Genomic DNA, 50,067 nt, shown 5'->3' on the forward strand with positions numbered 1-50,067 from the left:
TGCAGTACGGCTCCGGCCAGGGCGAGCCGGTGCTCCGCGAGCAGATCCTCGACGTCATGGCGCTCGAGGGCATCACCGCGCACGCCGACGACGTGGTCATCACCGCCGGCTCACAACAGGGCCTTGACCTCGTCACGCGCATCTTCTGCGATCCAGGCGACGTGGTGCTGGCGGAGTCGCCGTCGTACGTGGGCGCGCTAGGCACCTTCCTCAGCTACCAGACCGAGGTGGTGCACGTTTCCTCAGATGACGACGGACTGGACCCGGCGGCGCTCCGGGAGACGGCGGCTCGGCTGAAGAAGGCGGGGAAGCGGATCAAGTTCCTCTACACCATCCCCAACTTCAACAACCCGTCGGGCAAGACCCAGCCCTGGCAGCGGCGCCTCGAGATCCTGTCCGTGTGCGCGGAGGCGGGCATCCTCGTCGTCGAGGACAACCCCTACGGGCTGCTCAACCTGGACGCCGAGCCGCTGCCCGCGATGCGCTCGGTGGACGCCGACGTGATCTATCTGGGCTCGTTCTCCAAGACGTTCGCCCCCGGGTTCCGTGTCGGATGGGTGCTGGCGCCGCACGCCGTCCGCGAGAAGTTGGTGCTGGCCCAGGAGTCGGCCACGCTCTGCCCGCCCGTGTTCAGCCAGTTCGCCATCTCCACCTACCTGTCCACCCAGGACTGGAAGGGGCAGGTGGGGATCTACCGCAATATGTACCGCGAGCGCCGCGACGCCATGCTCCACAGCCTCGCCGAGGAGATGCCCGACGGCGCCACCTGGACGCGCCCGGCCGGCGGGTTCTTCGTGTGGGTCACTCTCCCCGAAGGCCTGGACTCGCAGGCCATGCTGCCCCGCGGGGTCAACGCGCGCGTCGCGTTCGTGCCCGGCAGCGCGTTCTACGCCGACGGCCAGGGCGCGCGCAACGTGCGGTTGTCGTTCTGCTTCCCGCCGCCGGACCGGATCAAGACCGGTGTGCAGCGCTTCGCCGACGTCGTGCGGCGCGAGCTCGAAGTGATGACCACCTTCGGGATCGAGGCCTCCCCCATTGACCGGCGCCGCCCTTCCGGGCCCGGCCCAGACCTCAGCTGACAAGGAGTTATCCATGACGATCATCGTGATTGCCGGTGGGTTGAGCCACGAGCGCGACGTGTCGCTGCGGTCCGGCCGACGGGTCGCCCAGGCCCTGCGCGACGTGGGCCGCGAGGTGATCGAGGCCGACGTCAACGCAGACCTCATCCCGCTGGTGCGCCGCACCCCGGACGCCGTCGTCGTCCCGATGCTGCACGGCGGCCTCGGCGAGGACGGGGCGCTGCGCGAGGTGTTCGAAGTGCTGAACGTTCCCTTCGTCGGACCGGCCGGCGCGTCGTCGAGGCTCACGTTCGACAAGTCCATCGCCACCTCCGTGGTGCGCGGCGCGGGGCTGGCCGCCCCGAAGCAGATCGCACTCCCCCACGACATCTTCCGCGAGCTCGGCGCCCCCGCGCTCATGGAGGGCATCGGGGCGCAGCTCGGCTACCCGCTGATGGTCAAGCCGTCGAGGAGCGGATCCGCGCTCGGCGTGACGAAGGTCGACGATGCGTCGGATCTCCCGGCCGCCCTGGTCGCGGCCTACGCCTACGGTGCGGTGGCCGTCATCGAGTCGTTCCTGACGGGCACCGAGATCGCCGTGACCGTGCTCGACGAGGGTGACGGCCCCGTCGCCATGCCTGCCGTCGAGATCAGGCCCCAGTCCGGGGTCTACGATTACGAATCCCGCTACACCGCCGGCGCCACCCGCTTCGTCACCCCCGCCGAACTGGACGACGACGTGCTCGCGGCGGCCGGTGAGCTCGCGGTCTCCGTCCATCGGGCACTCGGGCTCAGGCACCTGTCGCGGGTGGACATGATCGTCGAGCGGTCCGGGAAGCCCGTCTTCTTCGAGGGCAACGTCGCGCCAGGCATGACGGAGACGTCGCTGGCACCCCTGGCGTTCGAGGCCGCCGGCCGGGAATTGGGCGAGGTGTTCGCCACACTGGTGGACCTCGCCCGCGGCTGAGTGGCGGTAGACGTGAGGGTGCGCGCGAAGCAGGCCGTCGCGGTGACGGCGGGGCTCGTCGTCGCTGCCGTGATGCTGACGCTCGGGCTGTGGCAGATGGCTTCCTACGAGGAGTCCACGCGCGACGTGTCGGCCGAACGTGCGGCTCTGGAGCCGGTTGCGCTGGCTGAGAGTGTCGCGGAGAGCGGGGAGATCGACGACGTGTACGGCCGACAGGTCACCCTCACCGGGGCCTACACCACCGATGAGGTGCTGGTCGGAGAGCAGTGGCCGCTGCGTGTGGTCACTGCGTTCGAGATGGACGACGGCCGGCACGTCGCGGTGGTGCGCGGGATCGTCGAACAGGGAGCCGTGGCCCCCGCCGCACCGAGCGGTGAACAGGACGTGGCCGGGGTGTTCCTGTCGTCAGACCTGCCGGCTGAGAGTGTCGCGGTGGGGGCGGATATTGGGTCGCTGAGGGTGCAGGCGCTGGCTCAGGGGTGGCCGTCGCCCTTGATCGGGGGCTACGTGACGCTCCCCGCGGAGGCGTCGACGGCGCAGGGGCTGAGCGCGGCGCCGCTGGTGCTCCCCGAGGCGGAGGGGTCGGCGACGCATCGCGGGTATGCGCTGCAGTGGTGGGTGTTCGCGGCTGGTGCGGTGGCGTTCGGGATCTACGTCGCCCGCGGCTTCGGGAGGGACGCCGCTGACGCCAAACGACTTGCCTCAGCTGATGAGGTGCAGCAACCGCTCCCTGAGGAGGGCCGCCCCCTAGCCGCTCCCTGAGGAGGGCCGCCCGCGAAGCGGCGTGGCCTGTCTCGAAGGGTCGTGACTACCACCTTCACGCAGATCTCGTTGTCGGTGCGATGAGCCGTGAGTCGAGGCCCGGGCGGCCGCTATCCATGGCTTTGCTGACCGTCGCTGGTCACACTGTGGCCGAGTGGTGGAGGCCGCCCGGGCCTCGTCTCCCGTCTCCCCGCACTCGGTCCTCCTGTGGCGTTGCCTGGTCCCGGGTGCGGGCCGGCAGGGCGGCGTGGGGGTCAGGTCAGCTCGAGCGGGATGCCAGTTGGTGATCCTCGGGTTGGGCACCGCTGCGCAGTGCCGCCCTGCCGTCCCCCACCCTCGCTGTCAGGTCCGAGTTCTCGACCCTTCGAGACTCCCACGGTCGCTTCGCGACGCGGAACCATCAGGGACCGAAGTAGGACCCCGCGAAACGGCGTGGCCCAGATGCCTATCTCACTCGGTCTCGCTGGCCGCGATCGTCGCCCGGACGTTCTTTGTGGCGAAGTGCTCGGCGACGAACGACAGGACCGGCACCGTCCCCGCGGCCATGATGACCAGGAACCACTTGATGGACCACTTCACCCGGCGACCGAGGTCGTAGGCCGTGATGAGGAGCACCATGTACAGCCAGCCGTGCGGCATCCCTGTCCACACCACCACCCGGCCGTCTCCCCAGATGTACTTCAGGGGCAGGCCCACGCACACCAGCACGACGAGGAGCACGCCGACGACATAGGCCATGATGCGGTAGCGCAGCAGGGCGGACCTGATGGCGGGGATGTCGCTTGGGGCGACGGTCGCGGCGGGGGTCGCGGTGGTCATGTCAGTTCCTCGTTAACTCTATCTATAGTTTTGTCGCTATATTGCTTTACTGCTAGAGATGCTTAGCGTTAGAGCGTCCTGCCGTCCAGCACTGCGACGATGCGGTCCAGGTCGTCACCGCTGGCGAACTCAATGGTGATGCGGCCCTTGTTCCGTCCGATGTTCACCTTGACCCGAGTGTCGAAATGGTCACTCAGATGAGTGGCCAGTTCCCGCTCCCGCTCGGAGGGGATCCTCGGGGTCCGCGCGACGCTGGAGCGGTGGGCACTCCCCCGCCCCAGCGCGACGATCTCCTCGGTGGACCGGACCGACAGCCCCTCGGCGATGATCCTCTCACTCAGTTCCTCCTGGGCGTTCGCGTCGGGAAGGCCGAGCAGGGCGCGCGCATGGCCGGCGGACAGGACGCCCGCCGCGACCTTCGTCTGCACCCGCGTTGGCAGGTTGAGCAGACGCAACGTGTTGGAAACCTGTGGGCGGGACCGGTGGATCCGCTGGGCGAGGTCCTCCTTCGTGCACTCAAAGTCACGGAGCAGCTGGGAGTACGCGTTCGCCTCCTCGATGGGGTTCAGGTTGGCCCGGTGAAGGTTCTCCAGGAGGGCGTCGCGCAGGAGGGCGGTGTCGTCGGTCCCTCGGATGATGGCGGGGATGGTCTCGCGGCCGGCGAGCTGACTGGCACGGAGACGTCGCTCCCCCATCACCAACTCGTAGGCGTCATCGCCGCTCCGACGCACAACAACCGGTTGCAGGACACCGAACTCGGCGATCGAGTCAGCCAGCTCGTTGAGGTCGTCCTCGTCGAAGACCGTGCGCGGCTGATGGGGATTCGGGGAGATCTGCTGGAGTGGCAGGTCGGCGAACGTGGAGCCGTCGCTGAGTTGTTCGGCCTTGTCGTCGTCGGTTCGGGCGAACAGGTCCCCAAGGCCTTGGCCGAGGCCGCTCTTCTTCAGTACAGCCATCATTCCTCCACCTTCTGGGCGCGCTCAGCCATCTCGCGTGCGGCGGCCGTATACGCGAGTGCGCCCGGAGATTTGGGCTGGTAGTTCAGGACGGTCTGCTGGTAGCTGGGGGCTTCAGCGATGCGCACGGAGCGCGGGATCTCCTGGGTCAGCGTCTGGTCCGGGAAGTGCTTGCGAACCTCGTCGGCCACTTCCCGCGACAGATTCGTCCGTGCGTCATACATGGTGAGGAGGATGGTGCTCAGCTCTAGATCGTCGTTGAGGTTGCCCTTGACCCGTGCGATGGTGCGCATCAACTGGGTGACGCCCTCGAGTGCGTAGTACTCGGTCTGGATGGGCACGAGGATCTCGTTGGCAGCCACGAGGGCGTTCAATGTGAGCAGTCCCAGCGACGGCGGGCAATCGAAGAAGATGTAGTCCACGCCAGACTCGTCCACGTACTGCTTGATGGCATCACGCATCCGGTGCTCACGGCCGCGGAGATTCACAAGTTCGAGTTCCGCCGCCGCGAGATCGATGGCGGCAGGAAGTACATGCAGATTTGGCGAGTGCGGAGACGGCTGGGCGTGTTCGATGATGCCGACGCCTTCGAGGAGAACCTCGTAGGTACCCTTCGTACCGGGGCTGTGCTTGATGCCAAGGGCGGTGGAGGCGTTGCCCTGGGGGTCGTTGTCGACGACGAGCACATTGAGACCGCCCAAGGCCATCGCATGAGCGATGTTCACCGTCGTGGTGGTTTTCCCCACGCCACCCTTTTGATTGGCGACCACGACGATGCGTGGGCTCGCAGGCCGGGGGAGAGTCGCGGCGGGGGAGTCGAAGTCGACCATCTCATCGCCGTACTCGGATTCGACGCTGGCCTCGGCATCGCGCGCAGCTCGCCGGGGGTGCAACCCCGTTTCACGTGAAACGTTGCTGTGTTGCTTCCACAGCTCGTCATCATTCGCTTGCTGCGCCTTGCGCTTGCGGAAAAACAACGCCATCCGGGGCCTCCTTGGTGTCCGCGATGACTCTACCCAACTCGGGTGGCGGACCGCGAAGTGTGAGCGCCGCGTTTCACGTGAAACGCTCCTTCGCCATTCCGGCGCGTCCCGCACAGCCCGACGGGCCACCGTTGGTTGAGCCAGCCGCGGCGCGAAGCGAACGCAGCTGCGTCGAAACCCACGGCACCCGCAGAGTCCCGCAGCTAGTTATCCCTGAAGACCGGTCGGTTTCGACGCGGGCTGCGCCGCTTCGCGGCTGGGCTCCGCTCAACCAGCGGGGCACGGGTGGGCCCCTCCGCCAGCCTGACTCTTCGCGGACACAATGTACTCACCCAAGGAGGCGGTGCGACTCGGCGCGGCTCGGCACAAGTCAACGCGGGCCGCGCCGCGCCTTGCTATGCCCGGTCCGGTTGCCCGCCACCGCGGTGAGCCAGCCGCGGCGCGAAGCGCCCGCTGCTGCGTCGAAACCCAGGGGACCCGGTGCAGAGTCCCGCAGGTGGTTCTCCCTGAAGACCGACGTCGGTTTCGACGCGGGCTGCGCCGCTTCGCGGCTCGGCCCGGCTCAACCAGCGGGGGGTGTAGCTTCGTCCGGCGCGCAGGCGCTGCCGCTAAAGTCCTGTGGGGTCGCGACCGCACGGACGAGGGTCTGGCTCGCCATTACCTCTGGCTCGCCGTTACCGCTGGTTGGGCCAGCCGCGGCGCGAAGCGCCCGCTGCTGCGTCGAAACCCTTGGCACCCGGTGCAGAGTCCCGCAGGTAGTTCTACCTGAAGACCGACGTCGGTTTCGACGCGGGCTGCGCCGCTTCGCGGCTAGGGCCGGCTCAACCAGCGGGGGAACGAGGCCCGGCTCAACCAGCGGAAAGCGGCTTCGTCCGGCGGGACCGTTGCGGCCGCAAGTCCAGTGGGATCGGGAGAAGCACCGGCCTGCCCGCTCTGCTACATCTACGCCAACGCCCCTCTCACCGGCCAGGGACACAGCCCCTGGCAGAAGGGAGTCGCTCGTCGTGGCGGTTCTGCGTCGTGATGCCCAACCCGAGGATCACTCAGCCGGCATCCCGCTCAGGGAGTCCCAACCCCGGCGCCGCCATGACGATCGGCTCCCGGACCCAGGCAAGGCCACGCCGGGAGCCGGCTGTGAGGCGTGACCCGCTCTCCGGGCGGCCCTCAAAAGCGCCGCAGGCCCCGACCCATGCTCGACCGGGGCGAATGACAGGACAGGCCCACGAGGGGCCGCCCGGAGAGCGGGTCACGCCTCACAGCCCTGAGAACCCAGCTCGAGTTGGAGACGCGGGTGTCAGCTAACGCGGATCGCCCTCGCGCCTTCGACGCCCGGGGCCACACTCAACTCCAGCACCTCTGCTTTGAGTCCCGCTCGCACCAAGGTGGGCCTGGCATCACGGATCTCCTGCTCGGCCGACTCTCCCTTGAGGGCCAGCAGTTGGCCACCGTCGGCGAACAGGGGAGTGGTCCACCCGAGTAGCTTCGTCAGCGGCGCAACGGCGCGACAGACGACGACGTCATAGCGGCGCTTCGTGTCCTCGGCCCGCGCCCGCAGAACCTCCACCCGGTCCTCCAGCCCCAGCTCCTCAACTGCCAGCGTCAGGAAGTTGGCCCGGCGCAACAGCGGCTCAATGAGCGTGACCGTGAGGTCGGGCCGGGTGATGGCGACTGGGATCCCGGGAAGGCCGGCCCCGCTGCCCACGTCCGCCACCTCCACTCCCTGCGGGATGGCGTCGTCGAGGGCCACCGAGTTGGCGATGTGGCGCTGCCACAGCTTGTCGCCCTCCCGGGGCCCGAGCAGTCCCCATTCGATCCCGCGCGAAGCCAATATATCGACATATCGGCTTAACTCTTCAGCGCTTCGGCGATGAAACTCTAAGAGTGCCGCTCGAGCCGTCAGCTCCGGGGACTGCTCGTCGGTCACTTCGCGCTGACCACAACCCGGCGGTTCGGGGGCTCGCCCTCCGACTCGCTGAGCAGCCCGGCGGTGGCGACCTCGTCGTGGACGATCTTGCGCTCATAGGCATTGAGCGCGGCCATCCGCACCGGATCACCAGACTCCTGCACCTCGGCAATGGCGTCCTTCGCCATGGCAACCAGTTCGGCCCGACGCCGCGCGCGGTACCCCGCCACGTCAACCATCAGCCTGGAGCGGTGCCCGGTCTCCGTCATCACGACGAGACGAGCCAGCTCCTGCAGGGCATCCAGGACCTCGCCGTCCTTACCCACGAGCCGATCCGATTCGGTGTCGATCACCACGAACGCTCGACCGTCCTGGACGGAGTTCTCGATGTCGCCGTCGAGATCGGCGATGTCCAGGAGCTCTTCGAAGTAGTCGGCAACCAGGTCGCCCTCCGCCAACAGGGCGGCTTCGGTTTCATTGTTCGACACGGAAAGTGTCCTCTCCTCATGCCCGGTGGGGGCGGTGTGTGGTTGGGTGTCGGGGCCCTGCTCGGAGGGCTGGCTCACTTCTTCTTCCGAGCGGAGCGCGGCGCCTGCTTCGGCTGCTGCCGGACGACGACGGGCTTGCCGTCCTCGGACGTGCGGACGGTCTGGCGCGTCACCTGCTGACGGGTCACCTTCGTCGACTGCTCCGCGACCTCAGCCCCCTCCGTGACCCCAGCGCCATCGCCAACCTCGGCGTCCGGGGCCTGGGCAACCGGGCGCGAGACGGGGCGTGAGCCGGCAGCGCCGTTGCCGGTCTTGCCGCGGCGCTTCTCCGCCCGGGCAATCATGATGCCCTGCGGATCCTTGCCCTTGGCCAGCATCCGCTCCTCCCATTCGATGAACGCAGGAGTGTTGGGCGCGGGATTGTTGCGGATGAGGAGACCCTGCTGGCCCATGGTCCACAGGTTCGAGGTGAGCCAGTAGATGAGCACGCCGATGGGGATGACCACAGACGAGGCGGCGTAGATGACGGGGAAGAGGTACAGCATCATCTTCTGCTGCTGGGCCATCGGGCCGGTGAGGGACTCCGGGGGCAGGTTCTTGCGCATCAACTGGAGCTGCGTGACGAAGAACACCGCGACCATCGCCACCACCAGCACGATGCCCACGGCCTGGGTGGGGCCGAACGAGGTCATCGGGAAGATGCGGTCCGCCAGGCGGGCGCCGAAGATCTCGGCGTTCTGCAGCGACGACACCAGGTCCGGGTTGATCTTGAAGAAGTGGCCGCGGACATTGCCGGAGGACACTCCCTCGAGCACGCGGAACAGCGCGAGGAAGATGGGCATCTGGAGGAGCAGCGGCAGGCAGGAGGCGGTGGGGCTGACCCCCTCCTCCTTGTACATCTTCATGGTCTCCTGGCCGAGTCGCTCCCGGTCATGGCCATGCTTCTTCTGCAGCTCCGCCATCTTCGGCTGAAGCATCTGCATGCTGCGCGCGGAGTTGATCTGCTTCACGAACAGCGGAATGAGGAGGGTTCGGATCACCACCGTGAGGCTGATGATGGCCAAAGTCCAGTTCCAGCCCGATTCGGCGCCGAACAGCGGCGTGTACAGCCAGTGGAAGAACACCACGAGGCCGGACACCGCCCAGTACAGCGGCTGCATCATCGCCGACAGCACCCCGTAGAAGCTGTCCCAGATGTTCAGCGTCACCAGTAGATCGACCACTTAAGCCACCTCAGTCTTCGGTTGGGACTTGGTGTCCCGTGATTCGTTGGAATTCTCTTCTGCCCAGGCCGCCGCTTCCGGCGTGCCGGGCACATAGTCGACGCCGCCCGCCGCCCAAGGATGGCAGCGCACGAGCCGTCGGCCGGTGAGCCAGACGCCCTTGACGGCGCCATGGGTTTCGAGTGCCGTCAGCCCGTAGCTGGAGCACGACGGATGGTACTTGCACACGTCCCCGTAGGAGGGGGAGATGACAGCGCGCCAGGCTTTGACGAACCAGATCAGCGGGTACTTCAGCACTTCGCCGCCTTCCGGAACGCGCGCCGCCAGGCGTCTGCGAGGTCCTCGCCCAGCCGATCCGTCGCGACGGCGGCATCGGGCAGGGCCCGCACCACGACATCTGCCACGACCGGGGCCTCCAGGCCGACGACGAGGTGCCGCAGCCGCCGCTTGACGCGGTTGCGGGTCACGGCGTTGCCCACCTTCTTGGAGACGACAAAACCCACCCGGCTGACGTCGGGTGGATTCTGGGTGGTGGGGCGCAACACGTGCACCACGACTGTCGGGCTGGCTGCCCTGGAGCCGTGCCGGACGGTGACACCGAAGTCACTGGGCTTCGTGAGCCGACGAGGACCTGGCAGCACCGACGTCCGGACCTAGGCCGACAGCTCGGTCCGGCCCTTGCCACGACGGGCCGACAGGATGGCGCGACCCGCGCGGGTGCGCATGCGGGCGCGGAAGCCATGGGTGCGGCTGCGACGGCGGTTGCTCGGTTGGAACGTGCGCTTAGTCATGGGAATACTCGCTCAGTGTCGTTGGTGTACAACTGCCCTGGTGGGCAGGGGGAAGTGACCGCCTCAATGGCGACTGGTCAACGATACGTGGCAACAGGCCCTGGGACCAAACCGCGCCCACGAAGCCGCACAACTAAGCAAATGACAGCCGTGTAGTCCAGCGTGTCACCGGCGTGTCGCGGAAATCGCCTTGCGTGTGGGGCCCGACGGGACTAACTTCGTTGTCCTGCCTTCCAGCTTATCCACAGGTGAGCCCCGGTCGGCTGTACCGCTAGGGTGAGTTATCCCCCTTGTGGACAACCTTGTGGACGAATGAGAAGGCGGAGCGAACCGCCGGGAAGTGGGTGAGGTGAGCGAATCACCGACGCCGGACCTGGCAGCCCTGTGGAACGAGGTCATCGCCTCCGCCGATGCCCCCACGAAGGCGTGGCTGCGCCGCACCAAGCCCCTGGACATGCACGGAAGCACGCTGATGCTCGCGGTCGGCGACGAAACCACGCGCGAACGCCTCGAGACCCGCCTCCGGCCCCAGATCGAGGAGCGCTTGAGCGACATCTGTGGTCAGAGCACCCACCTCGCGGTGATGATCAATCCACAGATGGTGCAGGAGGCCGACGCGTGGAGCTCGACGGCGCCGGACGTCCATGAGGACGAGGAGCCACGGCGTGCGGCGCCACGTTCGCGCCCCCAGGACGTCCGGCTCAACCCGCGCTACACCTTCGAGTCGTTCGTCGCCGGCTCGTCCAACCGCTTCGCGCACGCCGCGGCGGCCGCCGTCGCCGAGACTCCCGGCAAGTCGTACAACCCGCTCATGATCTACGGCCCCTCCGGGCTCGGCAAGACCCACCTGCTGCACGCCATCGGCCACTACGTGACCAACTACTACGAGCAGCTGCGCGTGAAGTACGTCTCCACCGAGGAGCTCACCAACGACTTCATCAACGCCATCTCCTCGAACCGCACGGCCGAGTTCCGCAGCTCCTACCGCGACGTCGACGTGCTGCTGGTCGACGACATCCAGTTCCTGGAGTCCAAGATCCAGACCCAGGAGGAGTTTTTCCACACCTTCAACACGCTCCACAACGCGCAGAAGCAGATCGTGATGACCTCCGATCGCCCGCCGAAGCTGCTCGAGGCGTTGGAGCCCAGGCTGCGGTCGCGGTTCGAGTGGGGCCTGATGACCGACATCCAGCCGCCTGACCTCGAGACCCGCATCGCCATCCTGCGGAAGAAGGTGGCCCAGCAGCGGCTGACCGCGGGCACCCAGGTGCTGGAGCTCATCGCCTCGCGGATCCCCACCAACATCCGCGAGTTGGAGGGGGCCCTGACGAGGGTCGCGGCGCTGGCCAGCCTCAACCAGCAGGAGATCACGCTCCCGCTCGCCGAGCAGGTGCTCAACGACCTGATGCCCGACGACGCCGCCCCCGTCGATGCGCAGACCATCATGGACGCGGCCGCCAGGTACTTCTCCATCTCACTGGAGGACCTCACCGGCAGCAGCCGGGTGGCGACCATCGCGGGGGCACGCCAGATCGCGATGTACCTCTGCCGCGAACTCACCGACATGTCGCTGCCGAAGATCGGGCACCGGTTCGGCGGCCGCGACCACTCGACGGTCCTGCATGCCGTGCGCAAGATCAACGAGAAGATCGGCAAGGACCGCGTGCTGTTCAACCAGGTGACCGAGCTCACCAACCAGATCAAGCAGTCCTGAACGCCTCGCCCGCCGCCCTCACCCCGTCGTCGGGGCCGCGTCAGCGTGCCACTGGTTGTGTGGATCAGCTCGCCGCGTGACAATGGAACCTCGGCGGGGTAACCCGTGCTGTTCGAGTGCTATCACTTCCTATACCCATGGGGGTATATACTCGGACCATGATTGAAGAGGTTGATCCCATGCAGCTGGACCCAGAGCAGATGGTGTCGGTGGTCAAGCGGCTCAAGCGTGCCCAAGGGCAGCTGGGCGGGATCATCAAGATGATCGAGGACGGCCGCAACTGCGACGAGATCGTCACGCAGCTCGCCGCCGTCTCCAAGGCCGTGGACCGAGCCGGCTTCTCCACCATCTCGATCGGCCTGCGCCAGTGCATGGAGCAGCCGGATCCGGACCCGCTGGACCAGGCCAAGATGGAGAAGCTGTTCCTGAGCCTCGCCTGAGGCCGAGCGCCTGAGGACAGCCCCGAGCACGACGAAGGGGCCCTCGCCACCGCGGTGGTGAGGGCCCCTTCGTCGTTTCCTTGTGCACGACACGCCGCCCGAGACGCCCACCGTTGCCCCATCGGGGCTAGGGGAGGCACTCAGGCGGCGTGTCGTGCACGGGGAGAGCGGGGGGTGGGGGTCAGTGGAGCGTGATCCCCGAGCCCGCCTTCCACGTCGTGTAGCCGCCGTCGAGGTTGAGCAGCGTCCGGCCGGAGGACCTCAGCGCCGCCAGCGCCGCGTGGCTGCGGATGCCGACCCCACAGTGGAGGACCAGTGGGGCGTCGCCGTCGGGGATCTCGTCCAGCCGGTCCCGCAGCTCGTCGACGGGGATGTTGATCGCGCCCGGGATGGCGCCGGCCGCGAACTCCCCGGGGGTCCGCACATCGACGACGACGGCGCCGGCGTTCTGCGCCTCCGCCACCTCGTGCCACTGGATGCTCTCCTCCCAGCCGCTGAGCCGGTTCTCGGCGATGAAGCCGAGCATGTTGATGGCGTCCTTGCCGGAGCCGAACTGCGGCGCATAGGCGAGCTCCAGTTCCGCCAGGTCGTCGGCCCGGAGGCCGCCGGCCATCGCGGTGGCGATCACATCCATCCGCTTGTCCACGCCCTCCTTGCCGACACCCTGGGCGCCCAGAATCTGGCCGGTTTCCGGGTCCACGAGTAGCTTCAGAGCCATCGTCGTGGCGCCGGGGTAGTAGGTGGCGTGCGAAGCGGGGTGGGTGTGGATGGCCAGGTAGTGGCGCCCCGCGTCCCGGAGCCGCTTCTCGTTCCACCCGGTGGCAGCCACCTGGAGGCCGAGGAGTCCGACGATGGCCGTGCCGCGCACGGGACGGGCGGCCCGCCCGCGACCCGCGATGTCGTCCCCGACCCGCCGGCCCTGCAGGTTGGCCGTGTTGGCCAGGGGCACCAGCACCGATTCGTCGCTGAGCGCGTCCACCTTCTCGACGGCGTCGCCCACGGCATAGATGGAGGGGTCGTTGGTGAGCTGGCGATCGTCGACCAGCAGGCCGCCACGGGGACCGATCCGCAGGCCCGCGGCCTTGGCCAGCTCGGTGTCCGGGCGCACCCCGATGGCCGCGACCACCACATCGGCCGGCAGCACCGACCCATCGGCCAGCGTCACGTCCTTCTCACCGATGGCGATGACGCCGGAGCCGAGCCTGAGATCGATGCCGGCGTCGCGCATCACCGCGTGCACAGGGACGACCATCTCGGGATCCAGCGGGGCCATCACCTGGGGGAGCGCCTCGACGACGGCGACCTGCATCCCGCGGTGCAGCAGGTTCTCGGCCACCTCGAGCCCGACGAAGCCGCCGCCCACGACGACCGCCGTACGCGCCCCGTCGACGGCCGCGATCATCCGGTCCGTGTCCTCCACGTTGCGCAAGGGCAGCGCGCGGCCGATGCCGGGGATGGGGGGCATGAGGGGCCTGGCGCCGGGGGAGAGGACCAGCTTGTCGTAGGTGAGGGTCTCCTCGCGGCCCGTGGCCACGTCGCGCACCACGACCTCCTTGGCCTGACGGTTGATCTGCACCGCCTCGGTGCCCACGCGCACGTCCAGCCGGAACCTGTTGTACAGGGACTCCGGGGTCTGCAGCAGCAGCGCCGAACGGTCCTCGATCACTCCGCCCACGTGATAGGGAAGGCCGCAGTTGGCGAAGGACACATAGCCGCTCCGCTCCACCACGATGATCTCCGCGGACTCGTCGAGGCGACGCAGACGCGCCGCCGCACTCATCCCACCAGCAACTCCACCAATGACTACAACTCTCATGTTTGGAAATCCTATACCCCTGGGGGTATGGTTGGCGAACCGGGGTGACCCGAGACAGCAATCCAAAAGGAGATCAACATGTGCAGTCCAGTCAAGTGCCGTCAGTGCGGCAAGACCACCTGGGCCGGATGCGGCAACCACGTGGAGGCCGTCAAGCGTTCCGTGCCGGCCGGCCAGTGGTGCGGCGGTCACCAGAACACCCAGACCCCCTCGTCGGGCGGCGGCATCTTCGGCCGTCTCATGGGCCGCTGACCCTGCGGACAACCGTGTGAGAGCGGCCGGGTCCTGGCTGTGGATAACTTTCCGGCCCGGCCGCTCCCCACAAATCCTTCACGTGTAGTTTCGATTCATCCACAGTCGCTCAACAGCCGCAATGCTGCGCTGACAAGCCGCGACACCAGTTATCCACCGCCTCCACAGGGGCTATGAGTACAACGAGGATGTAATTACTCAAAGCCACTCAAAGTCACAGCTGTGGGGAACCCCGCTCAGGGCGCAATTTCGCCCCTGGCAGCGCTGGAGGCCGCTGCTACCTTTGTGGGCGTGAGCATCGCAGCGCGGGCCAGGGGCCTCACCAAGATCTACGGATCCGGATCGGCGGTGGTGACCGCCCTGGACGACGTGGATTTCGAGATCGCAGACGGCGAGTTCACCGCCATCATGGGCCCCTCCGGCTCCGGGAAGTCCACCCTCATGCACCTCATGGCCGCGCTGGACACCCCCACGTCGGGAGAGGTGTACCTCGGCGAGACGGCCGTCTCCACGCTCGCGGACACCCCGCTGACCGAGCTCCGCCGCGACCGCATCGGCTTCATTTTCCAGGCCTTCAACCTGGTGCCAACCCTCACGGCCCGGGAGAACATCGTCCTCCCGCTGCGGATCGCAGGCAAGAAGGTCGACGAGGAGTGGTTCGAGCGCATCGTCGACGTGCTGGCGCTGGGGGACCGCCTCACGCACAAGCCGTCCGAGCTCTCCGGCGGTCAGCAGCAGCGCGTCGCCTGCGCCAGGGCCTTGATGAATCGCCCGCACATCGTTTTCGGAGACGAGCCCACCGGCAACCTGGACTCCACCTCGGCCGCGGAGGTGCTCGGATTCCTGCGCCGCAGCGTCGACGAGTTCGGCCAGACGGTGGTCATGGTCACCCACGATGCGCATGCCGCCAGCTACGCGGATCGGGCGGTCTTCCTCTCGGACGGTCGCATCGTGCATGAGATGCGAGGCGCCACCCAGGAGGACCTGCTGGGAGCGATGTCGCACATCTACCCCCGCCACACCCCCACGCACCGGGCGCCGGAGACCGTGGAGGACGAGCCCGCCGGGGAGGGTGCGGAGGGCACGGCCGTCTACCGCGACGGCGGCGCGGCCCCCACGAGCGGCCCCGTCGACGACGGTGGCGAGTCCACCGTCGAACGTTCCATGGCGCGCCGCGCACTCCTGGACCAGTAGATGCTGCACGCCACCTGGAAGTCGCTGTGGGCGCGCAAAGTCCGGCTCCTGCTCAGCGCGCTGTCGATCGTGTTGGGTGTGGCCTTCGTGGCCGGTTCGTTGCTGTTCACGAATCTGCTGTCCTCCAGCTTCGACCAGCTCGTCAAGGGCGCGCTGGCGGACGTCAACGTCTCACCTGAGTCCAGCGGCATCCAGGGGTTCGATCCCACGGCGGGTGCCCAGCAGATCCTGCTCACCAGCGACGAGGTGACGGCCATCGGCGAGGTGGACGGCGTCCAGGCGGCCGCCGGCATCGTCTCCAGCAGCCAGATCTTCCCCCTGGACCAGGACAACCGCCTGATCATGTTCCCCGGTGCCCCGGGCATCGCGATGAACTGGGTGGACCTCCCCGCAGCGGGCGGCCAGGTGGGGGCACGCCTCGTCGAGGGCCGCGTGCCCGAGGCGTCGGACGAGGTGATGTTGGACCCGGCCACCGCCACGCGCGGCGGCTTCGTCGTCGGCGACACCCTCAGCGTGTCCACGCCCGTCGACGGGATCCAGAGCTACACCATCGTTGGTCTCGGCACCTACGGCGCGGGGGCCACGGCCGGCGCCAGCTACCTGTTCTTCACCCTCGACGAGGCCCAGCGCCTGGTGCAGGGCGGCAAGGAGGGGTTCTACGCGGCCTGGGTGCAGACCGCACCGGAGGCCGACCCCGACGCCGTGGCCGAGGCCGTCCAGGAGATCCTCCCCGAAGGTTTCGTCGCCGAGACCGGAGATTCGCTGGCTGAAACCATCCAGGATCAGCTCGACGTGGGCCTCGGATTCATCAACACGTTCCTCCTGGTCTTCGCCGGGATCGCGCTCCTGGTGGCGACCCTGCTGATCCTCAACACGTTCTCGATCCTCGTGGCCCAACGCTCCCGGGAGCTGGCCCTGCTCCGCGCCATCGGCGCCACCCGCGGGCAGGTGCGGCTCTCGGTACTCACGGAGGCCGCGGTCATCGGCGTGATCGGCGCCACCGTCGGCCTGCTGGTGGGCTACGGGTTGGCCTGGGGAATCCTCGCCGCGTTCCGCCTCTTCGGCATCGACCTCGGCACCGCCGTGCCCACCTTCACGTGGCAGGCGGTGGCCGCGTCCTACACCATCGGCATCGTCATCACGCTCGTGGCGGCCACGCTGCCCGCGCGGAAGGCATCCCGGACCCGCCCCGTCGAGGCCATGGCGATGGCGCAGCAGTCCGGGCCGGAGCGGCTCGGCGGGCTGCCGCTGATCGGCGTCGGGATGATCGAGATCGGCATCGCGGCCATCGCGTGCGCACTCTGGCTGGACGTCCCGCAGCCCCTGATCTGGGCCGGCGTCGGCGCGGTCCTGCTCCTGGTGGGCATGGTGCTGGCCGCCGTCCTGGTGGGCAAGCCACTGATCTGGCTGTTCGGTCTGGCCTACCGTGCGCTCTTCGGCGAGGTGGGCAAGCTGGCCCGGCTCAACGCGGTCCGGCAGCCCCGTCGCACCGCGGCCACCGCCGCCACGCTCATGATCGGCCTGGCGCTGGTGGCCACGGTGGCCATCCTGGCCGCCAGCACCACCACCTCCATCCGGGAGCGGCTCACCTCTGATCAGCGCGGTGACTTCACCATTAGCCCCGTGGCCTATCAGCCGTTCGACGCGACTGTCGCGGAGGAGGCCCGGCAGATTGACGGCGTCGAGGCCGTCTTCGAGTTCTACCGCGGCGCCACCATCCTCGACGGCGAGCCCGTGCAGCTCACCGGCGCCACCGACGAGGGCCTGGAGCGGGCCACCAGCCTGGAGGTCGTGGCGGGCTCGCTCAGCGACGAGGGCGGCACCGCCCCGGCCGTGATCTCCTCGGACTTCGCCGAGGATCAGGGGCTCAGCCTCGGCGAGCTGCTCGAGCTGGCCACTCCGACGGGGGGCACCGTCGAGCTTCTCGTCACCGGCCTGCACGACGGCGGCGGTGGCCCGCCCCCGCTGGGCGACATCATCGTGGACCCGGACACGTTCGCCGAACTCGGCGACGGCAGCCTGGTACAGCAGGTGGTGGTGTTCACCGAGCCGGGCGCTGACCTGACGGCAGTGCGTGAGGGCCTCGACGAGGCCACCTCCGAGTTGCCCACCGTCGTGGTGGCGGACGTGGCGGAGTTCGTGGAGGCCCGGGTCGGGCAGTTCCAGCAGATCTTCTCCATCCTCTACGCGCTGCTGGCGCTCGCCGTCGTGATCTCGGTGCTCGGCATCGTCAACACGCTCGGCCTGTCCGTGATGGAGCGGACCCGAGAGGTGGGGCTGCTGCGCGCGGTGGGGATGACCCGTCCGCAGCTGAGGCTCATGGTGACCCTCGAATCGGTGATGGTGGCCACGCTGGGCGCCACGCTCGGCGTGCTCCTGGGCGGCGTCTTCGGCTCCGTCCTGGTCAACCTTCTACGGGACGACGGAATCGACATTCTGGTCGTCCCCTGGGTCCAGCTGGGGGTGTTCGTCGTGGTGGCGGCCCTGTTCGGTGTGTTGGCGGCGGTCGGGCCGGCGCGTCGCGCGTCGCGGCTCAACGTGCTCGAATCCATCGCCAGCGAGTAGGTCAGCGGCTGGCATGGGCGCTGAGCGGCCCGGCTATGATGCAGGCGATGGTCTGTCCCGAGCGCACCCACGTGGCTGCGCTCACCGACTGTTCACGTAGCGAGATCGAAGGGGAACCCTGTGAAGATTCGAGTTGAGCGCGAGGCGCTGGCTGATGCCGTGGCCTGGGTGGCACGCAGCCTCCCCACGCGCCCCACCGCACCGATCCTCGCGGGCATGCTGTTGGAGGCCGACGCCAACGGGCTGACGCTCAGCAGCTTCGACTCGACGACCTCGGCCAAGGTCACCCTGCCGGCCACCGTCAACGACGAGGGCACCGTCCTTGTCTCGGGTCGCCTGCTCGCGGAGATCGCGCGCTCGCTGCCCAACAAGCCGGTGGACCTCGTCGCGGACCACTCGAAGGTCGAGCTCACCTGCGGCCAGGCCCGATTCACGCTCCAGACGCTGCCGGTGGAGGAGTACCCCACGCTCCCGGACATGCCCAGCCAGACCGGCACGGTGGACGCGGCCACGTTTGAGAAGGCCGTCGGTCAGGTCTTCGTCGCCGCCGGCCGCGATGAGCTGCTCAACGTGTTCACCGGTGTGAAGCTGGAGATCAACGGCGAGGAGCTGTCGCTGCTCGCCACGGACCGTTACCGGATGGCGCTCAAGGAGCTCACCTGGCGCCCGTCCTCCCCGTCGGTGGAGGGCGCGGTGCTCGTGCCGGGCAAGGTGCTGGCGGACACCGCTAAGTCCATGACCTCTGGCGAGACGGTCACCATCTCGCTGTCCACCACCGAGGCTGAGGGTGAAGGGCTTGCGGGCTTCGTCGGGCAGAGCTCCCGGAGCACCCGAGAGGCCACCACGAGGCTGCTCAGCCAGGCGTTCCCCAAGGTCCGCCACCTGATGAACGTGGATCCCACCGTCAGCGTCCGGGTCAACACGGCAGACCTGCTGGCGGCCGTGAAGCGCGTGTCGCTGGTGGCCGAGCGCAACACGCCGCTGCGGATGCGCATCAACGAGGACCACATCGCGCTCGAGGCCGCCACCGGTGACCAGGCGCAGGCCTCGGAGGCCATCGAGGCCGAGGTGGAGGTGGTGGGCGATTCCCAGTCCATCACGGACGCCGGCTTCAACCCCCACTACCTGCTGGACGCGCTCACCGCGCTCGACGCGCCGTTCGCCCACTTCTCGTTCACGCTCCCGGGGAAGCCCTGCCTGATCATGGGCCTCCCCAACATCGACGGCGACCCACTGACGGACTACAGGCACGTCATCATGCTGATGCGCCTGCCCGGCTGACCCCACCATCCAGGCATCGAAGGAGCCACACATGCGCATCGGACTGATCGGCCTCGGGAAGATGGGCGGCAACATGCGCGAGCGGCTCCGCCGCGGCGGCGTGGAGGTCGTCGGTCTGGACCACAACCCGGACATTTCCGACGCCAAGGACGAGGCCGACCTCGTCGCTCAGCTCGGAGCAGGCCCGCGCGTGGTGTGGCTGATGGTCCCCATCCACGCCGTGGATTCCCTCATCGAGACGTTGAAGCCCCTGCTATCTGCGGGAGACGTGGTCATCGACGGCGGCAACTCCAAGTGGACCCACGACGCCAAGCACGCCGCATACCTCTCTGACAAGGGCATCCACTTCGTCGACGTCGGCACCTCGGGTGGCGTGTGGGGCCTCGAGAACGGCTACGCGCTCATGGCCGGCGGGCCGAAGGAGGCCATCGAGATCGCCATGCCCGCGTTCCAGGCTCTGAAGCCGGAGGGCGAGTTCGGGTTCGTCCACGCGGGCGAGAGCGGCGCGGGACACTTCGCCAAGATGGTGCACAACGGCATCGAGTACGGCCTCATGCAGGCCTACGCGGAGGGCTGGGAGCTGCTCGAGGCCTCGGACGTGGTGACCAACGTGCCGCAGGTGTTCGAGTCCTGGCGCGAGGGCACCGTCATCCGCTCCTGGCTGCTGGACCTCATGACCTACGCGCTGGGGGAGGACCCGCACCTCGAGGCCATCGAGGGCTACGCGGAGGACTCCGGCGAGGGCCGCTGGACCGTCAACGCCGCCGTCGACCTGGCGGTCCCGGTGCCGACGATCGCGGCCAGCCTGTTCGCGCGGTTCGTGTCGCGGCAGGACGACTCGCCGGCCATGAAGATGGTCGCGGCGATGCGCAACCAGTTCGGCGGCCACGCCGTCGCGCCGTCGAAGGACTGATCCGGTAGGTGTTCGTCACCGAACTGTCGTTGGTCGACTTCCGCAACTACACGGAGGCGTCGCTGGCGCTGTCGTCGGGGGTCACGGTGTTCGTCGGCTCCAACGGACAGGGAAAGACCAACCTGGTGGAGGCCATCGAATACCTGTCCACCATGTCCTCGCACCGGGTGGCGGCCACGGCGCCGCTGATCCGGGCCGGCGCGGAGACTGCGGTGGTGAGGGCCAAGGTGCAGGCCGGCCGCGAGGATCCGCGGGTGATCTCGCTGGAGCTGGAGATCGCCAACGGCCGCTCCAACGTAGCGCGCCTGAACCGGGCGCCGTTGGGACGCCCGCGGGAGCTGATCGGCGCGCTGCGCACCGTCGTGTTCTCGCCCCTGGACCTGGCGATCGTGCGCGACGACCCGTCGGATCGGCGTGCGTGGCTGGACTCGCTCGTCGTGACGCGCTGGCCGCGGATGGCGGGGGTGCGGCAGGACTTCGACAAGGTGCTCAAACAGCGCAACGCGCTGCTCAAGGCGATGGCGGGCCGGTCGTTCGTGCCCAGCGGCGGCGACGAGGCCGTCACCCTGGAGGTCTGGAACGGCCAGTTCGCCACCCTGGGGGCCGAGCTGCTGCACGCCCGGCTGGACACCCTGGCGGACGTGGTTCCCCACGCTCAGCGCGCGTACGAGACCATCGCGCCGCTCAACAATCAGATCTCGGCGTCGTACAAGACCGTGCTGGACCTCGACGGGGTGGCCGGGGGGGCGGACGTCAGGGCGGCGCTGCGCGGCCGGCTGCTGGAGGCGCTGGAGCGGGTGCGCAGGGACGAGGTGTCGCGGGGGGTGACGCTGGTGGGCCCCCAGCGCGACGATGTCGAGCTGGCCATCGGACCCCTGCCGGCGAAAGGGTACGCGTCGCACGGGGAGTCATGGTCGTTGGCGTTGGCGCTGCGGCTGGGCGGGTTCACGTTGGTGCGCGACGACGGTGTGGAGCCGGTGCTGGTGTTGGACGACGTGTTCGCGGAGCTGGACGTGTCGCGGCGGGAGCGGTTGGCGGCGGCGATCGCGGACGCCGAGCAGGTGCTGATCACCGCGGCCGTGGGGGCGGATGTGCCGGACTTCCCGGCGGAGCGTCGCTTCCGCGTGGACGCCGGAACGGTCACCGCCCTAGCTCCCTGACGACCGACGGCCGTCCCCGTCGCGTCGGTACCTGACCGTGGTTGTGGTGGTCGGGTTTGGCGGTGGGTGGTGGGGGCCGGGCCGCCCATGATGCCGGCGGCGGCGCTTCGCGCTGCCACGCCGTCATCAACGCCCACCCAACCTGCCCCGGCCCCCACCACCCACCGCCCTTCTGTCTCGTCGCGTCCTCCTGAGTCTTCGACCAACGGCATGGTTGGCTGGGTGTCACTTCTGGTGTCGACTACGGCACCAGAAGTGACGGTGAGGCAAGCGGCGGGAGTCGCGGCACGCGAGTTGGGCGCGAGGGTGGGGGACGGTAGGGCGGCTCTGCGTCGGGGTGCCCAGCCTGAGGGTCACGAGACTGGCGTCCCGCCCGGGCAGGCTCTCGCCAGGGCCGCCCGTGCCTCGACTCCCGACTCCCCGCACCGACGGCGGGGGCGGGTAATGTCGGCGGCATGAGCGAGGAGGCGCACGACCCGACGGGGCTCGACCTCGCCTCCGAGATCGCCCGCGCCGCCGTCGAGTCCGCCGCCTACGGCGTGGTGCTCCCGGAACCGTCGCCTCCGAAGACCCCGCGACGCCGGCAGCGCCCGATGGAGCAGCAGCGCTCCGGCGCCCACCCAGACGACCGCGACCCCCAACGCGTCGGCGACGTCCTCAACACCGTCATCCAGGCGCGCGGCTGGCAACGCCGGATCAGCCTCTCGATGGTGCTGCGGCGGTGGCCCGAGCTGGTGGGGGAGTCCAACGCCCAACACTCCACGCCCGTCAACTACGCCGACGGGGTGCTGATCGTGGACTGCGACTCCACGGCGTGGGCCGCCGCCATGAAGTACGCGGCGTCGCAGATCGTGGCGCGCCTCAATCGCGCGCTGGGCGAGCAGACCGTGCTGCGGGTGGAGTTCCGCGGGCCGAGGCCACCGAGCTGGAAGAAGGGCCTCCGCTCGGTCCAGGGCCGCGGCCCCCGCGACACCTACGGCTGAGACCTAGGGAAGTGCTGATGAATGGCGCTACTGGGCTGGAGATCGGCTGAGTCTGGTCTGTGAGGCTTCGGTCGCCCCGGAGTGGTTCCTTCTGGCCTTCGGCCCCTAGTGCTTGGGGGCTTCGGGCCGGTTCCGGGCAGGCTTCCGCCAGGGCTACCCGGTCGCGACCGCGGTCTTGAGTCTGGTCTCGATCGTGGTCGCGCGGGCCAGCATCAGCAGGTTCGCCGAGGCCATCGCTACCTGGAGCTGGTTCAGGTTCTTCGCCAGACCGCGGTAGCGGGTCTTGACCAGCCCGAAGTCCCGCTTCACGATCAGGAACACATGCTCTACTTTCGCGCGTACCGACGCCTTCCTGGACTCCAGTAGCTGCTCGTGAGGGTGCATCGCCTTCAACACGCCTTTGCGGGCAGCGATCCTCCACTCGACGCCTGCCAGGTGCTCGTCGCCGACGATCTCGGGGCGTTTCGCGGCCCCCTGGTAGCCGGCGTCTGCGTAGACGACCTGGTCATCGGCCCGAACCAGGTGGGTGATCTCGTCCAGATCATGCACGTTGGCTCCTGTCACGCTCACCGAGTGGACCAGGCCCGTGCCGGCATCCACCCCGGCGTGGGCCTTCATCCCGAAGTACCACTGGTTGCCCTTCCTGGTCTGACGCATCTCCGGATCCCGGGTGCCGGTGGTGTTCTTCGTCGAGGAAGGTGCGGCGATGATCGTGGCGTCCACGATGCTGCCGCCACGCATGACCAGACCGTCGGCGTCCAGCCGGGCGTTCAGTGCGGTGAACATCGCCTCACCCAGCTGGTGCTCCTCCAGCAGGTGCCGAAAATGCAGCAGGGTCGTGGCGTCGGGGACCTGCCGGGTAGCGAAGTCCACACCCATGAACTTCCGCATCGCGTACGAGTCGTTGATCTGGTCCTCCACGCCTTCGTCGGAGAGGTGGAACCACACCTGCAGGTACATCCGCAGCATCGTCTCAAGGGGTATCGGCCGCCTGCCGCGGGTCTTGTTGTAGTAGTACGGCTCGATCAGCTGGACCCAGTCCGCCCACGGCACCACCGCGTCCATCTTCCGGAGGAACTCCTCCCGCTTCGGGACCCGGCGACGCTGGCCGTACTCGACTTCTGAAAGACTCGGCTGCAACTCATCCACAACCAGCATTCTACCTAGCCAACACGTCATTGACCCGGCTCAACACCCACTGATCAACCATCCACCCCGACAGACCAGGCCGGCCCATCAAATCCCAGGCTCGCCGATTAATCAGCGTTTCCCTAAGCTGGGGCGCATGCGCATCACAGTCACCGGCACCAGCCGGATCACGCTCCCGGCGGAGTGCGTCGCGGTCAACGTGACAGTCGGCTTCACCGGCCCGGACCGCGACTCCGTCGTCGCGGACACGGCCGGCCTGACGGATCGCGTCCGGGCACAACTCGAGCAGCCCCTCGCCTCAGGGGTGGTTCGCGACGTCAAGCTCACCAGCCTCCGCACGTGGACCTCGACTCCGCTCAACACCCGCGGGCAGCCCCAGGCGCCCCAGCACACCGCGGAGGTCCGCGGCTCCTTCATCGTCGACGATCTCGCCGCCCTCGGTGACATCCTCGGCACCCTCGCCGCGACACCCGGGGTGCAGGTGGGCTGGCTGGACTGGCGACTCCGTGACTCCACGCTCGCCGAGGTGCAGCCCAGGGCCCTTGCCGATGCGTTCGACGATGCCCACCGTCGTGCCGAATGGATCTCGACGGCGGCGCGCCGGGGAGGCGTCGAAGCGGTGGCGGTGCAGGACCAGGGTGGCGGGATCGTGCCGTTGGCGTCGGCGAGGAAGGCGTCGCGGGCGATGATGGACTCAGCGCCGTCGATCGATCTGGACCCTCAGGATGTCGAGATCTCCGTGAGCCTGACCGTCGAGTTCACCGCGGCTTAGGCTCGACGACGGCACCCGCGACACGCCCGGCGCGAATTCCCTTTCAGACCCAGTGCTCCAACTCCTTCCCATCCGGCCCTGGGCGTGATTCGATGGGCGGGTATGAGCTAACCGGTATCGGGGGACTGGATGAAGCTTCGAGGGCTGTCGTCGGTGGTCGCTGCTGCGATCTCGGCGGCCCTGGTTGGAGGAGCCGTCACGTATGGGCAGGAACCGCTGACGGCCATTGAGGCCGTCCCCGTCCCGCCGGTGATGCTGGTGGCGCCCGGCCCGGTCACCTATCCCACGTCGACGGCCTCGCCGTCGAGTCCGCTGGGCTACCGCCTCGAAGGCTGGTCGTTCGACGAGGCCCCCGGCAGCTTCGACCCGTTCAGCGCCCCTACTCCGCAGATCGTCCCGCTGGACGGACCCAGGCCCGCCGAGGCTCCGCCACCGCCAGAGCCGGAGACCATCCCGGAGGAGACGGCCATCGGGTCCGTGGGCGAGAAGGCAGGCGGCGACCTCCTCTCGATGCCCGTCAACGGGCGCCGGACGTCGGTGTTCGGGATGCGCTACCACCCCATCCTTCGCGTCTGGAAGCTGCACACCGGCCTGGACTTCGCAGCCCCGTGCGGCACCCCCGTCGGCGCGGCCGCGGCCGGGCGCGTTGTCTCAGCAGGCTGGGCCGGCGGGAACGGCGTCCAGGTCAAGATCGACCACGGCATGCTCGCCGGCTACCGCGTGGTCACCACCTACAACCATCTCTCCGCCATCGGTGTGAGGGTGGGGCAGCAGGTCGACGCCCTCGACGGCGTGGGCCGCGTGGGCAACACCGGCTACTCCACCGGTTGTCACCTGCATTTCGAGGTGATCGTCAACGGCCGGTTCACGGACCCGGAGCCGTGGCTGAACGGCCAGCCCACACGGGTGGACCTGAGGGACATCGCCTTCCTCGACGTGGACGGCTCCTCCACCACGCCCAGCCTCGTCCTGGGCCTGTCGCCCAGCGCCGAGGCCAGCGAGGTTCCCACCCAGAGCGTGTGGGACAGCCTCATCGCGAGCCTGACCGGGGAGCCGAGCCCGTCCCCGAGCGTGAGCCCGTCGACGAGCCTCAGCCCGTGGGCGTCGGCGAGCCCCAGCCCGTCGATCAGCCCCAGCGATTCGCCTAGTGCGAGCGATTCTCCGAGTGCGAGCGAGTCGTCCACCCCCAGCACAAGCGAACCATCGCCCAGCGACACCTCGCCCCTCCCCTCGGCCACCGAGTCGGAGAGCACGCCGCCTCCGTCGTCCACGGCGCCGGATCCCTCGTCCGAGGCCCCAGCTCCCGAGCCCACCACCCAGGCTCCAGAGCCGGACCCCACGACGGAGTCACCGCCGCCACCGCCGCCGGCGCCTGAGCCCGAACCAGAACCGGAGCCTGAACCGGAGCCACCTCCGCCGCCCCCGGCAGATCCTGAACCCACCACGGATGCACCGCCCCCGCCCAGCGAGGACGCCTCAGCTACGCCGTGACGCCCGGTCAGATGATCAGCAGCGCTCCGGCCGCGATGATCGAGGTGAGCAGCGTCACCACGTCGAACGTCCTCTGTGGCACGCGGTGGATCAGCGCCACCCCGATCACCGTGCCGATGAGGACCACCGGAATGCCCCACGCGACGGTGAGCATCACCTGTGGCGTGAACAATCCGAGCGAGGCGGTCAGGGGCGTCTTCGCTACGTTGACGATGAAGTAGAACCACGCTGAGGTGCCGAGGAAGCGCATCTTCTCCACCTTCGCCAGCTGGAGGTAGACCGCCATCACCGGTCCAGCGGCGTTGGCGGCCATCGTCGTGAACCCCGCCGCGACACCCGCGCCCATCGTCAGCGCCCGATGCGGAGGCCCGTCGTCGACGGTGGGGTCCGGGGCGCGCCGTCGGGCCAGGGTCGACAAGACGAGTTGGAGCAGCACCGAGACGAGCAGGATGGCGCCGATCGATCGGCGCAGCACCAGGTCGTCGACGAACTGGATGAACAGGGCGCCGAGCAGGATTCCGGGCACGACCGAGGGCAGGAGTGCCTTGAGCAGCGACCAGTCGGCGGAGCGGCGGTAGCGCAGCACGCCGATGATATCGCCGGTGATGAGGAGCAGCAGCGCGGCGGCGGTGGACTCCTTGGTGGGCAGCGCCAGAGCGAGCAGCGCGACGGCGAGGGAGCCGAGGCCGCCGAAGCTGGTTTTGGCGATGCCGATGATGAGGGCAGCCGCTGCCGCCGCGATCCACGTCCACTCCATGCTGGGACTCCCTCTGTCGCGGGAAGGCTACTCCACCGCCCCGCCGTCGTCCCAATGCATCGACCCTCCGACCACCCGCCCCATTCCCGGCGATTTGCCGCGCTACCGGCTCCGGATGGATAGGGGACCTTGCGTCTGCCCCCATGATCGGCGCCAATCGTGCCCTGGGCCCGTTTCAGGCGGCATTGACCCCCCGTCGATGTCCGGTTTTGTGCCCGGACACGGTAGAATTGGCACGATCAACGGCGCCGGCCAGCCCGGCGCCCGTTTGTGTGGACAGGAGCTTTTGTGACGGACGACGTGCAGGTGGACGAGGACTTCAATCTGAGTGAGCGCATGGAGGGCTTGCAGGACTCAGCGGACAACACGGTCACCGGGCTCTACGACGCGGATCAGATCTCGGTCCTGGAGGGCCTCGAGGCGGTCCGCAAGCGCCCGGGCATGTACATCGGCTCCACCGGCGAGCGCGGGCTGCACCACCTTGTCTACGAGATTGTGGACAACTCTGTGGACGAGGCCCTCGCGGGCTACTGCGATTCCATCGATGTCGAGCTCCTGGACGACGGCGGGGTCCGGGTCAAGGACAACGGCCGCGGTATTCCGGTCAAGGAGCACCCGATCGAGAAGATCCCCACCGTCACGCTGGTGCTGACGGTGCTGCACGCCGGCGGCAAGTTCGGCGAGGGGGGCTACAAGGTCTCCGGTGGCCTCCACGGCGTGGGCTCCTCCGTCGTCAACGCGCTCTCGGACAAGCTGATCGTCGAGGTCACCCGAGACGGCTACCGGTGGCAGCAGACCTTCCACCTCGGCGTCCCGGTGACCGAGTTGGAGCGCCTGGAGGAGTCGGCCGGGACCGGCACCACCATCACGTTCTACGCCTCGAACGAGATCTTCGAGACCACCCGCTACAACTACGACACGCTCGCCACCCGCTTCCGCGAGATGGCCTTCCTCAACAAGGGACTGCGCATCTCGCTGATCGACCTGCGCGCGGACCGGCAGGTGGCCACAGGCGACGAGGGGGAGACCGACACCCCCTATGACGAGTTCCAGTACGCCGACGGCCTCACCGACTACGTCAAGTACCTGTCCTCCGGCAAGGACTCGATCCACCCGACGGTGATCGCCGTCGAGGCGCACGCGCCGGATCAGGGGATGGGCGTGGAGATCGCGATGCAGTGGAACACGTCCTACACCAGCAGCGTCTACACGTTCGCCAACACCATCAACACGCACGAGGGTGGCACCCACGAGGAGGGCTTCCGTGCGGCGCTGACCAACACGGTCAACCGGTGGGGCGAATCGTGGGGGCTGATCAAGAAGCGCGAGGACCGCGTGGCCGGCGACGACATCCGCGAGGGCCTCACCGCCATCGTCTCCATCAAGGTGTCCGAGCCGCAGTTCGAGGGTCAGACCAAGACCAAGCTGGGCAACACCGAGGCCAAGTCGTTCGTGCAGCGCGTCCTCAACGACCGTCTGGGTGACTGGTTCGAGCGCAACCCGGCCGAGGGCAAGGACATCGTCCGCAAGTCGCAGTCGGCGGCCGCGGCCCGGATCGCCGCCCGCAAGGCCCGTGACATGGCCCGCTCCCGCAAGGGGCTGCTCGGCGGCTCGGGGCTTCCCGGCAAGCTGGTGGACTGCCAGTCCACGGACCCCAGCGAGTGCGAGCTGTTCATCGTCGAGGGCGACTCGGCCGGCGGTTCGGCCCGAGGCGGCCGCGACCCCCGCACCCAGGCCATCCTCCCCATCCGCGGCAAGATCCTCAACGTGGAGAAGGCCCGCATCGACCGGATCCTTGCCAACAAGGAGGTCGAGGCCATCATCAACGCCCTCGGCGCCGGCATGCAGGAGGACTTCAACCTGGACAAGCTGCGCTACCACAAGCTCGTCCTGATGGCGGACGCGGACGTCGACGGCGCCCACATCCGCACCCTGCTGCTCACGCTGCTGTTCCGGTTCATGCGCCCCCTCATCGAGGCCGGCCACGTGTACCTGGCCCAGCCGCCGCTGTTCCGGCTGCGGTGGACCAATGCCGCGCACGAGCTGGCGTACGGCGACACCGAGCGCGACGGGCTGCGCGACAAGGGCCTGGCCGAGGGCAAGAAGCTGCCCCAGGTCAATCCCATCCAGCGCTACAAGGGCCTGGGTGAGATGAACGCAGACGACCTGTGGGACACCACGATGGATCCGGAGAAGCGGATCCTGCTGCAGGTGACCATCGAGGACGCGGCCATGGCGGATCAGATGTTCTCGATCCTGATGGGCGAGGACGTCGAGCAGCGCCGCACGTTCATTCAGCGCAACGCGCGCGACGTGCGCTTCCTCGATATCTGAGCAGCGCCACCCCCCCAGAGTTTGTGGATTTTCGGAAGGTTTGAGAACTGATGGCTGACGACGGCACCCTGACCCCCCCGGCATTCGGTCGGGTGGATCCCATCGACCTGCAGGTGGAGATCCAGCGCTCCTACCTGGACTACGCGATGAGCGTCATCGTCGGGCGCGCCCTGCCGGATGTGCGCGACGGGCTGAAGCCGGTCCACCGGCGCGTCCTGTACGCGATGTGGGACGGCGGCTACCGCCCGGATCGCGGCTGGAACAAGTGTTCCCGCGTGGTCGGCGAGGTGATGGGCCTGTATCACCCCCACGGTGACACGGCCATCTACGACACCCTGGTGCGCCTCGCGCAGCCGTGGGCGATGCGCCTGCCGCTGGTCACCGGTCAGGGCAACTTCGGTTCCCAGGGCAACGACAAGGCCGCGGCCATGCGGTACACCGAGTGCAAGCTGGCCAACCCGGCGGCCGAGATGGTGCGCGAGATCGAGCAGAACACCGTCGATTTCCGCCCCAACTACGACAACCGCGAGCAGGAGCCGGTGGTCCTGCCGGCCCGGTTCCCCAACCTGCTGGTCAACGGGTCCACCGGCATCGCCGTCGGCATGGCCACCAACATCCCCAGCCACAACCTGCGCGAGGTCAACGACGCCGTGCAGTGGGCGCTGTCGCACCCGCAGGCCACCCGCGAGGAACTCCTCGACGCGGCCATGCACCGCATTCAGGGCCCCGACTTCCCCGGCGGCGCCCTCATCGTCGGCCGCAGCGGGATCGAGGAGGCGTACCGCACCGGTCGCGGGTCCGTGACCATGCGCGCGGTGATCAACATGGAGGAGGACCCGAAGGGTCGCCAGCTGCTGGTCGTCAACGAGCTGCCCTACATGTGCAACCCGGACGCGCTCGCCCAGCGGATCGCGGACCTGGTCAACGCCGGCAAGCTCACCGGCATCGCGGACATCCGCGACGACACCTCCGCCCGCACCGGCCAGCGCCTCGTCATCGTGCTCAAGCGCGACGCCCAGCCGCGCGTCGTGATGAACAACCTGTACAAGCACACGTCGCTGCAGGACACGTTCGGCTGCAACATGCTGGCCATCGTCGACGAGGTCCCCCGCACCCTGCGCCTGGACCAGTTCATCTCGCTGTGGATCAAGCACCAGCTCGAGGTGATCCGCCGCCGCACGCAGTACCAGCTCGACGACGCCGAGAAGCAGGCCCACATCTACCGCGGCCTGGTCAAGGCACTCGACGCCCTCGACGAGGTGATCGCGCTCATCCGTCGCTCCCCGAACACCGAGGAGGCCCGCGAGGGCCTGATGGACCTGCTGGACATCGACCAGCTGCAGGCCACCGCCATCCTGGACATGCAGCTGCGCCGCCTGGCCGCGCTCGAGCGGCAGAAGATCATCGACCACCTGCTGGTGCTGGAGGCGAAGATCCAGGACCTCAAGGACATCCTCGCCAACGAGGAGCGTCAGCGCGCCATCATCGCCACCGAGCTGCAGGAGATCGTGGACAAGTACGGCGACGATCGCCGGACCCGGATCGTCGCGGCGGACGGTGACTTCTCCGACGAGGACTTCATCCCCGACGAGGACGTGGTGGTCACCATCACCCACGGCGGCTACGCCAAGCGCACCCGCGCGGACCAGTACCGGGTGCAGAAGCGCGGCGGCAAGGGCGTGCGCGGGGCCACCCTCCGGGCCGACGACGAGGTGCAGCACCTCTTCATGACCACCAACCACCAGTGGTTGCTGTTCTTCACCAACTTCGGGCGCGTCTACCGCGCCAAGGCGTGGCAGCTGCCAGAGGCGGGCCGAGACGCGAAGGGCGGGCACGTGGCCGGCCTGCTCAGCTTCCTGCCCGAGGAGAAGATCGCGCAGGTGCTGGCCATCCGGGGCTACGAGGACGCCGAGTACCTGCTGCTGGCCACCAAGCACGGGCTGGTGAAGAAGACCGACCTCAAGACCTATGACTCGCCGCGGCAGGCCGGCGTGATCGCCATCAACTTCCGTGAGGAGACCGACGAGCTGATCGGCGCCTCCCTGGTGAGCGCCAGCGACGACGTGCTGCTGATCTCGCGCAAGGGTCAGGCGATCCGCTTCCAGGCCGACGATTCGCAGCTGCGGCCGATGGGCCGGGCCACCTCCGGCGTGACGGGCATGAAGTTCCGCTCCGGCGACGAGCTGCTGTCCATGGCGGTGCTCCGGGCAGATGACGACCTTGAGGGCCAGTTCGTGTTCACGGTGACCGACGGCGGGTTCGCGAAGCGCACCCCGGTGGACTCGTACCGGCAGCAGGGTCGCGGCGGGCTGGGCATCAAGGCGATGCGTCTCAACGAGGATCGCGGCTCGCTCGTGGGCGGCCTCATCGTGGGCGAGGCCGACGAGGTGCTGGCGATCAAGGTCTCCGGCCAGGTGACCCGCTCGGCGGTGGCCGATGTCCCTGTCAAGGGCAGAGACACCATGGGTGTGAAGTTCGTCGGCGTCAAGGGCGACGACTCGGTGGGGGCCATCGCGCTCTACCCCGAGTCCGAGGTTGAGCTGGAGGACGCCCCGGCAGACCAGGACGCGGAGTTGGACGAGGGTGCCGAGGACGCTGCAGAGAGTACGGTAGATGTCAGCACCGCCAGCCAGGCGGAGCAGGAGCCGAACAGCGAGGAGGGCGCCGATGAGTGAGAACTCGCCGCGCTGGCCATCCGCCTCCGGGGCCTCCGGCCTCGACTTCTCTCCGCACCGCGCGCCGTCGGACGCCCCGGCGCCCGTCAGTCCGGCGGAGCCGGTGGTCAACGGTGACGGCCCGACGAAAGCCTCCAGCCCCCCGTCGTCGGCCACGCCGTCGTCCGGGCCGTCGTTCTCGCCCGCACCTGTGAACGCTCCGCCGGAGCCGGCCCCGGCCGGCCCGCCGACCGAGGCCGCGGACCAGACCCGCACCCTTCCGGCGGTGGCCGGGCGTGCTGCTCGGGTCGCTCAGGAGTGGGCGGCGAAGGCGAAGGAGGCGGTGACACCCAAGCCCTCAGCCGCTCCGAACGACGTGCCCGGTGCGGCCGGTGAGTCGCCTGAGGCGGTGACCACGCCGTCGCGCGCCGCCACGTTCGTGCCTGTGGCGAGCACTCTCCCGGCCGAGGCCGAGGCCAGGACCGCGCACCCGACCCGTCGGACCCGGAAGGCGCGGCTGCGGCTGTCGCGGATCGACCCGTGGTCCGTGATGAAGACCACGTTCCTGTTCTCGATCGCCTTCGGTGTGATGATGGTGGTCGCCGCCTTCGTGCTGTGGACGGTGCTCGCTGGGTCCGGGGCGCTGGAGTCCGCCAACACGTTCATCAACACCCTCATCGGGGATCAGGACACGGCGTTCAACATCGGAGACTTCCTCAGCGCCTCGCGCGTGCTGGGGTTCGCGACGGTGGTGGCGGCGGTCGACGTCGTGATCATCACGGCCGTGGCCACGCTGTTCGCGTTCCTGTACAACCTGGCCGCCACTGTCATGGGTGGCCTGGAGATCACGCTCGCCGAGGACTGAACCCGTCCTGGGCCCCCGGGTGCGTGACGGTCAGGGGGCCGGGATCCGGGCGATCAGCCGCTCGTAGACGGCGGTGCGGTCGAACTGCAGCGCGTGCCGGAGGGCACGGTCGGCCAGGTGGGCGCGCTCGGCGTCGGTCATCACCAGGACCGCGTGGTCGAGGGCCGCCGCGATGCCGTCGGGGTCATCCACGCCGATGATGAGCGCGCAGTCGCCCACCGCCTCGCCGATCCCACCGGTGGTGGTGGTGAGGACGGGCCCGCCTCCGGCGAGCATGCTCTCCACCAGCGCGATCCCGAACGTCTCGACGAACTCGGGGATGGGCTTGCTGGGCAGCACGAACGCCGCGCTCCCGGCCATCAGGTGGGACCGCTCGTCGTCGTCGACGTCGTTCAGGAACAGGATCCGGCCGGCCACCGGCGACCGGTCGGCCAGCTCGCGGAGCCGTGGCGCCTCCGGGCCGTTGCCGGCGATGACGAGACTGACCCGTTCGCTGGCGGCGCTGCGCCCGAAGCCCTCGATGAGATCGTCGACGCCCTTCGCCAGGCTGAGCCGCGAGAGGAACAGGACGTACCCCCCACGCGACAGGCCGCGGGCCACGAGCGCGTCGTCCGTGCCGTGCGGGTCCAGGTCTGTGAACTGGGCCGCGTTGATGGCCGGGTACGAGATCGCGACCTTGCGGCGACACTGCTCGGCAAAGTCGGTGCCGTGGTCGGCGTCCAGCAGGGCCGCCTCGCTGACGATCAGGTCGCGGGTGTACTCCGAGACCGCCACGCACAGGTCGTTGGCGAGATAGGTCGTGAGCAGGTGAGCGGCCGCGCCGTAGCGCCCGGACTCGATGCAGTTGCGGACCACGTTGGTGATGTCCGACCCGACGGCCTCGGCGATCGTGACCACCCTGACGGGGAGCCCCGAGCGATGCGCCGCGCGCAGGGCATCGTCGACCGCCACGGCGTGGGGGGTGAGGTACAGCGACATGCAGACGGTGGGGACGCCGTCGGTGAAGAGCTCGAAGAGCCGGCCGGTCAACCCCGCCAGGTAGCGGCCGTCCAGGATCTTGTAGTTGCCGACAGGCTCGGGGCGCTCGACCGTGATCCCCTCCCGGTAGGGGGAGATCGAGTCCAGCGGCTTCAGCGGCAGCTCGGACTCGATCAGCCGGTCAAGCGGCCAGCTGACGATGCGCACATCGTCGAAGCCGTGGTCGAGCGCCGCCTCGGCGAGGTTGCGTGCCTCGCCGGCGTGACCACAGATCACGGGGTCGGCTCGCACAACAAGGACGAGCCTCCGGTGTGGTCGGGTCACTGGGTTCCTCCTGGGTTCCGCGGCGTGCGGCGTGCGGCACGACGGTACCTGACGGGAGCGCGCGACGGCGATCCGGGCCGCGCTGGCGGACGGTGCCGTCGCGCCGCAGGAATCCCGACGGGTCGGGACGGTTGTCCCGTGACGCCCGGGACATCCCCGCCGAAGAATGGGATCTCCGGAGCACCGTCAGACAAGGAGCAGTCGATGTCCAGCACACCCGCACCTGCCACCGGGCAGGATGACCGGCTCGGCACCGAGCCGAAGGTCACTGTCGTGTTCGTGGCGCCTGAGCCCAACCAGAGCGACGCGGCACGGCTCGTGGCGCTTGGCGTGGTGATGCTGACGTCCGGGGCGTTCCTCATCATCATGTTCGTCTCGCTCGCCCGTGGCGGCAGCGCGGCGCCCTGGGGACCGATCAACGACCTCCTGAGCGCGGCGGGCAACGTGCTGCTGGCCGTGCTGGTGCCACGGCTCAGCCGGCGCGCCGCCAGGACCCGCGGCCAGCGCGGCTTCGTGACACTGATCACGGGCGCCTGCCTGGTGGCGGCGGCCTCCGGCGTGCTCCTGGTCGCCCGGGTGCTGCCCTTCGAGCCGTCCACCGCCATCTCCATTGGGGCCATCGCTCTGCAGATGGCCTGGATGGCCTGGCTGAACACGTCCTGGTCGCGCGATCCCGGGATGCCGCGCTCCGTCTGGCGGGTCCGGGATCGTGGCGGGACTGCTGGCGTTGGCGTTCTGGAACGCGTCCGCCTGCGGGGAGAGCCACGCGCACTCCGCGGGGATCACCAGCCGGAAGCCGATGAACACCACGGCGGCGAGGCACGCCAGGAGTGCGCCTGCTAGGGCGTCCCACTGCGGACCTTGGGCTGGCGGCGACACCGGAGTCTCCTCCCGTTCAGGTCATCGTCCCAGAACACCCTTCCTGTGACCAGAGGCTGACGAGCACGGCTCTCCCGTCGGTCACGGCCCCGACACCGAAGGAGGTTGCTGCGCATCTGTGCAGGTACGCAGGGCTGGCCCCGCACCAACGCGTCGCCACCGACGTACTACGTGATGTAGGGGCTTACCGTGAAGCACACCGCAGGCGGAAGCACCGAAGCTCGACCCGTTCCTTCGAGGAGTCATCGTGGACCAAACTGCCCGTTACGCCGATCTCAGCCTTCGCGAGGAAGACCTCATCGCCGGAGGCCAGCACATCCTGTGCGCCTACACCATGAAGCCGAAGTCCGGCTCCTACCTCGAGGCCGCCGCGCACTTCGCCGCCGAGTCCTCGACGGGCACCAACGTCGAGGTGTCCACCACCGACGACTTCACCAAGAGCTTCGACGCCATCGTCTACCACGTGGACGAGGCCGGCGAGGAGATGCGGATCGCCTATCCGCTGGACCTCTTCGACCGCAACATCATCGACGGCCGGATGATGATGGTCTCGTTCCTCACCCTGACCATCGGCAACAACCAGGGCATGGGCGACATCGAGTACGCGAAGATGTACGACTTCTACGTGCCGCGCGCAGCGATCAACCTGTTCGACGGGCCGGCCATGGGCATCTCGGACCTCTGGCGGATCCTGGGCCGCCCTGTCCACGACGGCGGGTACATCGCCGGCACCATCATCAAGCCGAAGCTGGGGCTGCGCCCCGAGCCCTTCGCGCAGGCCGCCTACGAGTTCTGGCTGGGCGGGGACTTCATCAAGAACGACGAGCCGCAGGGCAACCAGGTGTTCTCTCCGATGCGCAAGACCATCCCGCTGGTCTATGACGCGATGAAGCGTGCGATGGACGAGACCGGCGAGGCGAAGCTGTTCAGCGCCAACATCACCGCCGACGACCACTCCGAGATGATCGCGCGCGGAGAGTTCATCCTCGAGGCCTTCGGCCCGGATGCCGACAAGGTGGCCTTCCTCGTCGACGGCTACGTCGGCGGCCCAGCCGCTGTGACAACCGCCCGCCGCTACTTCTCCAGGCAGTACCTCCACTACCACCGCGCGGGCCACGGCGCGGTCACCTCGCCCAGCTCCAAGCGCGGCTACACCGCCTACGTGCTGGCCAAGATGGCCAGGCTGCAGGGCGCCTCGGGCATCCACGTCGGCACCATGGGCTACGGGAAGATGGAGGGCGCCCGCGACGACCGCGCCATCGCCTACATCTGCGAACGCGACGAGTACCAGGGCCCCGCGTACTTCCAGGAGTGGCACGGGATGCGCCCCACCACCCCGATCGTCTCCGGGGGCATGAACGCGCTGCGGCTTCCGGGCTTCTTCGCCAACCTCGGCCACGCCAACGTCATCAACACCGCGGGCGGCGGCGCGTACGGACACCTCGACGGCGCCGCCGCGGGCGGAAGGTCGCTCCGGCAGGCGCACGAGTGCTGGGCGGCCGGCGCCGACCCCGTCGAGTGGGCCGTCGAGCATCGCGAGTTCGCTCGGGCTTTCGAGTCGTTCCCGACCGACGCGGACCTCCTCTACCCCGGATGGCGCCAGGCTCTGGGCGTCGCCGGTGAATCCGCCCCCTCCGTCGCCACCCCCTGAGGAAGACGGTCATGGCGCCGCGGACCTTGACCCAGTACCTCCTGGACCTCCACGACGAGCGCGACGATTCCCCGGCCCACGACTACGCCCACATCCTGAGCGCAGTCGCGGTGGCGGTGAAGCTCACCGCAGCGATGGTGAGCCGTGGCCGGTTGTGGCTCGGCGCGGTCGCTCACGAGGGCCAAGCGGATCACGCCCAGCTCCACCGGGGGCTGCGCCGGCTCGCCACCCGGATCCTGCTCGAGCAGACCGCCGGAATCGAGCAGCTGGCCGCCGTGTCGGTGGCCGGGGACCCGAGCATCCACCCGAACTCCCGCTCACCCCGCGCCCGGTACCTCCTGGTCTTCGAGGCGCTGCACGGGTCGGTCAACCTGTGCGAGAACCAGACGGCGGGGCTGGCGTTCTCCATCCTGGAGCGCGCAGAGGTCGATGCGCCCTGCACCGAGGCCGACTTCCTGCAGCCGGGCACCACGCAGGTGGCAGCCGGGCTCGGGCTGTATGGCCCCAGCACGCTGCTGGTGCTCACGACGGGGCGCGGGGTGGACGGCTTCACCCTGGACCGCGACGTCGGCAACTTCGTGCTGACCGATCGCGGGATGACCATCCCGAGCCGGTCGGACAGCTTCGCCATCAACCCGTCGGAGGCCATGCACTGGCCGGCCCACACGAAGCGGTACGTCGACGAATGCCTCCGGGGGGCCGACGGTCCACGCGGGCGTGACTTCAAGATGCGCTGGAACGCGTCCGCCGTGATCGGGGCGTTCCGCATCCTCGTCCACGGCGGGATGTTCATGGCGCCCGACACCGGCCGTCGCGGCGCTCTCTGGGGGGTGCCGCTGATGCACAACGCGGCCCCGCTGGCGCTCCTGGCGGAGCAGGCGGGCGGCGCGGCCACCACCGGCGCCCAGCGGGTCCTCGACGTGGTCCCGACCTCCCTCACCCAGCGCCTGCCCGTCTACTTCGGCGCCGCCGACGAGGTGGCGCGCGTCGAGCGGTACTACCGCGAACACGAGCAGGGACTCGACGAAGGCTCGTCGTATCCGCTGTTCCACAGCCGCACCCTGTTCATCGAGCCTTAGGAGACGGAAGCCATGTCCGATCAGCATCCAATCGTCGCCATCACCGGCTCCTCGGGGGCGGGCACCACCACCGTCACCGACACGTTCGCGCAGATTTTCGCCCGGGAGTCCATCACGTCGTCGGTGATCCACGGCGACTCGTTCCACCGCTACGACCGGGGGGAGATGAAGGCGGTCTACGCCGCTGCCCTCGAAACCGGCGAGATCGCGCCCAGCCACTTCGGGCCGGAGGCGAACCTCTTCGTCGAGCTCGAGCAGTTGTTCGCCGAGTACGGCCGGACCGGCAGGGGACGGGTGCGCCAGTACGTCCACGACGACGAGGAGGCCCGGCTCTACGGGCGGCCGCCAGGCACCTTCACCCCCTGGGAGGACCTCCCCGGCGGCACCGACCTCCTCTACTACGAGGGCCTGCACGGCGCGGTGCGCACCGACACCGTCGACGTCGCCCGGCACGTCGACCTGCGGATCGGGGTGGTGCCGATCATCAACCTCGAGTGGATCCAGAAGCTGCACCGCGACCGGAACACCCGCGGCTACTCCACGGAGGCGGTCACCGACACCATTCTCAACCGGATGCCTGACTACGTGCACTACATCTGCCCGCAGTTCTCCAACACCCACATCAACTTCCAGCGGGTGCCAGTGGTAGACACGTCCAACCCGTTCATCGCCGGCTGGATCCCCACGCTGGACGAGTCGATGGTGGTGATCCGCTTCGCGGACCCGCGCGGCATCGACTTCCCCTACCTGCTGTCGATGATCGACGGCTCGTTCATGTCGCGGGCCAACAGCATCGTCGTGCCCGGCGGGAAGATGCACCTGGCCATGCAGCTGATCTTCACGCCGCTGATCTGGCGGCTGGTCGAGGCGAGCAGGAAGGCGAGGGCCCGCGCCGTCGGCTGAGCCGGGGGTCTGTTTGCTGCCCCGGCGAGCGGTGCGCTAGAGTTACGCGTCGGTGAACGGGCCTATAGCTCAGACGGTTAGAGCGCTGCCCTGATAAGGCAGAGGTCACTGGTTCAAGTCCAGTTAGGCCCACCAACGGAGAAGCGTTCACCACGCTGGTCCCGAGGACGCGGCACCCGCTAGCGTGTGCGCATAAGTCCCCACGCGGGCAGCACCCTGGAAATCCTCGACGCAGTACGTCACGCTCCCACGCTGCTCGCAGCGCTGGACCTCATGGATGACCTCATTGAAGCCGCCCGTCGCGACGGGTCGGCGGCCGCCGAGTCTCTCCAGGCCGCCATCGAGGCCGCCGGTGACGACCTCACCGCCATCGCCGCTGTGCACGCCGCCGCCGAAACCGGGGCGGCCACGGCCTCCAGCCTGCTGGTGCCGCTCCTCTCCTCCCAGACTCCGCACCTGCGTGAGCACTCCGCCTGGGCGTTGTCGCGAGCGCCGCGGATAGCCGAGGCCGTGCCCGCGCTCGAGGCCATGGTCGCGGCCGGCGGGTTCACCGGCACCCTCGCCGAGCTGACCCTCGAGGCGTGGGGCCTGAGCCCCGATGACCCCGAGGATGTCGACGAACTGAGGCCCGTCGATGAGCGGCCCGGCCTCACCGTCGCTCAGCTCTACCTTCACGCCGACATCGACGGCACCCTCCTCCACGCCGGGCAGGGCGACACGGGCGGCATCGCCACGCTGCTGGTCCACCTCGGCGATGCGTTGCTCACCGAGGGAGCCGTCGAGCGGGTGCTGACGTTGTCGCGGGGGAACTCCGGTCGGGTGCAGATCCCCGCCGAGTTCGACCAGCTGAAGGCCAAGGCCCTCGCCTGACAGCCCGCTCAGGAAAGCTCGCCGTCGATCGCGACGGCGAGCGCTGAGATCACCGGCCAGGCCCCCTCGGAGCTGTTGCCCAGCACGGTCACCGTCGTCCGGCTGGCGGGGATGTGGGTCGAGCGGAACGAGGCGCCCGCGTCGTAGCCCTCCATCACCAGCGCCGGACCTGTCCGGTGCAGCCAGAACCCCATGCCGTAGCGCATGCCCTCGTCCGGCACGTCGTGGCGGGGCCGGATCATCTGCTCGACGGTGTCGCGCGAGACGATGCGACCCTCCAGCAGGGCCAGCCAGAAGCGGTGCAGGTCGTCGGCGGTGGTGAACGCTCCGCCGTCGCCGTTGCCGAGGATGGGCAGGTGGAGCGTGTTGACGAGGTCTCCGTCGTTGGCGAGGTAGCCGAGCGCGGCGTCGGCGGGGAGTGCGTTGAGGGGGAGAGACCCGGTGGCTTGCAGACCGGCCGGCTCGTAGACCAGCCGGCTCACCACGGCGTGGTACACCTCTCCCGTGACTCGTTCCAGCAGGATCGCGAGCACCATGTAGCCGCCGTTGCAGTAGGCGAACCGCTCTCCGGGAGCAAACTTCGTCGGGTGGCCCTCAAGCATCGGCAGGAACGCCTCGGCTGTGGTGAGCGTGTGGACAGGGATGGTGAGGATGAAATCGTCGACCTCCCACTCTCCGTCCTCGTCCAGGTAGTCACCGATCCCCGATGTGTGGGTGAGGAGGTGCTCGACCGTAACGGCGTCGTCGATGAGCGGAAGGTCCTCCCCGAGTAGATCCCGGACCGGCTGGTCGAGCCGGAGCGCGCCGTCCTCGACGAGGCGCATCACCGCCAGCGCGGTGAACGCCTTGCTGCCGCTGGCTACGGCGATTCTGGCCTGGGGCACCATCGGCACCCCGAAGGCGCGGTGCATGAACCCTTCGCAGCGCTCGAGGACGCGCCGGCCTGCCACGTCTATGGTGATGACCCCAGTGAACGCATTCTTGGCGACGGCGTCGTCGAGGGCGTGTGGATCGACCTGCATGTCTGCCCCCTGGGGAGTGCGGTGTGAGTATCGATTGTCCGCCAGGTAACGCGCCGCCGGGGGTGATCGAGCCGATCGCCCGCGAGGAGACACGAACGTCACGGTGCCGGCGCCGAGCCCTGCCCCGCGGTGGTGGGGCCGGGCGCCGGCGGCATCCTTGACCGGGTCATGGGCAACTGTGCTGACCACTAGTGCGGGGAGATGGTCAGCAGTATTGCGGCATTTCCGGCGTAGACGACGAGCATCAGCGCCGCGTCGCCCGCCAGCAGGAACCGCTTGCCGCGTGCCGACGGGTAGGTCAGCCCGATGATTGCGATCGCCGACATCGCGATGGTGGTCAACACCGTGAAGAGGTGGCTCGGTGAAGCGTCGGCGAGTAGGAGCCCGTCGGTGTAGGCCACGTCGTCGATCGCCAGGATGAGGATGTTGAACAGGTTCGAGCCGAGGATGTTGCCGACCGCCAGGTCGATTGCGCCCATCCGAATCGCTGCCAGGGAGACGGCCAGCTCTGGCAGCGACGTCGACAGCGCCACGAAGACGGTTCCGACGAAGGACTCCTCCAATCCCGACATCCGGGCGATCGCTTCGGCCGCGGGCGGCAGCAGGATGGCTGCCACGACGACGATCCCGGCATGGAGTGAGTAGCGGGCGGCGACCTGACGTAGTCCGAGCCCTGCCGTGACGGCGTCGCCGGGGGAGAGGTTCTCGTCGAGCGGTGGCTGAACGCTGGGGTCCGGGGGGAGGCCTCGCCCGTTGCGGAAGATGAGCCGCACCGAACCCAGGTACAGGAAGAGGAACACCAGCGATGAGAGCCCGATCCAGGGAGTGAGCGGCAGCGAGTCGTCGACCAGCAGTCCGACGCCGACGGTGGCGAGGAGCACGATCCCGAGAGCGGCGGCCATGACATGCGACGGGGAGGCGAGGGCGAAGAGCCTCCGGCGGGCCGGCACGAAGGCGTCCAGGCTGGCCAGGATGAGAAGGTTGATGGCGCAGCTGCCGAGAACGTCGCCTACGGCCAGGTCGGCCGACCCGACCAGGGCCGACGAGCTGACGCCGACGACGAGCTCGGGCAGGGACGTGACCGATGCCATGAGGATCAGGCCCACCCACGCGCTGCCCCAGCCGCTCAGCTGGGCGATGCGCTCGCCGTAGCGCGACAGCCGTCCGCCGGCGAAGAAGATCGCGGCGGCACAGGCCACGAAGGCCAGAACGGCGACAAGGTCGGACACGGTGCACCCACGTCTCTGTGTGGGGTTGACGCTACTCCCAGAGCGCCGCAGCGTCCGGAAGAATGAGCCCTCTTGTGTCCTAATCCTATTAGGGATACCTTTTGGCATAAGGAGGATTCATGGATACGAGCACGGAGCGTCGGCAACGGCGGCACGGCGAGACCCGCGACGAGATCGTCGCGATCGCCGTCCGGCTGATGGGCGAACATGGGGTCGGGGGGCTGTCGCTGGGGGAAGTGGCCCGACGACTCGGCGTGCGCACCCCGTCGCTCTACACCTACTTCGACTCCAAAAACGCCCTCTACGACGAGCTCTTCCGCCGGGGATGGCAGGCGTGCCACGACACCGTCGCCAGCCACCGCGACAGGCTCGGGCCCGCGACCACCGAGACCGACCCGGTCAGCCGCGCCATCGAGTTGGAGGGGACCTTCGTCCGCTGGGCCCTGGAGAACGCCGAGCTCAGCCACCTCATGATGACCCGCCCCGTCCCCGCCTGGGAGCCGAGCCCCGAGGCGTATGCGCCGTCGGTGGCCCTGTTCACGATGCTCGGCGACGACCTGCGCGGCTTCCGCGACCTCGGCCTGCTCAACCCCACCGTCGACCTCGACGAGCTGTCCCAGAACCTGGCCAACGCCGCCACGGGGGTGATCGTCCGCCAGCTGTCCAACGAGCCCGGCGTCGCCTACGAGGACGGCACCGCCTCCCGGCACTTCCCAGCGCTCGTGCGGGCGCTGATCACCGCCCATCTCCCCGATAGGACCTGCCATGCGAGCCACCACTAGCACCACCGCCTCCGGCCACCCCTCGACGAAGGATCAGACCATGCGTGCCATCGACATCCCGCTCCCCGGCCCCGGCGACGGCCTTCGCGTGGGCCGGGCCCAGCATCTGCGCCTGATCGACGAGGTGCGCGACCTCACCCCGGAGCAGTGGGACACCGTCACCGAGTGCCCCGCCTGGACGGTGCGCGACATGGTTGGCCACGTCGCCTCAGCGGCACGGTTCCCGGGCAACCCGCTGCTGTTCCTCGTCGACGCTCAGATCGGGCGGTTCCGCTACCGCGGTCGCAGCTCCCTGGACGCCGCCAACGAGGTGGGCATCGACAGGCACCACTCCCTCTCCACAGCTGAGCTGCTGGAGCTGCTTCGACGGCGGGCCATGTCGGGCCGCGACACCCCCGGCTGGATGCGCCGTCGGCTGACGAACGACGCCGCACTGCCGTCGTACACCACGATCGGATGGTTCGTCGACACCATCCTCACCCGCGACACCTGGCTGCACCGCCAGGACATCGGACGAGCGGTGGGGCGGGAGCCGGTGTCGGACCCCACGGACGCGGAGGTGGTGGAGCAGGTCATCCGCGACCTCGGACTCTCGTGGACCGGCCCTGCCGTCCACCTGCGCCTCACCGGCCCCGAAGGGGGAGCGTGGGACCTGGGGGAGGGGGAGGGGCCCGCCGTCGAGGTGCCCGCGGTGGAGTTCATGCGGCACCTCTCCGGACGGACGGCGGAGGACAGCCTGTTCGACGGCGTCGCCGTCGACCTCCGTCCGTCCCTCGAGGCGGCCCGGGTCGTCTTCTGACGCCCACCTCCCCGTGCACGACACGCCGCCTGTCCCAGCCCTCGACGTGACCACGGACACCGAGGTGGCACCGCGACGGCGTGTCGTGCACGCCTGGGGCCACCCAGCGGCAGCGGAAGACGCAGCGGAAGACGCAGAGGGAGAGGCGGCGGAGGCGCAGCGGAAGACGAGGGGCGAAGCGCGCTGCGAAACTGCCCATTGCCGCGACATGGTGGCGGGTACAGCTTGACGCCATGAACCGCAGGGGGATCCGTGGCGTTGTGGCCACGCTGGCGACGCTGGTCGTCTCACTCACCATCGTCGCGGGCGGCGTCGACGCCGCGGCCAAGCGCCCGGCGCCGAGCCCATCGCCGACCAACGAGCCGTCTCCGACGTCCCCGCCGCCGGCCCAGCCCGTCTACGTCGCCCTCGGGGACAGCTACGCGGCCGGCGTCGGCGGAGGGAGCTACATCCAGGACGGCAGGGACTGCTACCGCACGCTCAAGGGCTACCCGGGCTTGATTGCGCAGGAGAAGGGCTACGCCCTTGATCTCCAGGCATGCTCAGGGGCGGACATCGACGATGTGACGGCGGAGCAGCTAGAGACTGACTACCTGGCGGTGGCTGACTACGTGTCGATCACGGTGGGCGGCAACGACGTCGGGTTCGCATCGGTGCTCACCACCTGCATCGGGACCAACGAATCCGCCTGCATCACTGCCGTCGACGACGCCGTCGACGCGGCGAACGCGCTTCCGTCGCGGCTGGTGCTGCTGTTCACCCAGATCAGGGAGGCCGCCCCCGACGCGACCATCGTGGCAACCGCCTATCCCCGGCTGCTCAGCGCCACCAAAGCCGACTGCAGTTGGATCACCACAGTGTCGGTCCGCGAGCGCGACGCGCTCAACTCCGGGGCGGCCACCCTCGCCGGAGTGATCTCCAAAGCTGCTGACGATGCCGGGATCGGTTACGCCGATGTGCTTCCAGACTTCCTGGGCCATGGCGTGTGCGACTCCTCCGCGTGGATCTACAACGCGTCGCTGTTCCCGACCTATCTGTCGTATCACCCCACGGCCACTGGCTACCTGTCCGGCTACAAGCCCGCCGTGGCCACGGCTCTCGGCACGAGCACGGCACCCACCGGGACCGCTATCACGCTGACCCTCGGCGGCGAGACGTCCAGTGACACCAACCGTGGCACAGTGAAGATCCCGAAGTCCCAGAAGGACTGACCCACACCGATCAACCACCGCCCCGGCCCGCCAGCTCACCGCTGGCTGGCCGGGGCGTCGTCGTCCTACCTGCCCTCCACCGCAGGACGGGTTCGGGCGCGTCGATTCCGGAGCGGCGTCCGGCCGTCGCATCCGGCACGGAGCGCTCCACGTTGCCGACGCGAGTCTTGCCAGTCAAAGGCGGCGGATCTGGTCGCGTAGTCGATACCAGAAGTGCCACTGGGATTTCCGGGGTCAAGGCCCACCTGAGGTTTCAGGAACGGGGGACCGTGACCGACGAGGAACGCACCACGAGGGTGCTCGGGACCACCACCGCCGCGGGGGGCAGGTCAGGCTCCGCGAGTCGCCTGAGGATCGCCTCCCCGCACGCGATGCCGGCGTCGTGTCCGTGGCTGTCCACCGTAGTCAGGTCGAGGAAGCGGCTGCGTGCGAGGTGCGAGTTGTCGTAGCCGATGAGCGCGACGTCGCGAGGCACCTCGCGCCCCGCCTCCCTCAACGCGGCGCGCGCGCCGAGGGCCATGGTGTCGTTGGCGGCGAAGACGGCCGTCACCTCAGGGTGCCGGCGCAGCAGCTCCACCGCCCCCGCGTACCCTCCGTCCTCGTTCGTCTCGTTTGAACCGCCGGCATAGAGCGGATCCTCATCCTCCGCCGCCATAGCCTCCAGGTAGGTCGCCAGGCGCGCGCCGGCGGCGCCGCCAGCCCCCGTGACGTGTCCGATCCGGCGGTGCCCTCCCGAGCGCAGGTGCTCCATGAGTTGGTGGACGCCGTGGCGCTGGTCGCTCTCAACGGTGTCGGCGCCGTCGATGCCGTGCAGGCGGGTGCCCTCGAGCACGGTCGGTACGCCGAGCGCCGGAAGGTCGCGTCCGGGCTCGGCCGCGATCACCAGCGCGTCCACCTGGCTGTCGAGGAACCCGTCGACGGCATTGATCAGCTCGTCGCCGTCGCGGTAGTGCTCCCGGATGGCGACATGGAACCCCTGCGGCCCGAGGAGAGTGCGCAGGCCGCGCAGCAGCTCGACGAACGAGGGGTTCTGGAAGTCGTCGATGACCAGGCCCACGGTGCGGGTGCGGTCCGCCGCGAGCGCGGAGGCGGCATGGCTGCGCCGGTATCCCAGCGTGGCGATGGCCTCGTGGACGGCCTGCCGCTTGGCGTCGGCCACCAGGGGCGAATCGTTGAGCACGAGCGACACCAGCGACTTGGACACGCCAGCCTCGCGGGCGACGTCGTAGATGGTTGGCCGGGAGGGCCGTCGACGAGGTGACATGGCGCACCTCCTTCCACGATGACCGAGGGTAACGCAGCCATTGACAGGACAAGTGCTGTCGATCTATTGTAAAGCCACTTGGACCGCTCCAAGTACATATCGAGGAGGATGAATGACCATCGGCATCGCCGTCATCGGAGCCGGCATGGCGGGGAAGTCGCACGCCGCCGCCTACCGTGTCGCGCCCACCCTGTATCGGCCCACGCTGCCCGACCTGCGCTACGTCTCCATCTGTGACGTCAACGCCGAGGTCGGCGAGGCCACCGCCCGCCGCTACGGCTACGAACGTTGCGACACCGACTGGCGCGCCATCGCCGCCGACCCCGACATCCACGTCGTCAGCGTCGTCATCGCCAACAGCCTGCACCTCGAGGTGGTCAAGGGCCTGCTCGAGGCCGGCAAGCACGCCCTGTGCGAGAAGCCGCTGGCCGACACGCTCGAGTCCGCCCGCGAGATGGCGCGGCTGGCCCGCGAGGCGTCGTCGATCGCCCGCATCGGGCTCACGTATGTCCGGCAGCCCGGCATCGCCGCTATCCGGAACTGGATCCAGGACGGGACGCTGGGCAAGGTGCTGCACCTCTCGGCGCGGTACTGGTGTGACTACGCGTGCAACCCGAAGGGGCAGATGAGCTGGCGCTACAAGGGCCCCATGGGGTCGGGCGCGCTCGCCGACGTCGGCAGCCACCTCACTTATCTGTCGGAGTTCCTCTGCGGCGGCATGACCGCCGTCTCCGGCGCAGCCTTCACCACCGCCATCACGGAGCGTCCGCTCCCGCTGGGCACCGTCGTCGGGCACGGCCAGGTCGAGGTGTCGAGCGAGACCGAGCCGGTGGAGAACGACGACTACGCCACGTTCACGGCGAAGTTCGGCGAGACGACGGCGAGCCTGGAGGCCTCGCGCGTCGCCGCCGGCTACCCCAACGGCCTGAACTTCGAGGTCTTCTGCGAGAACGGCGCGGCGAGCTTCCACCAGGACACCCCGTCGCAGGTGCGGCTCTACCGCCACGACGACCAGCCGGGCACCAACGGCTACCGGACCGTCAACCTAGGCGCCGACCATCCCTACGTCGCCGGTGGCATGGCTATCGACGTGGCGGGTGTCGGCTTCGGCCAGAACGAGGGCTTCGCGTTCCAGGCCCGAGCCTTCCTGGAAGAGGTCGCCGGCATCCCCGAGGCCGACTCCCTTCCCCGCAACGCCTCGTTTGACGAAGGCGTCCACAACATGGAAATTCTTGCCGCCGTCGCTGAGTCGGCTGCCAACAACGGAAAGACGGTGACCCTGTGAAGCTCGGTGTCTACAACGCAGTCCTGTACGACCGCCCCCTCGAGGATGCGCTCGCGGTGATCGGAGGTCTCGGCCTCACCGGCATCGAGATCAACTCCGGCGGCTTTCTGCCCCCGGTCCACATCCCCAACATCGACGAGATCGCCACCAGCCCCGCGGCGGCCACGGAGTACCTGAAGAAGTTTGAGGGCACCGGCGTGGAGATCGCGGGCCTCAACTGCAACGGGAACCCGCTGCATCCGAACGCGGAGATCGCCGAGAAGCACGCCCAGGACATCCGCCTCTCGATCCGTGCGGCCGCGGCGCTCGGCCAGACCCGCGTCGTCACCATGTCCGGCCTGCCCGGCGGCGAGCCCGGCACCAAGTACCCCAACTGGATCGTCAACGCCTGGAACTCCGCGGCGCTCGACGTCCTCGACTACCAGTGGGAGATCGCCGCGCCGTTCTGGAGCGAGATGGACCAGTTCGCCAAGGACCACGGGGTGAAGGTGGCCCTCGAACTGCACCCCCAGAACCTTGTTTTCAACGCCCGCGACGTCAAGAAGCTGATCGAGCTGACCGGAGCTACCCACATCGGCGTCGAGATGGACGCCTCGCACCTGTTCTGGCAGCAGGCCGACCCGATCGCCGTCGTCCGTGAGCTGGGTCCCCTGATCTTCCATGCCGCGGCCAAGGACGTGCGGATCAACCCGGACGCGCGGCTCAACGGTGTCCTGGACAACGGCTTCCGCCGCATGGGTGCGGACGAGGCACGCGTCAACCTCGGCGGCGACGAGTGGGCCAACGAGTGGCCGAAGGACTCCTCCTGGGACTTCGTCGCCCTGGGCAAGGGTCACGACACCGCCTACTGGACCGAGTTCATCCGCGCGCTGCACGAGGTGGACCCCGACATGTGCCTGAACATCGAGCACGAGGACACCGAGCTGGGCCGGATCGAGGGCCTAGAGGTGGCCGCCAAGGTCCTCACCGACGCGTGGGCTGCCTTCAAGGCCTGACACAGCCGTCCATCGGCCCGCAATCGAGGGTGAGTACCGGCTCCAGAGCAACGCCCCACCTGCTCGTCGGGGGACATCACCCCCGACGAGAGCTGGGCCTGAGTCAGGGGGACGGCAACCGCAGCTCGAAGACGCAGCCAGGCCCAGCGTTCCTCGCCGTCGCCGTCCCGCCGTGGGCCTCGGCCACGCCCCGCGCGATGGCGAGGCCGAGACCTGCGCCCGCGCCATCTCCGGGGCCGCGGTCCTCGCTGCCTCTCCACCCCGGCTCGAACAGGTGCGGCAGGTGGTCGACGGGGATGCCGCCGCACCCGTCGGCCACCTGGACCGACGCCCACCCGTCGGCCTCGCGCACGGTCACGGCCACCTCGCCTCCCGACGGGGTGTGCCGGATCCCGTTGGCGACGAGGTTGGACACGGCCCGCGACACCTCCCTGGCGTCGGCGCTCACGGGCGCGGACTGCTCGGCCTCCCCGGTCAACCTGACCCCGGACCGGTCGGCGACCGGCCTGGCCTGCTCCAGCACCCCGGAGACCAGATCGCGGAGGGAGACGTCCTCCCGGCGCAGCCGGCCGACCGGGCTCTGCAGCCGGGACAGGGCGATCAGGTCATCGACCATGGCGTCCAGGCGCATGGCCTCGCCGTGCAGCCGCGCGAGGTACGCCGCGGGATCAGGGGCCACCCCGTCCTGCAGGGCCTCAGTGATCGCGGTCATCCCGGCGAGCGGCGTCCGAAGGTCGTGGGACATCCACGACACCAGCTCCCGCCGCCTCAACTCGACCTGACGGTCGCGCTCGAGCGCCGCCTCGCGCAGGGTGATGGACCGGTCCCGGGAGCCGAGCTGCCGCGACAGCACCAGGCCGACGACGAGGGCCATCGGCGCCGCGCCCGCCAGGACGAGCTGGATGGTCGCCGCGGCCGAGTCGCTGATGGCCATCGTCTGCACGCTCGCGGCCACGCCGGCCGCCAGCGAGACCACCACCACGATCGGGGCAGCCACCGCGGCCAGCCGGATCGACCGGCGCGCGATCAGCATCACGACGGCGGTGCCGAGCGCCCCCACGGCTGCCGCCACCAGGGCGGAGGTCAGGACCGGGTTCATCGCGGCGCCGCCCCGCCCATGCCCGGCTCCCAGCGGTAGCCGACCCCGAACACGGTGACCAGTCGGACGGGGCTTCCGGGGTCTGCCTCGATCTTCTCCCGAAGCCTGCGGACGTGGACGGTCACCGTCGACGCGTCGCCGAACTCCCAGTCCCAGACCTCGCGCATGAGCTCCTCGCGGCCTGCCGCGCGCCCGGGATGTGCCAGGAACCAGGCCAGCAGCTCGAACTCGCGCGACGTCAGGGACAGGGCGCGTCCCCCGAGCAGGGCGCGGTGGGCAGACCGGTCCACGACGATGTCGCCGTCGGTGAGCGCCTCGGGGGCCGACGGCCTCGGGACGGATCCGGGCGCGGCGCGGCGCATCAACGACTGCGCGCGCAGCACGAGTTCACGGGGGCTGAAGGGCTTGCTGACGTAGTCGTCCGCACCGACCTGGAGGCCGAGGATGCGGTCCTCCTCGTCGCCGCGGGCGGTCAGCATGATGATCGGCAGGTCCGCGCGGGCGAGCCGGAGCCGTCAGCACAGCTCCAGGCCGTCCATCCCCGGCAGCATGAGGTCGAGGATCGCGAGGGCGGGCGGCGCCTCGGCGGCCATGGCCAGGGCCGCCTCGCCTGACGTCGTGTGCCTGACGCGCAGCCCGGCCCGCCCCAGGTAGAGCCCGAGCACCTCGGCCACGGTGGGGTCGTCCTCGACCACGAGCACGTCCGTCATATCGCCATCGTAGGGGGGCCCGGACCGGCCGCCGGAGGCGCCGGCCAGGGCGTTACATCCCCGTAAGGACGAGGTAAGCGCTGCGTCATGGAGTCCCGCGGCGCTCAGGAGTTGACTTCGAGGCACCGGCAACAAGGCCGGGGACCAACCGAAAGGTTCTGCCATGAAGACCTTCACCCGCCTCGCCGCAGCCGCCATCGTCGCGAGCGCCGCCGTCGCTGTCCCGCTCACCTCCCACGCCGGGGTCACCGGCCCGGCGTTCTACGTCGACGGCGTGATGTACCGAACCGTCGCCACCCCCACCGACCTCTCGGGGACCGGCGCACCGGCCCACTCCTGGGACACCATCTACAGCTTCGGCTCGGCGCAGCCCAGCGTGGCGACGGCGGCCCCCGGCGACCCCGGCTACAACGGGGGACGCTGGATGGTCCACGCCCTCAGGTTCCCGAACGGGTACGACGCGGTGATCGCGTCCTCTGACCTCGACGGCGACGGGGTGATCGACAGCGCGGCCGAGGTGGACATGGCGTTGATGGCCGGTGACGCCGTCGACGAGGGCGTCGTGAAGTACTTCGTCTGCCCCGTCATCAAGGTCCCCGCGAGTCGCTGAGCGGCATGGCCCGTCCCCTGCCGATCCCTGAGGAGATCGCCGCGCGGAGCGCCGGTGATCGTTCCCACCGCTCCCTGAGGAGATCGC

The 50,067-nt window shown here is 69.0% G+C and carries 46 protein-coding genes, 1 tRNA gene and 1 pseudogene (1 of these 48 only partly in view); 29 read left to right on the forward strand and 19 right to left on the reverse strand.

From position 1 onward, the window contains the following. The 3 genes in view from ACZK39_RS06620 to ACZK39_RS06630 are tightly spaced (at most 18 nt apart) and all read left to right on the forward strand, a layout consistent with a single transcriptional unit that may run on beyond the window. Positions 1-1,079: the 3' portion of an aminotransferase-like domain-containing protein gene (locus tag ACZK39_RS06620; RefSeq protein WP_370585652.1), read on the forward strand. Its footprint begins 226 nt before the window's first position; 1,079 of the gene's 1,305 nt are visible here — the last part of the coding sequence; its start codon lies beyond the left edge, outside the window; it ends in the stop codon at positions 1,077-1,079. 13 nt (positions 1,080-1,092) lie between these two features. Beyond that, positions 1,093-2,025 carry a D-alanine--D-alanine ligase family protein gene (locus ACZK39_RS06625; RefSeq protein WP_463612888.1) on the forward strand — a complete coding sequence of 311 codons (933 nt, stop codon included), beginning with the start codon at positions 1,093-1,095 and terminating at the stop codon, positions 2,023-2,025. 18 nt (positions 2,026-2,043) lie between these two features. After that, a complete protein-coding gene (locus ACZK39_RS06630; protein ID WP_463612889.1) occupies positions 2,044-2,787 on the forward strand; it encodes an SURF1 family protein in 744 nt (247 codons plus the stop codon). 450 nt (positions 2,788-3,237) lie between these two features. On the opposite strand, the gene ACZK39_RS06635 is transcribed toward ACZK39_RS06630, so the two are convergent. The 9 genes from ACZK39_RS06635 to rpmH form a co-directional block, all read right to left on the reverse strand. Further along, positions 3,238-3,606 carry a DUF3817 domain-containing protein gene (locus tag ACZK39_RS06635; RefSeq protein WP_463612890.1) on the reverse strand — a complete coding sequence of 123 codons (369 nt, stop codon included), beginning with the start codon at positions 3,604-3,606 and terminating at the stop codon, positions 3,238-3,240. 68 nt (positions 3,607-3,674) lie between these two features. After that, a complete protein-coding gene (locus ACZK39_RS06640; protein ID WP_463612891.1) occupies positions 3,675-4,562 on the reverse strand; it encodes a ParB/RepB/Spo0J family partition protein in 888 nt (295 codons plus the stop codon). Beyond that, positions 4,562-5,392, reverse strand: coding sequence for a ParA family protein (locus ACZK39_RS06645; protein WP_255421977.1), 831 nt, complete (start codon positions 5,390-5,392; stop codon positions 4,562-4,564). The genes ACZK39_RS06640 and ACZK39_RS06645 overlap by 1 nt, the downstream gene beginning before the upstream one ends. A 1,447-nt stretch (positions 5,393-6,839) precedes the next feature. Further along, a complete protein-coding gene (rsmG, locus tag ACZK39_RS06650) occupies positions 6,840-7,445 on the reverse strand; it encodes a 16S rRNA (guanine(527)-N(7))-methyltransferase RsmG (RefSeq protein ID WP_459056610.1) in 606 nt (201 codons plus the stop codon). A 20-nt stretch (positions 7,446-7,465) separates the two neighbouring features. After that, the gene (locus ACZK39_RS06655) at positions 7,466-7,936 is read right to left on the reverse strand and encodes a Jag family protein (protein WP_370585654.1); all 471 of its coding nucleotides are present in this window, start codon (positions 7,934-7,936) and stop codon (positions 7,466-7,468) included. A 74-nt stretch (positions 7,937-8,010) separates the two neighbouring features. Next, complete coding sequence (gene yidC, locus ACZK39_RS06660) at positions 8,011-9,159, reverse strand: membrane protein insertase YidC (RefSeq protein WP_463612892.1); 1,149 nt, start codon at positions 9,157-9,159, stop codon at positions 8,011-8,013. After that, positions 9,160-9,456, reverse strand: coding sequence for a membrane protein insertion efficiency factor YidD (yidD, locus tag ACZK39_RS06665; protein WP_370585655.1), 297 nt, complete (start codon positions 9,454-9,456; stop codon positions 9,160-9,162). It abuts the gene before it with no gap. Beyond that, positions 9,450-9,800 (reverse strand): ribonuclease P protein component, encoded by a 351-nt coding sequence (rnpA, locus tag ACZK39_RS06670; RefSeq protein ID WP_182781118.1) that lies wholly within the window; start codon positions 9,798-9,800, stop codon positions 9,450-9,452. The genes yidD and rnpA overlap by 7 nt, the downstream gene beginning before the upstream one ends. A 12-nt stretch (positions 9,801-9,812) precedes the next feature. Further along, a complete protein-coding gene (gene rpmH, locus ACZK39_RS06675) occupies positions 9,813-9,950 on the reverse strand; it encodes a 50S ribosomal protein L34 (protein WP_182781119.1) in 138 nt (45 codons plus the stop codon). Positions 9,951-10,290: 340 nt separating this feature from the next. Between rpmH and dnaA the strand changes: the two genes are divergently transcribed. Then, positions 10,291-11,664, forward strand: a complete 1,374-nt coding sequence (gene dnaA, locus ACZK39_RS06680; protein WP_459055651.1) for a chromosomal replication initiator protein DnaA — start codon at positions 10,291-10,293, stop codon at positions 11,662-11,664. A 158-nt stretch (positions 11,665-11,822) separates the two neighbouring features. Beyond that, positions 11,823-12,104: a metal-sensitive transcriptional regulator gene (locus tag ACZK39_RS06685; protein ID WP_255421932.1), complete on the forward strand. Its 282-nt coding sequence runs from the start codon at positions 11,823-11,825 to the stop codon at positions 12,102-12,104. Positions 12,105-12,285: 181 nt separating this feature from the next. On the opposite strand, the gene ACZK39_RS06690 is transcribed toward ACZK39_RS06685, so the two are convergent. Beyond that, positions 12,286-13,920, reverse strand: coding sequence for an FAD-dependent oxidoreductase (locus ACZK39_RS06690; protein WP_463612893.1), 1,635 nt, complete (start codon positions 13,918-13,920; stop codon positions 12,286-12,288). 78 nt (positions 13,921-13,998) lie between these two features. On the opposite strand from ACZK39_RS06690, the gene ACZK39_RS06695 reads away from it, so the two are divergent. The 7 genes from ACZK39_RS06695 (at position 13,999) to ACZK39_RS06725 (ending at position 22,268) form a co-directional block, all read left to right on the forward strand. Continuing rightward, positions 13,999-14,172 carry a DUF8730 family Cys-rich protein gene (locus tag ACZK39_RS06695; protein ID WP_182781122.1) on the forward strand — a complete coding sequence of 58 codons (174 nt, stop codon included), beginning with the start codon at positions 13,999-14,001 and terminating at the stop codon, positions 14,170-14,172. A 291-nt stretch (positions 14,173-14,463) separates the two neighbouring features. After that, the gene (locus ACZK39_RS06700; protein WP_182781123.1) at positions 14,464-15,366 is read left to right on the forward strand and encodes an ABC transporter ATP-binding protein; all 903 of its coding nucleotides are present in this window, start codon (positions 14,464-14,466) and stop codon (positions 15,364-15,366) included. Further along, a complete protein-coding gene (locus tag ACZK39_RS06705; protein ID WP_463612894.1) occupies positions 15,367-17,931 on the forward strand; it encodes an ABC transporter permease in 2,565 nt (854 codons plus the stop codon). It abuts the gene before it with no gap. A 120-nt stretch (positions 17,932-18,051) separates the two neighbouring features. After that, the gene (gene dnaN / locus ACZK39_RS06710; protein ID WP_182781125.1) at positions 18,052-19,212 is read left to right on the forward strand and encodes a DNA polymerase III subunit beta; all 1,161 of its coding nucleotides are present in this window, start codon (positions 18,052-18,054) and stop codon (positions 19,210-19,212) included. A 31-nt stretch (positions 19,213-19,243) separates the two neighbouring features. Next, complete coding sequence (gene gnd / locus ACZK39_RS06715; RefSeq protein WP_182781126.1) at positions 19,244-20,125, forward strand: phosphogluconate dehydrogenase (NAD(+)-dependent, decarboxylating); 882 nt, start codon at positions 19,244-19,246, stop codon at positions 20,123-20,125. A gap of 8 nt (positions 20,126-20,133) precedes the next feature. Continuing rightward, positions 20,134-21,285 carry a DNA replication/repair protein RecF gene (gene recF / locus ACZK39_RS06720; RefSeq protein WP_459055648.1) on the forward strand — a complete coding sequence of 384 codons (1,152 nt, stop codon included), beginning with the start codon at positions 20,134-20,136 and terminating at the stop codon, positions 21,283-21,285. A gap of 455 nt (positions 21,286-21,740) precedes the next feature. Then, the gene (locus ACZK39_RS06725; RefSeq protein ID WP_182781128.1) at positions 21,741-22,268 is read left to right on the forward strand and encodes a DciA family protein; all 528 of its coding nucleotides are present in this window, start codon (positions 21,741-21,743) and stop codon (positions 22,266-22,268) included. A gap of 153 nt (positions 22,269-22,421) precedes the next feature. Here ACZK39_RS06725 and ACZK39_RS06730 read toward each other — a convergent pair whose 3' ends face one another. Continuing rightward, positions 22,422-23,417 (reverse strand): IS5 family transposase, encoded by a 996-nt coding sequence (locus ACZK39_RS06730; protein WP_459055647.1) that lies wholly within the window; start codon positions 23,415-23,417, stop codon positions 22,422-22,424. A 136-nt stretch (positions 23,418-23,553) separates the two neighbouring features. On the opposite strand from ACZK39_RS06730, the gene ACZK39_RS06735 reads away from it, so the two are divergent. Together ACZK39_RS06735 and ACZK39_RS06740 are read left to right on the forward strand one after the other, a co-directional pair. Further along, positions 23,554-24,189 (forward strand): SIMPL domain-containing protein, encoded by a 636-nt coding sequence (locus tag ACZK39_RS06735; protein WP_182781129.1) that lies wholly within the window; start codon positions 23,554-23,556, stop codon positions 24,187-24,189. Positions 24,190-24,318: 129 nt separating this feature from the next. Next, positions 24,319-25,680: a M23 family metallopeptidase gene (locus ACZK39_RS06740; protein ID WP_463612895.1), complete on the forward strand. Its 1,362-nt coding sequence runs from the start codon at positions 24,319-24,321 to the stop codon at positions 25,678-25,680. Between the two features lie 7 nt (positions 25,681-25,687). Here the strand turns inward: ACZK39_RS06740 and ACZK39_RS06745 are convergent, their stop codons facing one another. Continuing rightward, positions 25,688-26,437 (reverse strand): sulfite exporter TauE/SafE family protein, encoded by a 750-nt coding sequence (locus tag ACZK39_RS06745; RefSeq protein WP_463612896.1) that lies wholly within the window; start codon positions 26,435-26,437, stop codon positions 25,688-25,690. Positions 26,438-26,773: 336 nt separating this feature from the next. On the opposite strand from ACZK39_RS06745, the gene gyrB reads away from it, so the two are divergent. From gyrB to ACZK39_RS06760, 3 genes are read left to right on the forward strand one after another with little or no spacing between them, the layout of a single operon-like run. Then, positions 26,774-28,771: a DNA topoisomerase (ATP-hydrolyzing) subunit B gene (gyrB, locus tag ACZK39_RS06750; protein WP_463612919.1), complete on the forward strand. Its 1,998-nt coding sequence runs from the start codon at positions 26,774-26,776 to the stop codon at positions 28,769-28,771. Between the two features lie 50 nt (positions 28,772-28,821). Continuing rightward, entirely contained in the window at positions 28,822-31,446 is a 2,625-nt protein-coding gene (gene gyrA / locus ACZK39_RS06755; protein WP_463612897.1) for a DNA gyrase subunit A, read from the forward strand. Then, a complete protein-coding gene (locus ACZK39_RS06760) occupies positions 31,439-32,290 on the forward strand; it encodes a DUF3566 domain-containing protein (protein WP_463612898.1) in 852 nt (283 codons plus the stop codon). The genes gyrA and ACZK39_RS06760 overlap by 8 nt, the downstream gene beginning before the upstream one ends. 30 nt (positions 32,291-32,320) lie before the next feature. On the opposite strand, the gene ACZK39_RS06765 is transcribed toward ACZK39_RS06760, so the two are convergent. Then, positions 32,321-33,592, reverse strand: coding sequence for a glycosyltransferase (locus ACZK39_RS06765; protein ID WP_463612899.1), 1,272 nt, complete (start codon positions 33,590-33,592; stop codon positions 32,321-32,323). Between the two features lie 204 nt (positions 33,593-33,796). Here ACZK39_RS06765 and ACZK39_RS06770 point away from each other — a divergent pair, with 204 nt between their 5' ends. The 6 genes from ACZK39_RS06770 (at position 33,797) to ACZK39_RS06795 (ending at position 38,974) form a co-directional block, all read left to right on the forward strand. Further along, the gene (locus tag ACZK39_RS06770; RefSeq protein ID WP_463612900.1) at positions 33,797-34,435 is read left to right on the forward strand and encodes a hypothetical protein; all 639 of its coding nucleotides are present in this window, start codon (positions 33,797-33,799) and stop codon (positions 34,433-34,435) included. 283 nt (positions 34,436-34,718) lie between these two features. Continuing rightward, positions 34,719-36,122, forward strand: coding sequence for a ribulose-bisphosphate carboxylase (locus ACZK39_RS06775; RefSeq protein ID WP_463612901.1), 1,404 nt, complete (start codon positions 34,719-34,721; stop codon positions 36,120-36,122). Between the two features lie 11 nt (positions 36,123-36,133). Then, complete coding sequence (locus ACZK39_RS06780) at positions 36,134-37,201, forward strand: class 1 fructose-bisphosphatase (RefSeq protein WP_463612902.1); 1,068 nt, start codon at positions 36,134-36,136, stop codon at positions 37,199-37,201. 12 nt (positions 37,202-37,213) lie between these two features. Further along, positions 37,214-38,104, forward strand: coding sequence for a phosphoribulokinase (locus ACZK39_RS06785; protein ID WP_463612903.1), 891 nt, complete (start codon positions 37,214-37,216; stop codon positions 38,102-38,104). Positions 38,105-38,162: 58 nt separating this feature from the next. Then, a tRNA-Ile gene (locus tag ACZK39_RS06790) sits at positions 38,163-38,239 on the forward strand. Between the two features lie 51 nt (positions 38,240-38,290). Beyond that, positions 38,291-38,974, forward strand: a complete 684-nt coding sequence (locus ACZK39_RS06795) for a hypothetical protein (protein WP_463612904.1) — start codon at positions 38,291-38,293, stop codon at positions 38,972-38,974. An 8-nt stretch (positions 38,975-38,982) separates the two neighbouring features. Here the strand turns inward: ACZK39_RS06795 and ACZK39_RS06800 are convergent, their stop codons facing one another. Together ACZK39_RS06800 and ACZK39_RS06805 are read right to left on the reverse strand one after the other, a co-directional pair. Continuing rightward, positions 38,983-39,996 carry a serine hydrolase domain-containing protein gene (locus ACZK39_RS06800; RefSeq protein ID WP_463612905.1) on the reverse strand — a complete coding sequence of 338 codons (1,014 nt, stop codon included), beginning with the start codon at positions 39,994-39,996 and terminating at the stop codon, positions 38,983-38,985. Between the two features lie 188 nt (positions 39,997-40,184). After that, positions 40,185-41,225 (reverse strand): sodium:calcium antiporter, encoded by a 1,041-nt coding sequence (locus ACZK39_RS06805; protein ID WP_459055632.1) that lies wholly within the window; start codon positions 41,223-41,225, stop codon positions 40,185-40,187. Between the two features lie 119 nt (positions 41,226-41,344). Between ACZK39_RS06805 and ACZK39_RS06810 the strand changes: the two genes are divergently transcribed. The 3 genes from ACZK39_RS06810 (at position 41,345) to ACZK39_RS06820 (ending at position 44,017) form a co-directional block, all read left to right on the forward strand. Continuing rightward, on the forward strand, positions 41,345-42,007 hold the full coding sequence (locus ACZK39_RS06810) for a TetR/AcrR family transcriptional regulator (RefSeq protein WP_459055631.1): 663 nt from the start codon (positions 41,345-41,347) through the stop codon (positions 42,005-42,007). Beyond that, positions 41,991-42,806 (forward strand): maleylpyruvate isomerase family mycothiol-dependent enzyme, encoded by an 816-nt coding sequence (locus tag ACZK39_RS06815; RefSeq protein WP_463612906.1) that lies wholly within the window; start codon positions 41,991-41,993, stop codon positions 42,804-42,806. Before ACZK39_RS06810 ends, ACZK39_RS06815 begins: the two co-directional genes overlap by 17 nt. A 233-nt stretch (positions 42,807-43,039) precedes the next feature. Then, positions 43,040-44,017, forward strand: coding sequence for an SGNH/GDSL hydrolase family protein (locus tag ACZK39_RS06820; RefSeq protein ID WP_463612907.1), 978 nt, complete (start codon positions 43,040-43,042; stop codon positions 44,015-44,017). Positions 44,018-44,270: 253 nt separating this feature from the next. On the opposite strand, the gene ACZK39_RS06825 is transcribed toward ACZK39_RS06820, so the two are convergent. Further along, the gene (locus tag ACZK39_RS06825; RefSeq protein WP_463612908.1) at positions 44,271-45,281 is read right to left on the reverse strand and encodes a LacI family DNA-binding transcriptional regulator; all 1,011 of its coding nucleotides are present in this window, start codon (positions 45,279-45,281) and stop codon (positions 44,271-44,273) included. Between the two features lie 112 nt (positions 45,282-45,393). Between ACZK39_RS06825 and ACZK39_RS06830 the strand changes: the two genes are divergently transcribed. Both ACZK39_RS06830 and ACZK39_RS06835 read left to right on the forward strand, forming a co-directional pair. Then, positions 45,394-46,566, forward strand: coding sequence for a Gfo/Idh/MocA family protein (locus ACZK39_RS06830; protein ID WP_463612909.1), 1,173 nt, complete (start codon positions 45,394-45,396; stop codon positions 46,564-46,566). Then, positions 46,563-47,561 (forward strand): sugar phosphate isomerase/epimerase family protein, encoded by a 999-nt coding sequence (locus ACZK39_RS06835; protein WP_463612910.1) that lies wholly within the window; start codon positions 46,563-46,565, stop codon positions 47,559-47,561. Before ACZK39_RS06830 ends, ACZK39_RS06835 begins: the two co-directional genes overlap by 4 nt. 103 nt (positions 47,562-47,664) lie before the next feature. Here ACZK39_RS06835 and ACZK39_RS06840 read toward each other — a convergent pair whose 3' ends face one another. The 3 genes and pseudogenes from ACZK39_RS06840 to ACZK39_RS06850 form a co-directional block, all read right to left on the reverse strand. Then, on the reverse strand, positions 47,665-48,660 hold the full coding sequence (locus ACZK39_RS06840; RefSeq protein ID WP_463612911.1) for a sensor histidine kinase: 996 nt from the start codon (positions 48,658-48,660) through the stop codon (positions 47,665-47,667). After that, positions 48,657-49,022: a winged helix-turn-helix domain-containing protein gene (locus tag ACZK39_RS06845; protein WP_463612920.1), complete on the reverse strand. Its 366-nt coding sequence runs from the start codon at positions 49,020-49,022 to the stop codon at positions 48,657-48,659. Before ACZK39_RS06845 ends, ACZK39_RS06840 begins: the two co-directional genes overlap by 4 nt. A 24-nt stretch (positions 49,023-49,046) precedes the next feature. Further along, positions 49,047-49,568: pseudogene (locus ACZK39_RS06850) on the reverse strand (response regulator); the annotation flags it as partial. On the opposite strand from ACZK39_RS06850, the gene ACZK39_RS06855 reads away from it, so the two are divergent. Next, the gene (locus ACZK39_RS06855) at positions 49,534-49,980 is read left to right on the forward strand and encodes a hypothetical protein (RefSeq protein ID WP_463612912.1); all 447 of its coding nucleotides are present in this window, start codon (positions 49,534-49,536) and stop codon (positions 49,978-49,980) included. The pseudogene ACZK39_RS06850 and the gene ACZK39_RS06855 overlap by 35 nt on opposite strands. Positions 49,981-50,067 lie beyond the last annotated feature (87 nt).

The sequence above is a fragment of the Tessaracoccus luoxuelianae genome (assembly GCF_055326245.1).

Coding starts and splice junctions, on each gene's coding strand:
- ACZK39_RS06840 (WP_463612911.1), bottom strand. CDS start 48,660: ATGAACCCGGTCCTGACCTCCGCCCTGGTGGCGGCAGCCGTGGGGGCG.
- rpmH (WP_182781119.1), bottom strand. CDS start 9,950: ATGACTAAGCGCACGTTCCAACCGAGCAACCGCCGTCGCAGCCGCACC.
- ACZK39_RS06770 (WP_463612900.1), top strand. CDS start 33,797: ATGTCCAGCACACCCGCACCTGCCACCGGGCAGGATGACCGGCTCGGC.
- ACZK39_RS06780 (WP_463612902.1), top strand. CDS start 36,134: ATGGCGCCGCGGACCTTGACCCAGTACCTCCTGGACCTCCACGACGAG.
- ACZK39_RS06830 (WP_463612909.1), top strand. CDS start 45,394: ATGACCATCGGCATCGCCGTCATCGGAGCCGGCATGGCGGGGAAGTCG.
- ACZK39_RS06745 (WP_463612896.1), bottom strand. CDS start 26,437: ATGGAGTGGACGTGGATCGCGGCGGCAGCGGCTGCCCTCATCATCGGC.
- ACZK39_RS06740 (WP_463612895.1), top strand. CDS start 24,319: ATGAAGCTTCGAGGGCTGTCGTCGGTGGTCGCTGCTGCGATCTCGGCG.
- ACZK39_RS06725 (WP_182781128.1), top strand. CDS start 21,741: ATGAGCGAGGAGGCGCACGACCCGACGGGGCTCGACCTCGCCTCCGAG.
- ACZK39_RS06825 (WP_463612908.1), bottom strand. CDS start 45,281: ATGTCACCTCGTCGACGGCCCTCCCGGCCAACCATCTACGACGTCGCC.
- gyrB (WP_463612919.1), top strand. CDS start 26,774: ATGGAGGGCTTGCAGGACTCAGCGGACAACACGGTCACCGGGCTCTAC.
- ACZK39_RS06640 (WP_463612891.1), bottom strand. CDS start 4,562: ATGGCTGTACTGAAGAAGAGCGGCCTCGGCCAAGGCCTTGGGGACCTG.
- ACZK39_RS06800 (WP_463612905.1), bottom strand. CDS start 39,996: ATGCAGGTCGATCCACACGCCCTCGACGACGCCGTCGCCAAGAATGCG.
- ACZK39_RS06635 (WP_463612890.1), bottom strand. CDS start 3,606: ATGACCACCGCGACCCCCGCCGCGACCGTCGCCCCAAGCGACATCCCC.
- ACZK39_RS06810 (WP_459055631.1), top strand. CDS start 41,345: ATGGATACGAGCACGGAGCGTCGGCAACGGCGGCACGGCGAGACCCGC.
- ACZK39_RS06645 (WP_255421977.1), bottom strand. CDS start 5,392: ATGGTCGACTTCGACTCCCCCGCCGCGACTCTCCCCCGGCCTGCGAGC.
- gnd (WP_182781126.1), top strand. CDS start 19,244: ATGCGCATCGGACTGATCGGCCTCGGGAAGATGGGCGGCAACATGCGC.
- ACZK39_RS06685 (WP_255421932.1), top strand. CDS start 11,823: ATGATTGAAGAGGTTGATCCCATGCAGCTGGACCCAGAGCAGATGGTG.
- ACZK39_RS06785 (WP_463612903.1), top strand. CDS start 37,214: ATGTCCGATCAGCATCCAATCGTCGCCATCACCGGCTCCTCGGGGGCG.
- ACZK39_RS06760 (WP_463612898.1), top strand. CDS start 31,439: ATGAGTGAGAACTCGCCGCGCTGGCCATCCGCCTCCGGGGCCTCCGGC.
- ACZK39_RS06705 (WP_463612894.1), top strand. CDS start 15,367: ATGCTGCACGCCACCTGGAAGTCGCTGTGGGCGCGCAAAGTCCGGCTC.
- ACZK39_RS06695 (WP_182781122.1), top strand. CDS start 13,999: ATGTGCAGTCCAGTCAAGTGCCGTCAGTGCGGCAAGACCACCTGGGCC.
- ACZK39_RS06845 (WP_463612920.1), bottom strand. CDS start 49,022: ATGCGCCGCGCCGCGCCCGGATCCGTCCCGAGGCCGTCGGCCCCCGAG.
- ACZK39_RS06625 (WP_463612888.1), top strand. CDS start 1,093: ATGACGATCATCGTGATTGCCGGTGGGTTGAGCCACGAGCGCGACGTG.
- ACZK39_RS06690 (WP_463612893.1), bottom strand. CDS start 13,920: ATGAGAGTTGTAGTCATTGGTGGAGTTGCTGGTGGGATGAGTGCGGCG.
- ACZK39_RS06735 (WP_182781129.1), top strand. CDS start 23,554: ATGCGCATCACAGTCACCGGCACCAGCCGGATCACGCTCCCGGCGGAG.
- ACZK39_RS06820 (WP_463612907.1), top strand. CDS start 43,040: ATGAACCGCAGGGGGATCCGTGGCGTTGTGGCCACGCTGGCGACGCTG.
- ACZK39_RS06855 (WP_463612912.1), top strand. CDS start 49,534: ATGAAGACCTTCACCCGCCTCGCCGCAGCCGCCATCGTCGCGAGCGCC.
- gyrA (WP_463612897.1), top strand. CDS start 28,822: ATGGCTGACGACGGCACCCTGACCCCCCCGGCATTCGGTCGGGTGGAT.
- ACZK39_RS06815 (WP_463612906.1), top strand. CDS start 41,991: ATGCGAGCCACCACTAGCACCACCGCCTCCGGCCACCCCTCGACGAAG.